The organism is Citrobacter sp. RHB20-C16 (assembly GCF_013890155.1).
Lineage (GTDB): Bacteria > Pseudomonadota > Gammaproteobacteria > Enterobacterales > Enterobacteriaceae > Citrobacter_A > Citrobacter_A amalonaticus.
The window spans coordinates 3393573-3451243 of sequence record NZ_CP057630.1 but is presented as its reverse complement, the minus strand read 5'-3'; the positions used below and the strand labels follow the sequence as shown (position 1 = coordinate 3451243).

Annotated in this window: 55 protein-coding genes and 1 pseudogene (1 of these 56 only partly in view); 37 read left to right on the top strand and 19 right to left on the bottom strand. The window is 54.8% G+C overall.

Annotated features, from left to right (window positions below; all coding sequences use genetic code 11):
• Nucleotides 1-148: 148 nt before the first annotated feature.
• On the bottom strand, nucleotides 149-4291 hold the full coding sequence (locus HVX64_RS16605; RefSeq protein WP_346011000.1) for an RHS element core protein: 4143 nt from the start codon (nucleotides 4289-4291) through the stop codon (nucleotides 149-151).
• Between the two features lie 337 nt (nucleotides 4292-4628).
• On the opposite strand from HVX64_RS16605, the gene eutS reads away from it, so the two are divergent.
• From eutS to eutR, 17 genes are all read left to right on the top strand, one after another.
• The gene (eutS, locus tag HVX64_RS16600) at nucleotides 4629-4964 is read left to right on the top strand and encodes an ethanolamine utilization microcompartment protein EutS (RefSeq protein ID WP_042999878.1); all 336 of its coding nucleotides are present in this window, start codon (nucleotides 4629-4631) and stop codon (nucleotides 4962-4964) included.
• Nucleotides 4965-4977: 13 nt separating this feature from the next.
• Nucleotides 4978-5457 (top strand): ethanolamine utilization acetate kinase EutP, encoded by a 480-nt coding sequence (gene eutP / locus HVX64_RS16595; protein WP_044258352.1) that lies wholly within the window; start codon nucleotides 4978-4980, stop codon nucleotides 5455-5457.
• Nucleotides 5435-6127 carry an ethanolamine utilization acetate kinase EutQ gene (eutQ, locus tag HVX64_RS16590; RefSeq protein ID WP_044258353.1) on the top strand — a complete coding sequence of 231 codons (693 nt, stop codon included), beginning with the start codon at nucleotides 5435-5437 and terminating at the stop codon, nucleotides 6125-6127. The genes eutP and eutQ overlap by 23 nt, the downstream gene beginning before the upstream one ends.
• Nucleotides 6124-6927, top strand: coding sequence for an ethanolamine utilization cob(I)yrinic acid a,c-diamide adenosyltransferase EutT (gene eutT / locus HVX64_RS16585; RefSeq protein WP_044258355.1), 804 nt, complete (start codon nucleotides 6124-6126; stop codon nucleotides 6925-6927). Before eutQ ends, eutT begins: the two co-directional genes overlap by 4 nt.
• Nucleotides 6924-7940, top strand: coding sequence for a phosphate acetyltransferase (pta, locus tag HVX64_RS16580; protein WP_044258358.1), 1017 nt, complete (start codon nucleotides 6924-6926; stop codon nucleotides 7938-7940). The genes eutT and pta overlap by 4 nt, the downstream gene beginning before the upstream one ends.
• Nucleotides 7941-7976: 36 nt before the next feature.
• Nucleotides 7977-8267, top strand: coding sequence for an ethanolamine utilization microcompartment protein EutM (gene eutM, locus HVX64_RS16575; protein WP_000387720.1), 291 nt, complete (start codon nucleotides 7977-7979; stop codon nucleotides 8265-8267).
• 77 nt (nucleotides 8268-8344) lie between these two features.
• The gene (eutN, locus tag HVX64_RS16570; RefSeq protein ID WP_042317652.1) at nucleotides 8345-8632 is read left to right on the top strand and encodes an ethanolamine utilization microcompartment protein EutN; all 288 of its coding nucleotides are present in this window, start codon (nucleotides 8345-8347) and stop codon (nucleotides 8630-8632) included.
• 11 nt (nucleotides 8633-8643) lie between these two features.
• A complete protein-coding gene (locus HVX64_RS16565) occupies nucleotides 8644-10047 on the top strand; it encodes an aldehyde dehydrogenase family protein (RefSeq protein WP_042999883.1) in 1404 nt (467 codons plus the stop codon).
• Between the two features lie 10 nt (nucleotides 10048-10057).
• Nucleotides 10058-10897: an ethanolamine utilization protein EutJ gene (gene eutJ, locus HVX64_RS16560; RefSeq protein WP_044258360.1), complete on the top strand. Its 840-nt coding sequence runs from the start codon at nucleotides 10058-10060 to the stop codon at nucleotides 10895-10897.
• Nucleotides 10887-12074 (top strand): ethanolamine utilization ethanol dehydrogenase EutG, encoded by a 1188-nt coding sequence (eutG, locus tag HVX64_RS16555; protein ID WP_181825061.1) that lies wholly within the window; start codon nucleotides 10887-10889, stop codon nucleotides 12072-12074. The genes eutJ and eutG overlap by 11 nt, the downstream gene beginning before the upstream one ends.
• Before the next feature lie 123 nt (nucleotides 12075-12197).
• Nucleotides 12198-13424: an ethanolamine utilization protein EutH gene (eutH, locus tag HVX64_RS16550; RefSeq protein WP_042999886.1), complete on the top strand. Its 1227-nt coding sequence runs from the start codon at nucleotides 12198-12200 to the stop codon at nucleotides 13422-13424.
• Nucleotides 13421-14824 carry an ethanolamine ammonia-lyase reactivating factor EutA gene (gene eutA / locus HVX64_RS16545; RefSeq protein ID WP_044258361.1) on the top strand — a complete coding sequence of 468 codons (1404 nt, stop codon included), beginning with the start codon at nucleotides 13421-13423 and terminating at the stop codon, nucleotides 14822-14824. The genes eutH and eutA overlap by 4 nt, the downstream gene beginning before the upstream one ends.
• A gap of 11 nt (nucleotides 14825-14835) precedes the next feature.
• Nucleotides 14836-16197: an ethanolamine ammonia-lyase subunit alpha gene (eutB, locus tag HVX64_RS16540; protein ID WP_042999888.1), complete on the top strand. Its 1362-nt coding sequence runs from the start codon at nucleotides 14836-14838 to the stop codon at nucleotides 16195-16197.
• Nucleotides 16198-16217: 20 nt separating this feature from the next.
• Complete coding sequence (eutC, locus tag HVX64_RS16535; RefSeq protein ID WP_042999889.1) at nucleotides 16218-17111, top strand: ethanolamine ammonia-lyase subunit EutC; 894 nt, start codon at nucleotides 16218-16220, stop codon at nucleotides 17109-17111.
• Nucleotides 17112-17120: 9 nt separating this feature from the next.
• Nucleotides 17121-17780, top strand: coding sequence for an ethanolamine utilization microcompartment protein EutL (gene eutL, locus HVX64_RS16530; RefSeq protein ID WP_042999890.1), 660 nt, complete (start codon nucleotides 17121-17123; stop codon nucleotides 17778-17780).
• Nucleotides 17781-17792: 12 nt separating this feature from the next.
• A complete protein-coding gene (eutK, locus tag HVX64_RS16525) occupies nucleotides 17793-18299 on the top strand; it encodes an ethanolamine utilization microcompartment protein EutK (RefSeq protein WP_044258365.1) in 507 nt (168 codons plus the stop codon).
• A 47-nt stretch (nucleotides 18300-18346) separates the two neighbouring features.
• Entirely contained in the window at nucleotides 18347-19399 is a 1053-nt protein-coding gene (gene eutR / locus HVX64_RS16520) for an HTH-type transcriptional regulator EutR (protein ID WP_042999892.1), read from the top strand.
• A 57-nt stretch (nucleotides 19400-19456) separates the two neighbouring features.
• On the opposite strand, the gene hemF is transcribed toward eutR, so the two are convergent.
• Together hemF and amiA are read right to left on the bottom strand one after the other, a co-directional pair.
• Nucleotides 19457-20356 (bottom strand): oxygen-dependent coproporphyrinogen oxidase, encoded by a 900-nt coding sequence (gene hemF / locus HVX64_RS16515; protein WP_044258368.1) that lies wholly within the window; start codon nucleotides 20354-20356, stop codon nucleotides 19457-19459.
• A gap of 2 nt (nucleotides 20357-20358) precedes the next feature.
• Nucleotides 20359-21228, bottom strand: coding sequence for an N-acetylmuramoyl-L-alanine amidase AmiA (gene amiA, locus HVX64_RS16510; protein ID WP_042999894.1), 870 nt, complete (start codon nucleotides 21226-21228; stop codon nucleotides 20359-20361).
• Between the two features lie 211 nt (nucleotides 21229-21439).
• Between amiA and HVX64_RS16505 the strand changes: the two genes are divergently transcribed.
• From HVX64_RS16505 to cysM, 10 genes are all read left to right on the top strand, one after another.
• Complete coding sequence (locus HVX64_RS16505) at nucleotides 21440-21865, top strand: GNAT family acetyltransferase (RefSeq protein WP_042317665.1); 426 nt, start codon at nucleotides 21440-21442, stop codon at nucleotides 21863-21865.
• A complete protein-coding gene (locus HVX64_RS16500; protein WP_044258369.1) occupies nucleotides 21852-22301 on the top strand; it encodes a DUF2919 domain-containing protein in 450 nt (149 codons plus the stop codon). The genes HVX64_RS16505 and HVX64_RS16500 overlap by 14 nt, the downstream gene beginning before the upstream one ends.
• A 60-nt stretch (nucleotides 22302-22361) precedes the next feature.
• Nucleotides 22362-22937, top strand: coding sequence for an RpoE-regulated lipoprotein (locus tag HVX64_RS16495; RefSeq protein ID WP_044258372.1), 576 nt, complete (start codon nucleotides 22362-22364; stop codon nucleotides 22935-22937).
• Nucleotides 22938-23032: 95 nt separating this feature from the next.
• Nucleotides 23033-23932, top strand: coding sequence for a porphyrinogen peroxidase (yfeX, locus tag HVX64_RS16490; RefSeq protein WP_042999897.1), 900 nt, complete (start codon nucleotides 23033-23035; stop codon nucleotides 23930-23932).
• Between the two features lie 179 nt (nucleotides 23933-24111).
• A complete protein-coding gene (gene ucpA, locus HVX64_RS16485) occupies nucleotides 24112-24903 on the top strand; it encodes an SDR family oxidoreductase UcpA (RefSeq protein ID WP_044258374.1) in 792 nt (263 codons plus the stop codon).
• Between the two features lie 154 nt (nucleotides 24904-25057).
• The gene (gene cysP / locus HVX64_RS16480; RefSeq protein ID WP_044258375.1) at nucleotides 25058-26074 is read left to right on the top strand and encodes a thiosulfate/sulfate ABC transporter substrate-binding protein CysP; all 1017 of its coding nucleotides are present in this window, start codon (nucleotides 25058-25060) and stop codon (nucleotides 26072-26074) included.
• Entirely contained in the window at nucleotides 26074-26907 is an 834-nt protein-coding gene (cysT, locus tag HVX64_RS16475) for a sulfate/thiosulfate ABC transporter permease CysT (RefSeq protein WP_042999900.1), read from the top strand. The genes cysP and cysT overlap by 1 nt, the downstream gene beginning before the upstream one ends.
• Nucleotides 26907-27782: a sulfate/thiosulfate ABC transporter permease CysW gene (gene cysW / locus HVX64_RS16470; protein WP_042999901.1), complete on the top strand. Its 876-nt coding sequence runs from the start codon at nucleotides 26907-26909 to the stop codon at nucleotides 27780-27782. The genes cysT and cysW overlap by 1 nt, the downstream gene beginning before the upstream one ends.
• Nucleotides 27772-28866 (top strand): sulfate/thiosulfate ABC transporter ATP-binding protein CysA, encoded by a 1095-nt coding sequence (gene cysA, locus HVX64_RS16465; RefSeq protein ID WP_044258378.1) that lies wholly within the window; start codon nucleotides 27772-27774, stop codon nucleotides 28864-28866. Before cysW ends, cysA begins: the two co-directional genes overlap by 11 nt.
• A 109-nt stretch (nucleotides 28867-28975) precedes the next feature.
• Nucleotides 28976-29887, top strand: coding sequence for a cysteine synthase CysM (gene cysM / locus HVX64_RS16460; protein ID WP_043001860.1), 912 nt, complete (start codon nucleotides 28976-28978; stop codon nucleotides 29885-29887).
• Between the two features lie 32 nt (nucleotides 29888-29919).
• On the opposite strand, the gene HVX64_RS16455 is transcribed toward cysM, so the two are convergent.
• Together HVX64_RS16455 and ptsJ are read right to left on the bottom strand one after the other, a co-directional pair.
• Nucleotides 29920-30636: a type 1 glutamine amidotransferase gene (locus HVX64_RS16455; RefSeq protein ID WP_042999903.1), complete on the bottom strand. Its 717-nt coding sequence runs from the start codon at nucleotides 30634-30636 to the stop codon at nucleotides 29920-29922.
• Nucleotides 30637-30649: 13 nt separating this feature from the next.
• Nucleotides 30650-31945, bottom strand: a complete 1296-nt coding sequence (ptsJ, locus tag HVX64_RS16450) for a transcriptional regulator PtsJ (protein WP_042999904.1) — start codon at nucleotides 31943-31945, stop codon at nucleotides 30650-30652.
• Between the two features lie 82 nt (nucleotides 31946-32027).
• Between ptsJ and pdxK the strand changes: the two genes are divergently transcribed.
• Together pdxK and HVX64_RS16440 are read left to right on the top strand one after the other, a co-directional pair.
• On the top strand, nucleotides 32028-32894 hold the full coding sequence (gene pdxK, locus HVX64_RS16445) for a pyridoxine/pyridoxal/pyridoxamine kinase (protein ID WP_044258381.1): 867 nt from the start codon (nucleotides 32028-32030) through the stop codon (nucleotides 32892-32894).
• Complete coding sequence (locus tag HVX64_RS16440) at nucleotides 32891-33130, top strand: hypothetical protein (protein ID WP_042999906.1); 240 nt, start codon at nucleotides 32891-32893, stop codon at nucleotides 33128-33130. The genes pdxK and HVX64_RS16440 overlap by 4 nt, the downstream gene beginning before the upstream one ends.
• Nucleotides 33131-33236: 106 nt before the next feature.
• Here HVX64_RS16440 and crr read toward each other — a convergent pair whose 3' ends face one another.
• From crr to cysZ, 5 genes are all read right to left on the bottom strand, one after another.
• Nucleotides 33237-33746: a PTS glucose transporter subunit IIA gene (gene crr, locus HVX64_RS16435; protein ID WP_000522253.1), complete on the bottom strand. Its 510-nt coding sequence runs from the start codon at nucleotides 33744-33746 to the stop codon at nucleotides 33237-33239.
• 40 nt (nucleotides 33747-33786) lie between these two features.
• A complete protein-coding gene (gene ptsI / locus HVX64_RS16430; protein ID WP_042999907.1) occupies nucleotides 33787-35514 on the bottom strand; it encodes a phosphoenolpyruvate-protein phosphotransferase PtsI in 1728 nt (575 codons plus the stop codon).
• Nucleotides 35515-35560: 46 nt separating this feature from the next.
• Nucleotides 35561-35818: a phosphocarrier protein Hpr gene (ptsH, locus tag HVX64_RS16425; RefSeq protein ID WP_000487600.1), complete on the bottom strand. Its 258-nt coding sequence runs from the start codon at nucleotides 35816-35818 to the stop codon at nucleotides 35561-35563.
• 382 nt (nucleotides 35819-36200) lie between these two features.
• Nucleotides 36201-37172 carry a cysteine synthase A gene (gene cysK / locus HVX64_RS16420; RefSeq protein WP_042999909.1) on the bottom strand — a complete coding sequence of 324 codons (972 nt, stop codon included), beginning with the start codon at nucleotides 37170-37172 and terminating at the stop codon, nucleotides 36201-36203.
• A 163-nt stretch (nucleotides 37173-37335) separates the two neighbouring features.
• Nucleotides 37336-38097 (bottom strand): sulfate transporter CysZ, encoded by a 762-nt coding sequence (gene cysZ, locus HVX64_RS16415; RefSeq protein ID WP_044258382.1) that lies wholly within the window; start codon nucleotides 38095-38097, stop codon nucleotides 37336-37338.
• 230 nt (nucleotides 38098-38327) lie between these two features.
• Here cysZ and zipA point away from each other — a divergent pair, with 230 nt between their 5' ends.
• The 3 genes from zipA (at nucleotide 38328) to HVX64_RS16400 (ending at nucleotide 41718) form a co-directional block, all read left to right on the top strand.
• Nucleotides 38328-39410 (top strand): cell division protein ZipA, encoded by a 1083-nt coding sequence (gene zipA, locus HVX64_RS16410; RefSeq protein WP_044258384.1) that lies wholly within the window; start codon nucleotides 38328-38330, stop codon nucleotides 39408-39410.
• A gap of 72 nt (nucleotides 39411-39482) precedes the next feature.
• On the top strand, nucleotides 39483-41498 hold the full coding sequence (gene ligA / locus HVX64_RS16405) for an NAD-dependent DNA ligase LigA (RefSeq protein ID WP_044258385.1): 2016 nt from the start codon (nucleotides 39483-39485) through the stop codon (nucleotides 41496-41498).
• 1 nt (nucleotide 41499) lies between these two features.
• On the top strand, nucleotides 41500-41718 hold the full coding sequence (locus HVX64_RS16400) for a DUF3820 family protein (RefSeq protein ID WP_042317684.1): 219 nt from the start codon (nucleotides 41500-41502) through the stop codon (nucleotides 41716-41718).
• Here HVX64_RS16400 and HVX64_RS16395 read toward each other — a convergent pair.
• Entirely contained in the window at nucleotides 41715-42713 is a 999-nt protein-coding gene (locus HVX64_RS16395; protein ID WP_044258387.1) for a bile acid:sodium symporter family protein, read from the bottom strand. The genes HVX64_RS16400 and HVX64_RS16395 overlap by 4 nt on opposite strands.
• Nucleotides 42714-42802: 89 nt before the next feature.
• Between HVX64_RS16395 and HVX64_RS16390 the strand changes: the two genes are divergently transcribed.
• A complete protein-coding gene (locus tag HVX64_RS16390) occupies nucleotides 42803-43729 on the top strand; it encodes a LysR family transcriptional regulator (RefSeq protein ID WP_044258390.1) in 927 nt (308 codons plus the stop codon).
• Here the strand turns inward: HVX64_RS16390 and HVX64_RS16385 are convergent.
• Nucleotides 43720-44061, bottom strand: a complete 342-nt coding sequence (locus HVX64_RS16385) for a FlxA-like family protein (protein WP_042999915.1) — start codon at nucleotides 44059-44061, stop codon at nucleotides 43720-43722. The two genes, HVX64_RS16390 and HVX64_RS16385, sit on opposite strands and share 10 nt — an antisense overlap.
• Nucleotides 44062-44297: 236 nt before the next feature.
• On the opposite strand from HVX64_RS16385, the gene xapA reads away from it, so the two are divergent.
• The 4 genes from xapA (at nucleotide 44298) to HVX64_RS24150 (ending at nucleotide 48362) form a co-directional block, all read left to right on the top strand.
• The gene (xapA, locus tag HVX64_RS16380) at nucleotides 44298-45131 is read left to right on the top strand and encodes a xanthosine phosphorylase (protein ID WP_042999916.1); all 834 of its coding nucleotides are present in this window, start codon (nucleotides 44298-44300) and stop codon (nucleotides 45129-45131) included.
• A 61-nt stretch (nucleotides 45132-45192) separates the two neighbouring features.
• Complete coding sequence (locus tag HVX64_RS16375) at nucleotides 45193-46449, top strand: nucleoside permease (RefSeq protein ID WP_042999917.1); 1257 nt, start codon at nucleotides 45193-45195, stop codon at nucleotides 46447-46449.
• A gap of 98 nt (nucleotides 46450-46547) precedes the next feature.
• Nucleotides 46548-47432, top strand: a complete 885-nt coding sequence (locus tag HVX64_RS16370; protein WP_044258396.1) for a LysR family transcriptional regulator — start codon at nucleotides 46548-46550, stop codon at nucleotides 47430-47432.
• A gap of 276 nt (nucleotides 47433-47708) precedes the next feature.
• Complete coding sequence (locus HVX64_RS24150) at nucleotides 47709-48362, top strand: hypothetical protein (protein WP_228530457.1); 654 nt, start codon at nucleotides 47709-47711, stop codon at nucleotides 48360-48362.
• Nucleotides 48363-48445: 83 nt separating this feature from the next.
• On the opposite strand, the gene HVX64_RS16360 is transcribed toward HVX64_RS24150, so the two are convergent.
• The 7 genes and pseudogenes from HVX64_RS16360 to tssI form a co-directional block, all read right to left on the bottom strand.
• Nucleotides 48446-48676: a hypothetical protein gene (locus HVX64_RS16360; RefSeq protein WP_052443925.1), complete on the bottom strand. Its 231-nt coding sequence runs from the start codon at nucleotides 48674-48676 to the stop codon at nucleotides 48446-48448.
• Nucleotides 48670-48909 (bottom strand): hypothetical protein, encoded by a 240-nt coding sequence (locus HVX64_RS16355; protein WP_052443926.1) that lies wholly within the window; start codon nucleotides 48907-48909, stop codon nucleotides 48670-48672. Before HVX64_RS16355 ends, HVX64_RS16360 begins: the two co-directional genes overlap by 7 nt.
• Nucleotides 48910-48957: 48 nt before the next feature.
• Entirely contained in the window at nucleotides 48958-49368 is a 411-nt protein-coding gene (locus HVX64_RS16350) for a hypothetical protein (RefSeq protein WP_156135252.1), read from the bottom strand.
• Nucleotides 49369-49510: 142 nt separating this feature from the next.
• The gene (locus HVX64_RS16345; protein ID WP_044258397.1) at nucleotides 49511-50479 is read right to left on the bottom strand and encodes a tetratricopeptide repeat protein; all 969 of its coding nucleotides are present in this window, start codon (nucleotides 50477-50479) and stop codon (nucleotides 49511-49513) included.
• Between the two features lie 62 nt (nucleotides 50480-50541).
• Complete coding sequence (locus HVX64_RS16340; protein WP_082010099.1) at nucleotides 50542-51156, bottom strand: RHS repeat-associated core domain-containing protein; 615 nt, start codon at nucleotides 51154-51156, stop codon at nucleotides 50542-50544.
• 1020 nt (nucleotides 51157-52176) lie between these two features.
• Nucleotides 52177-55884: pseudogene (locus HVX64_RS16335) on the bottom strand (RHS element core protein); the annotation flags it as partial.
• Between the two features lie 70 nt (nucleotides 55885-55954).
• Nucleotides 55955-57671 carry the 3' portion of a type VI secretion system tip protein TssI/VgrG gene (tssI, locus tag HVX64_RS16330; RefSeq protein WP_181825058.1) on the bottom strand. The gene runs 419 nt beyond the window's last position, so the window shows 1717 of its 2136 coding nt (coding positions 420-2136); its start codon lies beyond the right edge, outside the window — the gene reads right to left on this strand; the stop codon is at nucleotides 55955-55957.

Here is a 57671-nt window from a genome sequence, read left to right as displayed (position 1 = left end):
AATCAAATAACAATAAAAACGCGACTGTATATATTAACACAAAAGTCACTGGCAATACTTTGAGTGCGTTTTCCAAAATGCAATCCTCAAAAAAAATTAAAATAATGGGCATGTATATATCCCCATAAAAATAAGAAGCCAGGAGCATCTATTCAGGATACATTGCCCACCATTGCATTGGAATTTTAGTTACCCCACTATTTTTTTGTTTAGATAAATTATTCATTTCATCCAAAAAATCATTTGGAGACCATGGGGCCACCCATGGGGTGGATAATTTCACCCCTCCGGCTTTTAAAGTCTTATATGCCTGAACAGTGCAATTTGTTTCATTTGCATTATTTGAATACCAATCCCAAGAATCTTTATCTCGCTCATCTTTTGCTGCTTTATCAAAAGAATCATCATCCGGAACAGAGATAAGATAAATACCATCAGGTGTTCGTCCTTCGGCTACTTGGGTATTAACCCAATTTTTGGTTGTATTTACTCCATGCATCCCATGAGGTGTTGGGAAGCTACTCATATACACATTACTATTTGAATCCCCCAAAAAAACATGGCCAACAGATTTATCCAAAACCCTACGTCCCCAAACAACAGCAACTACGTCTTTTAGACCTAAAGGATCAATAAACTGTACCGGATTGAGTGGATACTGGTAAGGATTTAATCCCCCCATCAACCCTATCGGATCCTGCGTGATATACCTTCCCTGTGCAGGGTCGTAGTACCGGTGTCGGTTATAGTACAGTCCGGTCTCTTTATCCCACTGCTGCCCCGGCAGACGGATGAGCTGTTCCAGGTTATGCGGGTTATCTTCCTGCAGCACATTCCCCCATTCATCAAACTCTGCGCGCCACGCAATGGCCCCGTTAACGTCAATCAGTGCCAGCGGCAGGCCCCGGTGGTCGCAGTGGTACAGGTGGATTTTGCGTTCCGGCGTGTATTCCGGCTCCAGCTGATTTTTCATCTGTTCCGGCGTCAGGCCGCACTGTGCCAGCCACGTCCGGCTGGCTTCGCTGAGTTCCCCGCGCCGTAGTTCCGCTTCCAGATTATCCACCATCGCCACCAGTTCCGGCGGGAAGGTCACGTTTGCTTCCTGCTGAAATTTCTCGGCCAGCGTGCGGCGGGTGGCTCTGGTCAGTTCTCCGGTTGCCGTTTCAATACGGATGAGCGGCGTGAAGCTCCCAGGCAGGTACACAGTCTGAATGCGGGTTTCGTCCGTCTGCGTGGTGGTCAGCCGGTTGCCATCCCAGGCGTACCACACGGTTTCCTGTAGCGCCGGCTGTGAACACGAGCCATCGTGAAAAACCGTACATGCCCACACCCGTTTGCTGATGCGGCGGCCCGGCGGGTCGTAAAGATAACGACTTTCCGTCAGCACGTTGCCCTGTTGCATCCGGCGGTAGTGCGTCAGCCGGTGCTGGTTATCATAGCGGTAATGATGCACGACGCTGCCGTGCGGGCGTATCCGGCGCTCGTCTTTCTCTGTCAGCCTGCCGTGTTCGTCATAATGATAAAAGTTCTCCACATCCTGGGTGATGTGGTTATCCGGGAAGCGTTCCGGCAGCATCGGGTATTTATCCTGCTGCGCTGTCCGGTTGCCCGCCGGGTCGGTGAACGTCCACTGCGCCAGGTCGTGGTGGGGCGATGTGATATGTGTACAGAGCAACCTTCCGGCGTCGCCGTACTGATAATCCCGCTGCTCATGCTGCCCGCGGATGTGAACAAGCTGCCCGCCGCTGTTCCAGGTGTAGTCGCGGTTAAGCTGAAGAATGCTGAGGTGATGGCTCTGTAGCTGACCGCCCGGCGTGTATGCCGTGGTCAGGTCGTATTCGCCGAAGCGGCGCTGCGTTTCCCGGTGCAGGCGGTCGCGGGTGAACTCAACCAGCGGCGTGTCGCCGAGCTTCATGCCGGCCAGATACCCGCTGCCATACGTGAGCCACGCCACCGGGGGAAGGGCGTCCGGTGTCACGCGGTCCGGCAGTCCCTTGGCGCTGTAATCGTGCCGGGTGGCGTGCTGCCACAGCAGCTCTCCCGTTTCGGGATGCTGCACCGTCTGGCGTTCAAGGTTCATCCGTCCCTGTTTATCGTACTCATACTGCACGGCGACGCGGTGGCCGTCGCTGAGATGGCTGACTTCGGCCAGCCAGCCACGCTCGTTGTACTGCCAGCGTTCTGCCTCTTCGTCATTCACCGTTCGGTATGTCAGCCGGTCTGACGCATCGTAATGCCACAGGGTGATGAGGCTTTCGTCCTCACTGCGGATAAGCTGCCCGGTAATACCGTACTGATAACGCTGCGTCCTGCCGTCAAAGCCCGTTTCCTGCACCAGCCTGTCCAGCACATCATAAGCGAAGGTGGTGTGGCTGCCGTTTTCGTTGGTCAGTTGCGTCACACGGCCTGCGGCGTCGTATGCCATCTGCCGGGTCAGGCCGCCAGTGGTGGTGCTCACCGGGTGTCCAGCGGCATCATACTCTGTGGTCTGCCTGCTGCCGTCCGGGTGGAGCACGACCATCAGGTCGCCCGCGATGCTGTACTCATAGCGGGTTTCGTGGCCCTGTGCATTTTTCTGGCTGACCAGTCTGCCCCGGTCATCGTAAGCACGGTACTGGCTGAGGCCTTCTTCCTGATGAAGGGCAGTGACCTGACCGAAGCGGTCATATTCGTAACGGGTCTGGTAGCCTGAGCAGTCGGTGAAGCTCAGCAACTGCCCGTAGCGGCTCCACGTCATCTGTTTCCGGCTGCCGGTGGCATCTTCGCTGGCGGACGGGTATTCGCTGTGCGGGTTGTCATAAAACCAGCGGGTGGTGCTGCCGTCGCGCAGGGTGTCGGCGATGAGTCTGCCCTGAATGTCGTATTCCTGCCGGCTTTGCAGGCCGTCCGGGTATACGGTGTCCGTCAACTGGCGCTGGCTGTTGTAATAAAATTCAGTACGCCTGCCGTCTGGCGCGACGATTTCTTTTAACTGGCCGGAGCCGGGACTCAGGCGGTATTCCGTCTTACGGCCCGCCGCATCGGTCTGTGCAATAAGTCTCCCTGCCGGGTCGTATTCACTGTGAATGGCGCTGCCATCGGAGCGTTCCTGTTTCACTACCCGCTTCAGCCCGCCTTCGCCTTCGGTGTAAAGCACCTCCCGGCGGTTCAGGCTGTCGGTGATAATGACGCGGTTCTGTTCATACGAGTAGGTATAGCTTAAGCCTTCCGGGTTACGCTGTTCCGTTACCCGCCCGGCGATGTCATAGCGATAGCGTATCTCTGGTCTGCCCGCATAACGGTGTGCCACCATGCTTCCCGGATGCGGCGGGTCATACGTAAAATGGCGTACTGCCGTGCCGCTGCGGTCGTATACCGTTGCCAGTTCGCCACGCGGGGAATAGTCGTATCGCGCCAGCGGCGCGGCGGGCAGAGTGTCCGGGTATTCCGGGTCGTGGATCAGCCATACTTCTGCCAGACGAAGGCCGTTGTCCGTGCCGTACGCGGTGGCGGGCAGAGCATCCGGGAAGGGAAGGGGTTTTGTGCCACTGGCGGTTACCTGCTTCCGGTACTGTGCGGCCCGCTGCGCCTGCGTGGTCAGCACCAGCCGGAAGCGGCGGCCTGCACCGTCCGTCACGGCGGGGATATTCCCGGCTGCATCACCGGTAGCGGCACGATGGAAGACCATTCTCCGCCCTAAATTGTCCACCAGAGCCGTCAGCGTCCGGTACGGCGGCAGCGGGGCAGGTAAGGGTTCCTCCGCTCCCGGTACGCGCGCAGACCAGCCCAGGATCCACCACGGTCCCTGAACGCTGCTGGTTGCCAGATACACGTGTGGACTGGTGCGAATGTCTTCCGGCAACGACTGCCACAGTGTGTGCAGCGGATTGCTTTCATGCAGCGCCGGCACGCCGCCCCGCGCCAGCCAGAGCGATTCGCTGCGGCTGAAGGCCGTTTCACCGGGAAACAGCGGCTCAAAGTGGATGCTTCTGCCGCCGTTATCGTTAATTATCAGTTCGTTATCGTGGATTTGTAAGCGGATATCGAAGGGCGCTTTCCAGCCGGGGCCAAAAATACCCACCGGTGCAGGCGTTTTCGTCCGGTAGCTGTTGTAGGTTCTGGAGAGCACAAACGGCAACGGACCCGGCAGGGCGAAATCGGTTTCGCCGGGCAGCACCTTTGCACCCAGCAACGGGTTGACTGGATTACCGGAAGTCATGCCCCCAGGGCAGACCGAACAGGCCACACCGGTGGGGGCGCCAATCATCACACCCGCAGAGCCCTGAACAATGCTACCGCCCGTCTGCGTCATGTCGCCCTGACGCGCCGCCGGTTTTCCGCTCATGCTCAGTCCCTTTTGTTGTCATTCCCGCGATGGATACACAATAAATTTCTGAAGCAGAAAATAAAGTTTCACGTTTAAAGAAAAGATAAAACTAAGAATTTATTTAGATAAGTTAAAGGAATGTTCTTTTTGATTGATTGCGGCGGCCAAAAGAATGTTCTGCCATTTCGGCAGTGAGACTTCCAAAAATACGACCCCATTATTAGTGATCCACTTCACCTTTTAAATCACCTTGCCGAATTTTGTTATTTACCCTGACAAAAAATTGCCACGATAAGCCCAGTCTTAACACAGGCGGTGAGCAATGGATAAAGAACGCATCATTCAGGAATTTGTGCCGGGCAAACAGGTCACGCTGGCGCATCTCATTGCGCATCCTGGTGAAGAACTGGCGAAAAAGATCGGCGTTCCCGAAGCAGGTGCCATTGGCATTATGACCCTGACGCCGGGTGAAACGGCCATGATTGCCGGCGATCTGGCGATGAAGGCGGCTGACGTACACATCGGTTTTCTCGACAGATTCAGCGGCGCGCTGGTGATCTACGGCTCGGTTGGCGCGGTAGAAGAGGCCTTATTGCAAACGGTCAGCGGGCTGGGTCGGTTATTACATTTCACGCTCTGCGACCTGACGAAAAGCTAATTTTGAGGTGCTCATGAAACGTATTGCGTTTGTTGGCACTGTCGGCGCGGGAAAAACAACGCTTTTTAATGCATTACAGGGAAATTATTCCCTCGCCAGAAAAACCCAGGCCGTGGAATTTAATGAAAATGGCGATATCGATACGCCGGGGGAATATTTTAGTCATCCCCGCTGGTATCACGCCTTAATTACCACGCTGCAGGATGTAGATACGTTGATTTATGTCCATGCGGCCAATGACAAAGAAAGTCGCTTACCTGCCGGGCTGTTAGATATCGGTGCCAGTAAACGACACATCGCCGTGATCAGCAAAACGGATATGCCGGATGCCGACGTAACCGCAACGCGGGAATTACTGCGCGGAATTGGGTTTCAGGAGCCGATTTTCGAGCTCAACAGCCATGACCCGCAAAGCGTGCAGCACCTGGTGGACTATCTGACTGAGCTCAGCCAAAAGGAGGAAGGGGCAGGTGAAAACACTTATCACAGCTAACGATATACGTGCGGCGCACGCACGAGGCGAACAAGAGATGTCGGTGGTGCTGCGCGCCAGCATCATCACCCCGGAAGCCCGTGAAGTCGCGGAGTTACTGGGCATCACGATTGTGGAGCGCGAGGGATCCGCGCCAACGGCAGCGTGCAGTGTCGACGAGGCCAAATCTGAAACCCAGCGCATTCGTGAAACTATCATCGCGCAACTACCAGAAGGGCAGTTTACCGAGAGTCTGGTTTCACAGTTGATGGACAAAGTGCTGAAGGAAAAACAGTCGCTGGAACAGGGCGGGATGCAACCGGGATTTACCTCGGTGACCGGCAAAGGCGGCATCAAAGTGATCGACGGCAGCAGCGTTAAGTTTGGCCGCTTCGATGGCGCGCAGCCACACTGCGTAGGCCTGACCGATCTCGTCACCGAGCAGGACGGCAGCAGTATGGCCGCCGGGTTCATGCAGTGGGATAACGCATTCTTCCCGTGGACGCTGAACTACGACGAAATCGACATGGTGCTCGACGGAGAACTGCATGTGCGCCATGAAGGCGAAACGATGATCGCTAAAGCCGGGGACGTCATGTTCATCCCGAAAGGCTCGAGCATTGAATTTGGCACGCCGACGACCGTGCGCTTCCTGTACGTTGCTTGGCCTGCGAACTGGCAATCGGTATGAAAGATTTCATCACCGAAGCATGGCTCAGAGCGAACCATACGCTCAGCGAAGGGGCGGAAATCCATCTCCCCGCTGACGCTCGCCTGACGCCCTCTGCCCGCGAACTGTTGGAAGGCCGTCATCTGCGCATCAAGTTTCTGGATGAGCAGGGCAGTCTGTTTGTCGACGACGAGCAACAGCAGCCGCAGCCGGTGCACGGGTTAACCAGTAGCGATACGCATCCCCAGGCCTGCTGTGAACTGTGTCGCCAGCCGGTGGCGAAAAAGCCTGACACCTTGACCCACCTGACGGCGGACAAAATGGTCGCCAAAAGCGATCCGCGTTTGGGCTTTCGCGCAGCGCTGGACAGCACCATCGCGCTGGCGGTGTGGCTGCAAATCGAACTGGCGGAGCCGTGGCAGCCCTGGCTGGCGGATATTCGTTCGCGGCTGGGCAACATTATGCGCGCCGATGCGATGGATGAACCCCTGGCGGCACAGTCCATCGTTGGGTTGAACGAGGATGACCTGCATCGTCTTTCCCATCAACCGTTGCGTTATCTGGAGCACGATCATCTGGTACCTGAAGCCAGTCATGGTCGTGAGTCCGCGCTGCTGAATCTGCTACGTACCAAAATTCGCGAGACGGAAACGATCGCCGCCCAGGTCTTTATCACCCGCGGATTTGACGTCCTGCGCCCGGATATTTTGCAGGCGCTGAACCGTCTCTCCAGCACGGTCTACGTGATGATGATTCTGTGTGTCACCAAACACCCACTCACCGTCAACCAGATCCAACAGCGACTGGGAGGTGAACAATGATCATTGAACGCGCCCGTGAACGGGCTCAGCAGTCGCCGGCCCGGGTGGTCTTTCCGGATGCGTTAGACGAACGCGTGCTGAAAGCGGCGCACTACCTGCAACAGCACGGTCTGGCGCACCCCATTCTGGTGGCCAGTCCGTTCGCACTGCGCCAGTTTGCCCTTACGCATCGAGTGGCGCTGGACGGTATTCAGGTTATCGACCCGTACAGCAATCTGGCGATGCGTGAAGCGTTCGCCCAGCGCTGGCTCGCCCGGTCTGGAGAGAAAACGCCGCCGGATGCCCTTGAGAAACTCAATGACCCGCTGATGTTTGCTGCGGCGATGGTAAGCGCAGGCAAGGCGGATGTCTGTATCGCTGGCAACCTTTCATCCACAGCTAACGTGCTGCGTGCGGGCTTACGCATTATTGGCCTGCAGCCGGGATGTAAAACGCTGTCGTCCATTTTCCTGATGCTGCCGCAGTACGTCGGACCCGCGTTAGGGTTTGCCGACTGCAGCGTGGTGCCGCAGCCGACGGCGGCGCAACTGGCAGATATCGCGATCGCCAGCGCCGACACCTGGCGCGCCATCACCGGTGAAGAACCGCGTGTGGCGATGCTGTCATTCTCCAGTCAGGGGAGCGCCCGTCATCCCTGTGTGGCGAACGTGCAGCAGGCAACGGAGATTGTTCGCGAACGTGCGCCCACGCTACTGGTGGATGGCGAATTGCAGTTTGACGCCGCCTTTGTGCCGGAGGTCGCTGCGCAAAAAGCGCCCGCCAGCCCTTTGCGCGGTAACGCCAACGTGATGGTTTTTCCGTCACTGGAGGCCGGCAATATTGGTTACAAAATCGCCCAGCGTCTGGGGGGGTATCGTGCCGTCGGGCCGCTGATTCAGGGGCTTGCCGCACCGCTTCATGACCTTTCGCGAGGCTGTAGCGTACAGGAAATTATCGAACTGGCGTTGGTGGCAGCCATGCCGCGCCAGACTGACGTGAGACGCGAACGTGACTCACAAACCCTGGTTGTATAAATGGTCCCGTTCTGGACCCCATGAGAGGAAAACACAATGGAAGCTTTAGGAATGATTGAAACCCGGGGCCTGGTTGCACTGATTGAGGCCTCTGATGCGATGGTAAAAGCCGCACGCGTGAAGCTGGTTGGTGTGAAACAGATTGGCGGCGGTCTGGTGACTGCGATGGTTCGTGGCGATGTCGCGGCCTGCAAAGCAGCAACAGATGCCGGTGCCGCAGCGGCACAGCGTATCGGCGAACTGGTCTCCGTTCACGTGATTCCGCGTCCGCATGGCGATCTGGAAGAAGTCTTCCCGATCAGCTTCAAAGGCGACAGCAACATCTAAGCAGGACTGGGGGCCGGATGGCGCTGCGCTTATCCGGCCTACAGGATCGCAGCACAACGTAACCCACGGAGGCGGGTATGAAACTGGCAGTCGTCACAGGACAAATCGTTTGTACCGTACGCCATCAGGGACTGGCACACGACAAATTGCTGATGGTGGAGATGATCGATGCCCAGGGAAATCCCGACGGGCAGTGTGCCGTCGCCATTGACAGCATCGGGGCGGGAACCGGGGAGTGGGTGCTGCTGGTTAGCGGCAGTTCTGCTCGCCAGGCGCATCGCAGCGAAGCGTCCCCTGTCGATCTGTGCGTGATTGGTATCGTCGATGAAGTGGTGGCTGGCGGTCAGGTGATATTCCACAAATAGGACTGAACATCATGAATCAACAGGATATTGAACAGGTGGTGAAAGCGGTACTGCTGAAAATGAAAGACAGCAGTCAACCCGCGACCGCCGTTCATGAAATGGGCGTCTTTGCCTCCCTGGATGATGCGGTGGCGGCAGCAAAAGTCGCTCAGCAGGGGCTGAAGAGCGTGGCGATGCGCCAGCTTGCCATTCACGCCATCCGTGAAGCGGGCGAAAAGCATGCCAAAGAATTAGCGGAACTTGCCGTCGCAGAGACCGGCATGGGACGCGTCGACGATAAATTTGCCAAAAATGTGGCACAGGCTCGCGGGACGCCGGGCGTGGAGTGCTTATCGCCGCAGGTACTCACCGGCGATAACGGCCTGACGCTGATCGAAAATGCGCCGTGGGGCGTCGTCGCCTCAGTGACGCCATCTACTAACCCGGCGGCGACGGTGATTAATAACGCCATCAGCCTGATTGCCGCGGGTAACAGCGTCGTGTTCGCTCCCCATCCGGCGGCGAAAGGCGTTTCACAACGCGCTATCACACTACTTAACCAGGCGGTGGTGGCGGCAGGTGGCCCGGAAAACCTGCTGGTGACCGTAGCGAACCCGGATATTGAAACTGCGCAGCGGTTGTTTAAGTACCCAGGCATTGGTCTGCTGGTCGTCACCGGCGGCGAAGCGGTGGTCGACGCTGCCCGCAAACACACCAATAAACGTCTGATTGCCGCCGGTGCCGGTAATCCGCCGGTGGTCGTCGATGAGACGGCGGATCTGGCGCGGGCTGCACAATCCATCGTCAAAGGCGCTTCTTTCGATAACAACATCATTTGCGCGGATGAAAAGGTACTGATTGTCGTCGATAGCGTGGCGGATGAGCTGATGCGCCTGATGGAAGGCCAGCAGGCAGTGAAACTGAGCGCCGCACAGGCCGAACAGCTCCAGCCGGTGCTGCTGAAAAATATCGATGAACGCGGCAAAGGCACTGTCAGTCGTGACTGGGTCGGACGCGACGCGGCAAAAATCGCCGCCGCCATTGGCCTGCAAGTTCCGCCGCAAACCCGTCTGCTGTTTGTTGAAACGTCAGCCACGCATCCTTTTGCCGTCACGGAACTGATGATGCCGGTTCTGCCGGTGGTGCGGGTGGCAAATGTCGACGAAGCGATTGCGCTGGCGGTGCAACTGGAAGGCGGCTGCCACCATACCGCTGCGATGCACTCACGCAACATCGACAACATGAACCGGATGGCGAACGCCATTGATACCAGCATCTTTGTCAAGAATGGACCGTGCATTGCCGGGCTGGGGCTGGGCGGTGAAGGCTGGACCACCATGACCATCACCACGCCAACCGGGGAAGGGGTGACCAGCGCGCGTACGTTTGTGCGTCTGCGTCGCTGTGTATTGGTGGATGCGTTTCGAATTGTATAAGGGATGAATGATGGCGCACGACGAAGAAAGTTGGCTCACGCCAAGACTGCAAAAAGCCGCTGACCTGTGTAATCAGGCGCCTGCGACGAGCGATTCCGCGCTGTGGCTGGGTGTTGATCTCGGCACCTGCGACGTGGTGTCGATGGTTGTCGACGGTGACGGACAGCCGGTCGCGGTGTGTCTTGACTGGGCTGACGTCGTGCGCGACGGCATCGTCTGGGATTTCTTCGGTGCGGTCACTATTGTGCGCCGCCATCTCGATACGCTCGAACAACAGCTCGGCAGCCGGTTTACCCACGCGGCGACGTCGTTCCCGCCGGGCACCGACCCGCGCATTTCCATCAACGTGCTGGAATCTGCCGGGCTGGAGGTCAGCCATGTGCTGGATGAACCAACCGCGGTCGCCGATCTGCTGCAACTGGATAACGCCGGTGTCGTGGATATCGGTGGCGGCACGACCGGGATCGCCATCGTCAAACAGGGCAAAGTGACGTACTCGGCGGATGAAGCGACGGGCGGCCACCACATTTCGCTGACGCTGGCCGGAAACCGGCGCATCGAGCTGGAAGAGGCCGAGCAGGTCAAGCGCAGCAACGCGCAGGAGATTTGGCCGGTGGTGAAACCGGTCTACGAGAAAATGGCGGAGATCGTTGCTCGTCATATCGAAGGACAAGAAATAGCCGATTTATGGCTGGCGGGCGGCTCTTGTATGCAACCGGGCGTAGAGGCGTTGTTTCGCCAGCGCTTTCCTGAACTCCAGGTACATCTGCCCCGGCATAGCCTGTTTATGACACCGCTGGCGATCGCCAACAGCGGGAGAGAGAAAGCGGAGGGAATCTATGCAAGCTGAATTGCAGACGGCGCTCTTTCAGGCATTCGATACCCTGAATCTGCAACGCATGAAAACGTTCAGCGTACCGCCGGTCACGCTGTGCGGGCTCGGGGCGCTCAGTTCCTGCGGACAGGAAGCGCAATCGCGAGGCTTAAGCCATCTGTTCGTGATGGTCGACAGTTTCCTGCATCAGGCGGGGATGACCGCGTCGTTAGAGCGCAGTCTGGCGATGAAAGGCGTGGCGATGACGGTCTGGCCGTGTCCGATGGGTGAGCCGTGCATCACCGACGTCTGCGCAGCGGTCGCCCAATTGCGCGAGTCAAAATGCGACGGCGTTGTTGCCTTTGGCGGCGGTTCGGTGCTGGATGCGGCAAAAGCTGTCGCCCTGCTGGTGACGAATCCACATCAGACGCTGGCCCAGATGACGGAATACAGCAGCTTACGCCCGCGACTGCCGTTGATTGCTGTCCCCACCACCGCCGGAACCGGATCGGAAACCACGAACGTAACGGTGATTATCGACGCGGCGACAGGACGCAAGCAGGTGCTGGCACATGCGACGCTGATGCCGGACGTGGCAATCCTTGATGCCGCGCTGACTGAAGGCGTACCGCCTCATGTGACGGCAATGACCGGGATTGATGCGCTGACGCACGCGGTTGAGGCATACAGCGCGCTGAATGCCTCGCCGTTTACCGACAGCCTGGCGATTGGCGCAATTGCAATGATTGGCAAATCGCTGCCGAAAGCGGTGGGCTACGGTCACGACCTCGCCGCACGGGAGAGCATGCTGCTGGCCTCCTGCATGGCAGGAATGACGTTTTCCAGCGCCGGGCTGGGGCTGTGTCATGCGATGGCGCATCAGCCTGGTGCCACATTGCACATTCCGCACGGCCAGGCGAACGCCATGCTGCTGCCAACGGTGATGGGCTTTAACCGTATGGTGTGTCGCGAACGCTTTAGCCATATCGGACGCGCCTTGACCAATAAGAAAGCAGACGATCGCGACGCTATCGCCGCCGTCAGCGAACTGATTGCGGAGGTGGGCCTGAACAAACGGCTCGCTGATGTCGGCGCAAAACCAGAACACTACAGCGTCTGGGCGCAAGCCGCGCTGGAGGATATTTGTATACGCAGCAACCCACGCACCGCCACGCAGAGCAACATTATCGAGTTGTACGCGGCGGCACAATAAAAGCATACCAGGACGTAGGCCAGATAAGGCGTTCGCGCCGCCATCCGGCAAAACGCGACATCATTGCCTGATGACGCTGCGCTTATCCGGTCTACGAAAACCCTGGCAAATGGAGATAAGGGTATGGGAATTAACGAAATCATCATGTACATCATGATGTTCTTTATGCTGATTGCCGCCGTGGACAGGATCCTGTCGCAGTTCGGCGGGTCGGCGCGTTTCCTCGGGAAGTTCGGCAAAAGTATTGAGGGATCCGGCGGTCAGTTCGAAGAAGGGTTTATGGCGATGGGCGCTCTGGGACTGGCGATGGTCGGTATGACCGCGCTGGCGCCGGTGTTAGCCAAACTGCTCGGGCCGGTGATTATTCCGCTGTATGAAATGCTTGGCGCGAACCCATCCATGTTCGCCGGAACGCTGCTGGCGTGCGATATGGGCGGCTTCTTCCTTGCCAAAGAGCTGGCGGGTGGCGACGTCGCGGCGTGGCTCTACTCGGGGTTGATTCTGGGGGCAATGATGGGGCCCACCATCGTGTTCTCTATCCCCGTTGCGCTGGGCATTATTGAGCCGTCTGACCGCCGTTATCTGGCGCTTGGGGTTCTGGCAGGCATTGTCACGATCCCTATCGGCTGTATTGCCGGTGGTCTGGTCGCGATGTATTCGGGCGTTGAGATCAACGGACAACCGGTCGAGTTCACCTTCGCGCTGATCCTGATGAACATGATCCCGGTGATTATCGTCGCCGTGCTGGTGGCGCTGGGGTTGAAATTCATCCCGGAAAAAATGATCAACGGCTTCCAGATCTTCGCCAAATTCCTCGTTGCGCTGATCACCATTGGTCTCGCCGCGGCAGTCATCAAGTTCCTGCTGGGCTGGGAGCTGATCCCCGGTCTCGACCCCATCTTTATGGCACCTGGCGACACCCCCGGTGAAGTGATGCGTGCCATTGAAGTGATCGGTTCTATCTCCTGCGTACTGCTCGGGGCGTATCCGATGGTGCTGTTACTGACCCGTTGGTTTGAGAAACCGCTGATGCGCGTCGGAAGCCTGTTGAAAATCAACAATATGGCAGCTGGCGGCATGGTGGCGACACTGGCGAATAACATCCCGATGTTCGGCATGATGAAGCAGATGGATACCCGCGGCAAAGTGATCAACTGCGCCTTCGCCGTCTCCGCAGCCTTCGCGCTGGGTGACCACTTAGGCTTCGCGGCGGCCAACATGAACGCCATGATCTTCCCGATGATTGTCGGCAAATTGATTGGCGGTGTTACGGCGATTGGCGTGGCCATGATGCTGGTGCCAAAAGATGAAAACGTTCCGGCAGAAACGGAAGTGGAGGCGCAATCGTGAACACGCGCCAGCTACTGAGCGTCGGTATCGATATCGGCACCACGACCACGCAGGTGATCTTCTCGCGCCTGGAACTGGTTAACCGTGCGGCAGTGTCGCAGGTGCCCCGTTACGAATTCATCAAACGCGACATTAGCTGGCAAAGCCCGGTCTTCTTTACCCCCGTCGATAAGCAGGGCGGGTTACGGGAGGACGACCTTAAAGCGCTGATCCTCGCGCAGTATCAGGCGGCGGGGATCGCGCCGGAATCGGTTGATTCAGGAGCCATCATCATCACCGGCGAGAGCGCGAAAACCCGCAACGCGCGCCCGGCGGTGATGACGCTCTCCCAGTCGCTCGGTGACTTTGTGGTTGCCAGTGCCGGACCGCATCTGGAATCGGTGATTGCCGGTCACGGCGCCGGGGCGCAAACCCTGTCTGAACAGCGGATGTGCCGGGTGCTGAACATCGACATCGGCGGCGGCACTTCGAACTATGCGCTGTTTGATGCCGGAAAGGTGAGCGGCACCGCCTGTCTGAACGTCGGCGGGCGTCTGCTGGAGACCGACGGTCAAGGGCGCGTCGTACATGCCCATCAACCCGGTCAGAAGATTGTCGATGAGGTATTCGGGGTGGGTACCGATGCCCGTTCACTGACCGTCGCGCAGTTAGGGCAGGTGGCGCAGCGGATGGCGAGTCTGATCGTAGAAGTGATCGACGGCGCGTTGTCGCCGCTGGCGCAAACGCTGATGCAAACCGGGTTACTGCCAGCGGACGCGAAGCCGGAGGTCATCACCCTGTCCGGCGGCGTGGGAGAGTGCTATCGCAATCTGCCTGCCGATCCGTTCTGCTTTTCTGATATTGGGCCGCTGCTGGCGACGGCGCTGCATGAGCATCCGCGTCTGCGTGCGATGAACGTGCAGTTTCCGGCGCAGACCGTGCGCGCTACGGTGATTGGCGCAGGGGCGCACACGCTGTCGCTCTCGGGCAGCACCATCTGGCTGGAAGGGGTTCAGTTGCCGCTGCGCAATCTGCCGGTGGCGATCCCGATGGATGACGCCGATCTGGTTGGCGCGTGGCAACAAGCGCTGACGCAGCTCGATCTGGATCCACAGACTGACGCATACGTACTGGCGCTTCCCGCCTCGCTACCGGTGCGTTACGCCGCATTACTTACGGTCATCGACGCGCTGCTGGCCTTCATCGCGCGTTACCCGAATCCGCATCCCCTGCTGGTGGTGGCCGAGCAGGACTTTGGTAAAGCGCTGGGCATGCTGTTGCGCCCACAGTTACAGCAACTCCCGCTGGCGGTCATTGACGAAGTGATTGTCCGGGCGGGCGACTATATCGACATTGGTACGCCTTTGTTTGGCGGATCGGTTGTGCCGGTGACGGTGAAATCACTCGCATTTCCTTCCTGAGGGAACGACTTATGAAACTAAAGACCACATTGTTCGGCAATGTTTATCAGTTTAAGGATGTAAAAGAGGTGCTGGCAAAAGCCAACGAACTGCGTTCGGGGGATGTGCTGGCCGGCGTCGCGGCGCAAAGCTCGCAGGAGCGTGTCGCGGCGAAACAGGTGTTGTCGGAAATGACGGTGGCGGATATTCGCAATAACCCGGTGATTTCCTATGAAGAGGATTGCGTCACACGCCTGATTCAGGACGATGTCAACGAAACGGCCTACAACCGCATTAAGAACTGGAGCATCAGCGAGCTGCGTGAGCATGTGCTGAGCGATGACACCTCGGTTGATGATATTGCCTTTACGCGTAAAGGACTGACCTCGGAAGTGGTGGCGGCAGTGGCGAAGATCTGCTCTAACGCCGATCTGATCTACGGCGGCAAGAAAATGCCGGTGATCAAAAAGGCCAACACCACGATCGGTATTCCGGGCACCTTCAGCTGTCGTCTGCAGCCGAACGATACTCGTGATGATGTGCAGAGTATTGCCGCGCAAATCTACGAAGGACTCTCTTTTGGTGCCGGCGATGCGGTGATTGGCGTCAACCCGGTGACCGACGATGTGGAGAACTTAAGCCGCGTACTGGACACGGTTTATGGGGTGATCGACAAGTTCAACATCCCGACCCAGGGCTGTGTGCTGGCGCACGTTACCACGCAGATTGAAGCGATCCGTCGCGGTGCGCCGGGTGGACTGATCTTCCAGAGTATCTGCGGCAGTGAAAAGGGCTTAAAAGAGTTCGGCGTAGAGCTGGCAATGCTGGACGAAGCGCGTGCGGTAGGGGCGGAGTTTAACCGGATCGCCGGAGAAAACTGCCTGTATTTCGAAACCGGACAGGGCTCGGCGCTTTCCGCCGGGGCGAACTTCGGGGCGGACCAGGTAACGATGGAAGCACGTAACTACGGCCTGGCGCGTCATTACGATCCATTCCTGGTGAACACCGTGGTGGGCTTTATCGGGCCGGAGTATCTCTACAATGACCGCCAGATTATTCGTGCCGGTCTGGAAGATCACTTTATGGGCAAGCTGAGCGGCATCTCGATGGGCTGTGACTGCTGCTACACCAACCATGCCGATGCCGATCAGAACCTCAACGAAAACCTGATGATTCTGCTCGCCACCGCGGGCTGTAACTACATCATGGGTATGCCGCTTGGCGACGACATCATGCTCAACTACCAGACCACCGCCTTCCACGATACGGCGACCGTACGCCAGTTGCTGAATCTGCGTCCGTCGCCGGAGTTTGAACGCTGGCTGGAAACGATGGGCATTATGGCAAACGGTCGCCTGACCAAACGGGCGGGCGATCCGTCACTGTTCTTCTGATGACGCGGGGATGACAAACAATGGATCAAAAACAGATTGAAGAAATTGTACGCAGCGTAATGGCGTCAATGGGACAGACACAGCCGCAGACCGCCGCCCCGTCGCAGTCCTGCGACAAACCTCAGTGTGCGGCACCGTCGACTACAGAGAGCTGCGCGCTGGATCTGGGCTCCGCTGAAGCAAAAGCCTGGATTGGCGTGGAGAACCCGCATCGCGCAGAGGTGCTGACCGAACTGCGGCGCAGTACCGCAGCGCGCGTTTGCACCGGGCGTGCCGGTCCGCGTCCACGCACTCAGGCGCTGCTGCGTTTTCTCGCCGACCACTCACGCTCAAAAGACACTGTACTGAAAGAGGTGCCGGAAGAGTGGGTGAAAGCGCAGGGACTGCTGGAAGTGCGTTCGGAAATCAGCGACAAAAATCTCTACCTGACGCGCCCGGATATGGGCCGCCGTTTGAGTCAGGAAGCCATAGAGGCGCTGAAATCGCAGTGCGTCGCAAATCCGGATGTTCAGGTGGTGGTGTCTGACGGCCTGTCTACCGATGCGATCACCGCGAACTATGAAGAGATCCTGCCCCCGCTGCTGTCCGGTCTGAAGCAGGCCGGACTGAAGGTCGGGACACCGTTCTTTGTCCGCTATGGCCGCGTGAAGATTGAAGACCAGATCGGCGAGATCCTCGGAGCGAAAGTGGTGATTCTGCTGGTCGGTGAACGTCCAGGACTGGGGCAGTCGGAGAGTCTCTCCTGCTACGCGGTCTATTCACCGCGTGTGGCGACGACGGTGGAGGCCGACCGTACCTGTATTTCCAACATCCACCAGGGCGGTACGCCGCCGGTAGAAGCCGCTGCTGTCATCGTGGATTTGGCCAAACGCATGCTGGAGCAGAAAGCGTCCGGCATCAACATGACCCGTTAAGGAGGCATCATGCCAGCATTAGATTTGATTCGACCGTCGGTCAGCGCGATGCGCGTGATTGCTTCCGTGAACGACGGGTTTGCACGCGAACTTAAATTACCGTCGCATATACGTAGCCTCGGTCTCATCACGGCAGATTCTGATGACGTGACGTATATTGCCGCAGACGAAGCGACAAAACAGGCGATGGTTGAAGTGGTGTATGGCCGTTCGCTGTACGCCGGGGCGGCCCATGGGCCATCGCCGACAGCCGGTGAAGTGTTGATTATGTTGGGCGGTCCAAACCCGGCGGAAGTGCGCGCCGGGCTGGATGCGATGGTGGCGCATATCGAAGGCGGCGCGGCGTTCCAGTGGGCGAACGATGCGGAAAACACCGCGTTCCTGGCGCATGTGGTGTCGCGTACCGGCTCTTATCTGTCGTCAACGGCAGGGATCGCGCTGGGCGATCCGCTGGCTTATCTGGTGGCACCGCCGCTGGAAGCAACGTATGGCATTGATGCGGCAATGAAATCCGCCGATGTTCAACTGGTGACCTACGTGCCGCCTCCGTCAGAAACTAACTACTCGGCGGCGTTTTTGACCGGTAGCCAGGCTGCCTGTAAAGCTGCCTGTAATGCCTTTGCCGATGCGGTTCTGGACATCGCCCGTAATCCTGTTCAGCGCGCGTAATGGAGGTCATCAATGATCAATGCACTGGGGTTACTGGAAGTGGAGGGCATGGTTGCCGCCGTGGACGCGTCGGATGCCATGCTGAAGGCGGCTAATGTCAACCTGCTGAGTCATGAAGTGCTTGACCCGGGCAAAGTGACGCTGGTGGTGGAAGGCGATCTGGCGGCGTGTCGTGCGGCGCTGGATGCCGGAAGCGCCGCAGCACAGCGGACAGGCCGCGTCATCAGCCGCAAAGAAATTGGTCGGCCAGAAGACGACACCCAGTGGCTGATCGGCGGATTTAAGCGCGCGTCGAAATCCCCTGAGCAGAAGATAGCGCCGAAGCCTGAAGCACCTGTACGGTCTGAATACGCCGACGCGCTGCTGGCGCAGCTCGCTACAGCGCGTCAGGGAATGACGGCAGGAGAGGTCGCCGCGCACTTTGGCTGGCCGCTTGAAGAGGCCAGAAACGCACTGGAACAGCTCTTCACTGACGGGGCGTTGCGTAAACGCAGTAGTCGCTATCGCTTAAAAAATTAACCTGTCGGAGGGCCGGGCGTCTTACCAGGCGTCCGGCATAAAAGATCATGAAAAAGACCCGTTCAGCCAGTTTGCACCATCTTTATCATGAAGCGTTACCCGAAGACGTTAAACTCACGCCAAAGGTGGAAGTGGACAACGTTCACCAGCGGCGGACCACGGATGTTTATGAGCACGCCCTGACCATCACTGCCTGGCAGCAGATTTACGATCAACTGCATCCGGGGAAGTTTCATGGTGAATTCACGGAAATCTTGCTCGATGACATTCAGGTTTTTCGCGAATACACCGGACTGGCGCTGCGTCAGTCATGCCTGGTGTGGCCGAATTCGTTCTGGTTTGGCATTCCGGCCACGCGGGGCGAGCAGGGATTTATTGGCGCACAGTGTCTCGGCAGCGCCGAGATTGCGACCCGCCCGGGCGGTACGGAGTTCGAGCTGAGCACGCCGGATGATTACACGATTCTCGGGGTAGTGATTTCAGAGGATGTGATTTCCCGTCAGGCACAGTTTTTACATAATCCGGAAAGGGTGCTGCATATGCTGCGCAACCAGTCGGCGCTGGAGGTCAAAGAGCAGCACAAGGCGGCGCTGTGGGGCTTTGTCCAGCAGGCGCTGGCGACTTTTAGCGAGAACCCGGAGAATCTTCATCAACCCGCAGTGCGTAAGGTGCTGGGGGATAATCTGTTGTTGGCGATGGGCATGATGCTGGAGGACGCGCATCCTATCAACTCGGCGGAGAGTATCAGCCACCAGGGCTACCGCAAACTGCTCTCCCGGGCGCGTGAGTATGTGCTGGAAAATATGTCGGAGCCGCTGACGGTACTCGACCTCTGCAACCAGCTTCACGTCAGCCGTCGTACGTTGCAGAATGCATTTCACGCCATTTTGGGGATTGGACCGAATGCGTGGCTGAAAAGGATCCGCCTGAATGCGGTGCGACGGGAATTAATCAGCCCGTGGTCGCAGAGTACCACGGTCAAGGATGCGGCAATGCAGTGGGGGTTCTGGCATTTAGGGCAGTTCGCCACCGACTACCAGCAATTGTTTGCCGAGAAGCCGTCGCTGACGTTGCACCAGCGTATGCGCCAGTGGATGTGATGAACGCAGGCTGCAATGGATTGTAGGCCTGGTAAGGCGTAAGCCGCCATCAGGCAATTACACCCACTCACGCACCTGAATAAAATCGCTGAGAGCGGCCTCCGGGCTGCCAGCGTCCGGCTGCCAGTCGTATTCCCAACGCACCAGCGGCGGCATCGACATCAGGATGGATTCTGTGCGCCCGCCGGTCTGAAGCCCAAACAGGGTGCCACGATCCCACACCAGATTAAACTCCACGTAACGACCGCGACGATAGAGCTGGAAGTTACGCTCACGTTCACCCCAGTTCATCGCCTTGCGGCGCTCAACGATCGGCAGATACGCCTCGGTATAGCCTTCGCCGACGGCCTGCATGAAGGCGAAACAGTGGGCAAAATCCGGCGTGTTCAGATCGTCAAAAAACAGCCCGCCGATGCCACGCTGCTCGTTGCGATGTTTGAGGAAGAAATAGTCATCGCACCACTTTTTGTAACGTGGATAGACATCGTCGCCAAACGGCTGACACAGATCGCGCGCGGTGCGATGCCAGTGAATGGCGTCTTCTTCAAAGCCGTAGTAGGGCGTTAAGTCAAAACCGCCGCCAAACCACCAGACCGGGTCGGCACCCGGCTTTTCGGCAATAAAAAAACGCACGTTGGCATGGCTGGTGGGAATATAAGGGTTAAGCGGGTGCACGACCAGCGACACGCCCATCGCTTCAAAACTGCGTCCTGCCAGTTCCGGGCGATGGGCCGTGGCCGATGCTGGCATGGCGTCACCGTGTACGTGAGAAAAATTGACGCCAGCCTGTTCGAAGATGCCGCCGTTACGCAGCACCCGACTCCGTCCGCCGCCGCCCGCGTCACGCTGCCAGCTATCTTCGACAAACTCCGCACCGTCAATGGCGGTGAGCTGCTGGCAAATGGCATTCTGCAAGTTCAGCAGGAACTGTTTTACGCGTAGAGCATCGGGTTTCATGATTACCGTTTCTTCGAATGGGCTTTCTGATTATCAAACCAATGGAAATAGCTGATCACACCATTAGCGATGGCGGTGGCGATCTTCTGACGAAATGCCGTGGTGCCCAGCAGTCGCTCCTCTTCCGGATTGGTGATGAACGAGGTTTCAACCAGTACCGACGGGATTGACGGTGATTTTAGCACCACAAACGCCGCCTGTTCCGTATTCCGGCTGTGCAGTTTATGTACCGGTTTGATCTTCCTGAGAATATGTGACCCCAGCGTCAGGCTGTTTTTGATGGTATCCGTCTGTACCAGGTCAAAGAGCACCTGTTGCAACAGGTGATCCTTGTCGGTCGTTTTCTTACCGGCGACTTCGTCGGCGCGGTTTTCGCGGTCGGAAAGGTATTTCGCCATGGCGCTACTGGCCCCGCGATTGGAGAGGGCAAACACCGACGCGCCCGCCGCACTGGGATTGGTAAAGCCGTCCGCGTGGATTGACATAAACAGATCCGCGCCGTGCTTGTGGGCGATTTCGACGCGGTCGTACAGGGGAATAAAGGTATCGCCCGAACGCGTCAGGCGGCAGTCGATCCCCTGACTGCGTAAAATGGAACGCACATTTTTCGCTATCGCCAGCACAACATGCTTTTCTTTGGAGCCGTTGCGGCCAATGGCTCCGGTGTCGATACCGCCGTGGCCCGGGTCCAGCACGACAATGCGCTTGCCACCTGATTTTTTCGTGGCAGGCTGACTGTGACCATTGCTGGTTTTCAGTGGGGCTTCTTTGGCTGTGGCGTTCGCCATCCCTGTTAATGTCAGTGCCGCCAGTCCGGCTTTCAGCACCTGGCGGCGCGATGTGAGAGTTTTTAGCGGTTTAAAAGTGCTCATACGGCCTGAGTTGTAAAAAAAAGAGTCCTGATGTTATATCGTATCGCGTAATCCGTTACGACGCTTGATGTTGAGAATTGTTTTACTTTTCATTTCAATACGTGACAATCCGCTATTATGCCATTTTTTCCGCCGTTTCGCGTCAGATATTGGCTAAATGGGGCGTTCGCGCCATAATCGGAGTTTTAACCTTGAAAAGGGCCTCAATACCATGGAGATACGCGTTTTTCGCCAGGAAGATTTCGAAGAGGTGATCACCCTCTGGGAGCGCTGCGATTTGTTGCGTCCGTGGAATGACCCGGAAATGGATATCGAGCGGAAGGTGAACCATGACGTTAGCCTGTTTCTCGTTGCGGAAGTAAACGGGGAAGTGGTAGGGACGGTGATGGGCGGCTACGACGGTCATCGCGGATCGGCCTATTATCTTGGCGTGCACCCGGAATTTCGCGGTCGCGGCATCGCCAATGCGCTGCTTAACCGGCTTGAGAAAAAACTCATTGCGCGCGGTTGCCCGAAGATTCAGATCATGGTGCGTGAAGATAACGACGTGGTGTTGGGGATGTATGAGCGACTCGGCTATGAGCATTCCGACGTGCTGTGTCTCGGAAAACGCCTGATCGAAGATGAAGAATATTGAGTTTCATCCTGCAGATTACGACGGCCACGGCCATTTGCGTCTGCCCTTTTTGTTCTGGCTTGTGCTGCTGCTTCAGGCGCGGACCTGGGTGCTGTTTGTGATCGCCGGTTCTTCTCGCGAGCAGGGTACTGCGCTGCTGAATCTGTTTTATCCCGATCACGACAACTTTTGGCTGGGGCTGCTACCCGGCATTCCTGCCGTGCTCGCATTTTTACTGAGCGGGCGACGTTACACTTTTCCGCGTTTATGGCAGGCATTGCGACTGCTATTGATTGTTGCGCAGGTGGTCCTGCTCTGTTGGCAGCCCGTTCTCTGGTTCAATGGCGATCCTGTCAATGGCGCGGGTCTGGCGCTGGTGGTGGCGGATATCGTGGCACTTTTGTGGCTATTGACCAACCGACGGATGCGCGCCTGTTTTACTCTGGAGAAAGAATAACGGAACTTTTTGGTGAAGCCGGACTCCAGGTAACGTTGATCATTAATGAAAGGAAGTGAGATGAAATCGCTGCGTGTAGTGTTATGTGCTATGCCGCTGGTGCTGACCGGCTGTTCGACGCTGTCGTCGGTAAACTGGTCTGCCGCCAATCCGTGGAACTGGTTTGGTTCATCGACAGAAGTAACCGAACAGGGCGTTGGCGCACTCACGGCATCGACGCCGCTAAATGAACAGGCCATTGCCGATGCGCTGGACGGCGACTATCGCCTGCGCAGTGGCATGAAGACCGAGAATGGCAATGTGGTGCGCTTTTTCGAAGCCATGAACGGCGACAAGGTGGCGATGGTCATTCACGGCGAGCAGGGAAACATCAGCCGCATTGATGTCCTGGATAGCGGGATTCCTTCCAGCGCGGGCGTTGAAATTGGCACACCGTTTAGCGACCTCTACAGCAAAGCGTTCGGCAATTGTCAGCCTGCCAGCCACGCTGAGCAGAGCGCAGTAGAATGTAAAGCCGAAGGCAGTCAACACATCAGCTATCTCTTTACCGGTGAATGGAAGGGGCCTGAAGGGTTAATGCCGCCGGACGATACGCTGAAAGCGTGGAAAGTGAGCAAAATTATCTGGCGTCGTTAATTTGCGTCTGAACAAACCCTCGAACGTAAAAACAGGGTAAAATAACGCCCATCAATGCCACGATTGCGTGGCATTCTCATTTTTCAGGAGGAATGATGTCTCAGGTTCAGAGTGGCATTTTGCCAGAGCATTGCCGTGCGGCGATTTGGATTGAAGCGAATGTAAAAGGCGACGTTGATGCCCTGCGTGGTGCCAGCAAAGCGTTCGCCGATAAACTGGCGACCTTCCAGGCGACATTCCCGGACGCCCATCTGGGTGCGGTCGTGGCCTTCGGCAACAACACCTGGCGCGCCCTGAGCGGCGGAGTGGGGGCTGAAGAGCTGAAAGACTTTATCCCTTACGGTAAAGGGCTGGCCCCGGCGACCCAGTACGATGTGCTGATCCACATTCTTTCTCTGCGTCACGATGTGAACTTCTCTGTCGCTCAGGCGGCGATGGAAGCCTTCGGCGATTGCATTGAGGTCCAGGAAGAGATCCACGGTTTCCGTTGGGTGGAAGAGCGTGATCTCAGCGGCTTTGTCGACGGTACGGAAAACCCGGCAGGGGAAGAGACGCGCCGCGAAGTGGCGGTCATCAAAGACGGCGTGGATGCGGGTGGCAGCTACGTCTTTGTTCAGCGCTGGGAACACAATCTGAAGCAGCTCAACCGCATGAGTATTCACGATCAGGAGATGATGATCGGGCGTACCAAAGAAGCCAACGAAGAGATCGATGGCGACGATCGCCCAGTAACGTCGCACCTGAGCCGTGTAGATCTGAAAGAAGACGGCAAAGGGCTGAAAATTGTTCGCCAGAGCCTGCCATACGGCACCGCCAGCGGTACTCATGGTCTCTATTTCTGCGCCTACTGTGCGCGTCTGCATAACATTGAACAGCAACTGCTGAGCATGTTTGGCGACACCGACGGAAAACGTGACGCCATGCTGCGCTTCACCAAACCGGTGACCGGCGGGTATTACTTTGCGCCGTCGCTGGACCGTTTGCTGGCACTGTAATTTTCCGCTTACGCACGTCGCTACGACCAGCATAAAAATAGTGTCCCCGCCCCGGCGGGGATGATTTTTATCTAAGATTTACCTTAATTAGTGAGCTGTTCCTCAGCACGTATCCTTTTTTCCTGTATTTTCAATGTTAATGGAGTGTGAGACTTCATATTCACAAGGAGAGCATTGAAATGGGTAAACTCACGGGCAAAACAGCATTGATTACGGGCGCATCACAGGGCATTGGCGAAGGCATCGCCAAAGTGTTTGCCCGGCATGGGGCGAACTTAATCTTGCTGGATATCTCCGATGAGATTGAAAAGCTGGCGGATGAACTCGGTGGCCGCGGGCATCGCTGTACGGCGGTGATTGCGGATGTGACCAATCCCGCCTCCGTGGCGGCGGCGTTGAAGAAAGCGAAAGAGGTGGAAGGCCGCATCGACATTCTGGTCAACAATGCGGGCGTTTGCCGTCTGGGAAGCTTCCTCGACATGAGCGACGAAGATCGCGACTTCCACATTGATGTGAATATCAAAGGCGTCTGGAACGTGACCAAAGCGGTCCTGCCGGAGATGATTAAGCGTAAAGACGGACGCATCGTGATGATGTCCTCGGTCACTGGCGATATGGTCGCCGATCCGGGCGAAACGGCCTATGCGTTGTCGAAGGCCGCGATTGTCGGGCTGACCAAATCGCTGGCGGTGGAGTACGCCCAGTCGGGGATTCGCGTGAATGCGATTTGCCCGGGCTACGTGCGTACCCCGATGGCGGAAAGCATTGCGCAGCAGTCTAACCCGGACGATCCGGAATCAGTGCTGACCGAAATGGCGAAGGCGATCCCGCTGCGTCGACTGGCCTGCCCGCTGGAAGTGGGTGAACTGGCCGCCTTCCTGGCGTCGGATGAGTCCAGCTATCTCACGGGCACGCAAAACGTGATTGACGGCGGCAGCACGTTGCCGGAGACCGTCAGCGTCGGAATCTGACGACCGCACAACCCCTTCTGACCATCAGGAGGGGTTTCTCTTATTCCCTTTTCAACTTTCAAATCAGTAAACGGTATATAAAACCGTTACTCCTTTCACACTCGTTATAAATATTATGGCTATTAGAAAGTCATCAAATTTATAAGGGTGCGCAATGGCCGTTAACTTACTGAAAAAAAGATATCTGACGCTGGTGGCGTCGTTGTTACTGGTCGGTCAGGCGCAGGCGACGGAGCTATTGAACAGCTCGTACGACGTCTCCCGCGAACTGTTTGCTGCCCTTAACCCGCCGTTTGAACAGCAGTGGGCGAAAGATAACGGCGGCGATAAGCTGACGATTAAACAGTCGCACGCGGGCTCCTCAAAGCAGGCGCTGGCAATTTTACAGGGACTGAAAGCCGACGTCGTGACCTACAATCAGGTGACCGATGTGCAGATCCTGCATGACAAAGGCAAGCTGATTCCGGCTGACTGGCAAAGCCGTCTGCCGAACAACAGCTCACCGTTTTACTCCACGATGGGATTCCTGGTACGTAAAGGCAACCCGAAGAACATTCGCGACTGGAACGACCTTGTCCGTTCTGATGTGAAGCTGATCTTCCCGAACCCGAAAACCTCCGGTAACGCCCGTTACACCTATCTGGCTGCCTGGGGCGCCGCCGATAACGCGGACGGCGGCGATAAAGCCAAAACCGAACAGTTCATGACCCAGTTCCTGAAAAACGTCGAAGTGTTTGATACCGGCGGTCGCGGTGCGACCACGACGTTTGCTGAGCGCGGACTGGGCGATGTGCTGATTAGCTTTGAGTCCGAAGTGAACAACATTCGCAAACAGTATGAAGCGCAGGGTTTTGAAGTGGTTATCCCGAAAACCAATATTCTGGCTGAGTTCCCGGTTGCCTGGGTGGATAAAAATGTGCAGGCCAACGGCACCGAGAAAGCGGCGAAAGCCTATCTGAACTGGCTGTACAGCCCGCAGGCGCAAACCATCATCACGGACTACTACTACCGCGTGAACAACCCGGAGGTGATGGACAAGCTGAAAGATAAATTCCCACAGACCGAACTGTTCCGCGTGGAAGAGAAATTTGGCTCCTGGCCTGAGGTGATGAAAACCCATTTCACCAGCGGTGGTGAACTGGACAAACTGCTGGCGGCGGGGCGTAAGTAATGTTTGCAGTCTCCTCCCGACGCGTATTGCCTGGCTTTACTTTAAGCCTGGGCACCAGCCTGCTGTTCGTTTGCCTGATTTTGCTGCTGCCGCTCAGTGCGTTAGTGATGCAACTGGCACAGATGAGCTGGGCGCAATACTGGGATGTGATTACCAATCCGCAGGTGGTTGCTGCCTATAAAGTGACGCTATTGTCGGCGTTTGTAGCGTCGATTTTTAACGGTGTGTTTGGCCTGCTGATGGCGTGGATTTTAACCCGCTATCGTTTCCCGGGGCGCACGTTGCTGGATGCGTTGATGGACCTGCCGTTTGCGCTGCCGACGGCAGTTGCCGGTCTGACGCTGGCTTCGCTGTTTTCCGTTAACGGTTTCTACGGCGAATGGCTGGCAAAATTTGATATCAAGGTGACATACACCTGGCTTGGCATTGCGGTGGCGATGGCGTTCACCAGTATTCCGTTCGTGGTGCGTACCGTGCAACCGGTACTCGAAGAGTTAGGCCCGGAATATGAAGAAGCGGCGGAAACCCTGGGCGCCACGCGGCTGCAAAGCTTTCGCAAGGTGGTCCTGCCGGAACTGTCACCTGCGCTGGTGGCCGGTGTCGCGCTGTCGTTTACCCGCAGCCTTGGCGAGTTCGGCGCAGTGATTTTCATCGCCGGTAACATTGCCTGGAAAACGGAAGTCACCTCGCTGATGATTTTTATTCGTTTGCAGGAGTTTGATTACCCTGCCGCCAGCGCGGTTGCCTCGGTGATCCTCGCGGCATCGTTATTGCTGCTGTTTTCAATTAACACCCTGCAAAGTCGCTTTGGCCGACGTGTGGTAGGTCACTAATGGCGGAAGTTACTCAATTGAAGCGTTATGACGCCCCCCGCATCAACTGGGGAAAATGGTTTCTGATTGGCACCGGCATGCTGGTGTCGGTGTTCATCCTGTTGGTGCCGATGATCACCATTTTCGTCCAGGCGTTCAGCAAAGGGGTGATGCCCGTGCTACAGAATCTGGCCGATCCGGATATGCTGCATGCCATCTGGCTGACGGTGTTGATCGCCCTGATTGCGGTGCCGGTGAACCTGGTGTTTGGCGTTCTGCTGGCCTGGCTGGTGACCCGTTTTAACTTTCCGGGCCGCCAGTTGCTGCTGACGCTGCTGGATATTCCTTTTGCCGTCTCGCCGGTGGTGGCGGGGCTGGTGTATCTGCTGTTTTACGGTTCCAACGGCCCGTTGGGCGGCTGGCTGGACGAGCATAATCTGCAAATTATGTTCTCCTGGCCGGGGATGGTGCTGGTGACCATCTTCGTCACCTGTCCGTTTGTGGTACGTGAACTGGTGCCGGTGATGCTCAGTCAGGGCAGTCAGGAAGATGAGGCGGCGATTTTGCTGGGCGCATCCGGCTGGCAGATGTTCCGTCGCGTGACGCTGCCGAACATTCGCTGGGCGCTGCTGTATGGCGTGGTGCTGACTAACGCCCGTGCGATTGGCGAGTTTGGCGCGGTGTCGGTGGTTTCCGGCTCAATTCGCGGCGAAACCCTGTCGCTGCCGTTACAGATTGAATTACTGGAGCAGGACTACAACAGCGTCGGCTCTTTTACCGCTGCGGCGCTATTGACGCTGATGGCGATTATTACCCTGTTTTTGAAGAGCATGTTGCAATGGCGCCTGGAGAATCAGGAAAAACGCGCGCAACAGGAGGAAAATCATGAGCATTGAGATTGCCAATATTAAGAAGTCTTTTGGTCGCACCCAGGTGCTGAACGATATCTCACTGGATATTCCTTCAGGTCAGATGGTTGCCTTGCTGGGGCCGTCCGGTTCCGGTAAAACCACACTGCTGCGCATTATTGCCGGGCTGGAACACCAGTCCAGCGGACATATTCGCTTCCATGGTACCGACGTCAGCCGCCTGCATGCGCGCGATCGTAAGGTGGGATTTGTCTTTCAGCACTACGCGCTGTTCCGCCATATGACGGTGTTCGACAACATCGCCTTTGGCCTGAGCGTCCTGCCGCGTCGTGAGCGTCCCAATGCGGCGGCGATTAAAGCCAAAGTGACGACACTGCTGGAGATGGTGCAACTGGCACACCTGGCGGATCGCTTCCCGGCGCAGCTTTCAGGTGGGCAAAAACAACGTGTCGCGCTGGCCCGCGCGTTAGCGGTTGAACCACAAATTCTGCTGCTGGATGAGCCGTTTGGTGCCCTTGATGCGCAGGTGCGTAAAGAGCTGCGCCGATGGCTGCGTCAACTGCATGAAGAGCTGAAATTCACCAGCGTCTTTGTCACGCACGATCAGGAAGAGGCCACTGAAGTGGCGGACCGCGTGGTGGTAATGAGCCAGGGGAATATTGAACAGGCCGATGCGCCGGATCAGGTCTGGCGTGAACCGGCGACCCGCTTTGTACTGGAATTTATGGGTGAAGTGAACCGCCTGCAAGGCACCATTCGTGGTGGGCAGTTCCACGTTGGCGCACACCGCTGGCCGCTGGGCTATACGCCTGCGTATCAGGGGCCGGTCGATCTGTTCCTGCGTCCATGGGAAGTCGATATCAGCCGCCGTACCAGTCTGGATTCGCCGTTGCCTGTTCAGGTTATTGAAGCCAGCCCGAAAGGTCATTACACCCAATTGGTCGTGCAGCCGCTCGGGTGGTATCACGACCCGTTGACCGTGGTCATGCAAGGGGACGATGCTCCGGTACGCGGCGAGCGTCTGTTTGTAGGCCTGCAAAATGCACGCTTGTATAACGGCAATCAGCGTATTGAACGTCATGATGATGTTGTTTTCGCAGAAATAGCGTAATCTCAGAGCGTTTATTATGTAGGCCGGATAAGGCAGTTATGCTGCCTCCGGCAATACACATTTGCCTGATGGCGCTGGGTTTATCAGGTCTGGGTTGTGGACTGAAATTGTGAACACATTAGAACAAACTATTGGCAACACGCCGCTGGTGAAGCTGCAGCGGTTGACGCCGGATAATGGCACTGAAATTTGGGTCAAACTGGAAGGCAATAACCCGGCGGGGTCGGTGAAAGATCGTGCTGCGTTATCGATGATTGTTGAAGCGGAAAAACGCGGGGAGATTACGCCTGGTGATGTATTAATTGAGGCTACCAGCGGGAACACTGGCATTGCGCTGGCGATGATTGCGGCCCTGAAAGGCTATCGTATGAAGCTACTGATGCCGGACAACATGAGCCAGGAACGCCGCGCCGCGATGCGCGCCTACGGTGCCGAGCTGATTCTGGTGACCAAAGAGCAGGGGATGGAAGGGGCGCGCGATTTAGCGCTGGAGATGGCTCAGCGCGGCGAAGGCAAGCTGCTGGACCAGTTCAATAACCCTGATAACCCATACGCGCATTACACCACTACGGGGCCGGAAATCTGGCGGCAAACGTCCGGACGTCTCACCCATTTTGTTTCCAGCATGGGGACGACCGGTACTATCACCGGGGTTTCTCGCTTTCTGCGCGAGCAGGCCCGCGCGGTCACTATTGTGGGTCTGCAACCGGAAGAGGGCAGCAGCATTCCGGGGATTCGCCGCTGGCCAGCGGAATACATGCCGGGCATTTTTAATGCTCAGCTTGTCGATCAGGTCGTGGATATTCACCAGCGAGACGCGGAGAACACTATGCGTGAACTGGCGGTACGTGAAGGGATCTTCTGTGGCGTCAGCTCTGGCGGCGCGGTCGCCGGTGCAATACGGATTGCGAAAGCCAATCCGGGCGCGGTGGTCGTGGCGATTATTTGCGATCGCGGCGATCGTTATCTCTCTACCGGCGTGTTTGGCGAAGAGCACTTCAGCCAGGGCGCGGGGATTTAACCCCATTGCCCGGCGATGACCGGGCATGCGGATTAACCCTGACGTTTTTTCACCAGCAGATCCAGGAACTGCCAGAGTTTTTCATTCATTTCCTTATAATCCCATTCGCGCATTTCCGCCTTCGAGCGAATAAAGCGCTTCCCTTTGGCTTCCGCCAGCTCTTGCTCAGAATGTTGAATCAGTCCTTCCACCGCCTCGGCAGTAAATTCCATATGGCACTGGAAGCCGTAGACAAAGTTGCCGTATTGCACGATCTGTCGTGGACAGCCGATGCTTGTGGCAAGCACCGTGGCCTGATCGGTAAGCCCTGGCATGTCGTTATGCCAGTGGCCGACCGTCAGCGGAGAGCCGAAGTGGGCAAGCAACGGATGCTGTTTTCCTGCTTCGGTCAGCGTAATGGGATAGTGACCAATCTCTTTTTCTGGACTCTGGCAGACCCTGGCTCCCAGCGCTTCGCCAATCAACTGTGAACCCAGACAGATCCCGACCACGATCCGACCCGCCGAGATAGCCTGGTTGATCAGGTGTTGTTCAGCCTTAGAGTCAAAATAAGGGCACTCTGCAAGCGTGGTGCGCGGTGACTGCGGGCCGCCAAACACGACCAGCATATCAAAGCCATCGGCGTTGGCCGGAACCGGTTCGCTGTCATAGACGCGGGTCCAGGTGATGTGATGACCGCGCGTTTCAGCCCACGGCAAATAAGCGCCTGCCGATTCAAATGATTCGTGAATAATAAAATGGACGTGCACGGATACTCTCCTGTTATTGGCTCAGCGCCTGATGAAGATGGCCGGCCAGGCGGTTGATGTCGTTGTCATTGAGTGTGGAAAGGGTGATACGCAGACCCTGTGCGGGCGTGTTAACGCCGAAAGCGTCGCCTTCACGCACCAGCCAACCGGATTTCGCCAGCGCGAATGCAACGTTTTGGCTGGCTTCGGCAAGGGGTAGCCACAGGTTCAGACCATCGCCGGGGAAAATATTGTTGATGCCTTGTGCGTGCAGCGCCTGCGCCAGTTTGCGCTGCTGATCGGCGTAAAACTGGCGGGATTCGGCGAGCGTTTGCTGCCAGACGGGGTCTGCCAGACAGGTGTAAACCAGATCCTGCAAAATGTGGCTGACCCACTGACTGCCGGCGTTTAGACGCAGGCGTAATTTTGCTGACGTCGCGGGATCGCTGGCGACAATGGCAAGACGCAGGTCTGGCCCCAGCGTTTTCGACATTGAGCGAACGATCGACCAGTGGAGTGTTTCTGCCGCAATCACCGGATGCCACGCGCAGGCGGAAAGCAGGGCAAAGTGGTCGTCAACAATCACCAGTACCTGTGGGTATCGTGCAAGGATGGCCTGTAATGCGCCAGCGCGTGCGGCGCTTAAACTGCATCCCGTCGGGTTGTGCGCCCGAGGTGTAACGATCACTGCCCGGGCGCCTTTACTCAGCGCCTGTTCGAGCCCCTCTGGTCGCATCCCTTCACTGTCGACGCGCACCGGGCTGGCGCTGAATCCGGCGTATCGCAGCATATTGATACTGCTTAAAAAGCAAGGGTCTTCAACCACCACGCTATCGCCGGGCAGCAGATGGGCGCTCAGCAGGCGTTCAATGGCGTCAATTGCGCCGCTGGTGATATCAATTTCACCCGCAGCGGGAACGGCATCCTGCATCCACTGCGTGGCCCAGCGCTTTAGCTCCGGGGAAACCGGCGTGTCACCGTACAGGCGGTGGTCGTGATGACATTTTGCAAAGTAACGGCTCAGGTCCGGCAGGCGAGTCGGGTCAGGATTTCCGCTGGAGAGATCGTGAAGCGGCGTGTGGGGGTCGCCGCCTTCGCGTGCGATGGGCGTCGAGGCGCTTTTAATAACGGTGCCATTGCGGCCACGACTTTGCGCCAGTCCGGATGTCACCAGGCGTTTGTAAGCCGCTGCAACAGTATTGCGATTTACATTGAGTTGCGCAGCCAGTTCCCGTACCGGCGGCAATGTTTCACCTGCAGACAACACGCCGCTGGTGACGTGTTGCCGTATACTGTCAAAGATTTCGCTGGCGGTTTTTCCGTCGATCATTATTGACCTATGACAAAATGAATTTTAGCATATGACGATAATAGTGAGGCACCCGCCCGCTGTCCAGTGAGAGGAGAAGTTAATGGAGCAGGAGAGTGATATTCAGTCAGTGCTCTTCGACGATAAGCATCGGGCGTTGCAGACCGATATTGTCGCCGTTCAGTCACAGGTGGTGTATGGCAGCGTCGGCAATAGCATCGCTGTGCCAGCCATCAAAGCAAAGGGTTTGCGGGTGACGGCGGTGCCTACCGTCCTGTTCAGTAATACTCCGCACTATGACACGTTCTACGGGGGCGTTATTCCGGCCGACTGGTTCCGCGGTTATTTGCTGGCGTTAAGCGAGCGTGATGCGCTGCGCGAGTTAAAGGCTGTGACCACCGGTTATATGGGCAGCGCAGAACAAATCGTGCTGCTGGCGCAATGGTTGCAAAACGTTCGTCAAACGCATCCTGACATTCCTGTTCTGGTCGATCCGGTGATTGGCGATACCGACAGCGGAATGTATGTGAAAGCCGAGATACCGGATGCCTATCGACATCACCTGCTGCCGCTGGCGCAGGGGCTGACGCCGAATGTCTTCGAACTGGAGATGCTCAGCGATATGCCGTGCCGCACCCTGGAGGAGGCTGTTATCGCGGCGAGATCGCTGCTGACCGACACGCTGAAGTGGATTGTCATCACCAGCGCGCCAGGACAGGACAGTGAAACCATCAATGTGGCGGTGGTCACGGCCCAAACGCTGGATGTGATTGAGCACCCGCGGGTAGAAACCGATCTGAAAGGGACCGGCGATCTGTTCTGTGCCGAGTTGATTAGCGGCATTGTGTTGGGGAAATCGTTGACGCAGGCAACGCAACAGGCCGCGGAACGCGTACTGGCGGTGATGACCTGGACGCAGCAATGCGGATGTGACGAACTTATACTGCCTCCGGCAGGGGAGGCGCGATGAAGAGTTATCGGTTAGTGGTTCGTCAGCAGGGACGTATCGTGGGACATTTTGAAACCAGCGGGCTGAATGCGCTGGAAGATATCTGCGTGGCGCGCGCGATGTTTGGCATCACGGGCGGCTATCAATGCGAACTGTTGGTTTCTGATTCAGAAAAGCGGATGCTGGAGAGCGGGCCGGAAGGGATGAAAATCCTGATGCGTGAAAAGTGTTATCGCCCGGTGACCTCACCATTGTAACCGCGAACTGATGCCGGATGGCGGCGTATGCGCCATCAGGCGGGTTTTGCCATCCGGTAGATAAAAAAATGGCGCCAGAAGGCGCCATTTTTCTCTGCGGCAAGAATTATTTCTTGATGCGGATAACCGGGGTTTCACCCACAGTCACGCTACCGGACAGTTTGATCAGTTCTTTGATTTCGTCCATGTTGGAGATAACAACCGGAGTCAGGGTTGACTTGGCTTTTTCTTCCAGCAGCGGCAGATCGAATTCAATTACCGGGTCACCCACTTTCACACGCTGTCCTTCTTCAGCGATACGCTTGAAGCCTTCGCCTTTCAGCTCAACGGTGTCGATACCGAAGTGAACAAACAGTTCGATACCGCTATCGGATTCGATAGAGAACGCATGGTTGGTCTCAAAGATTTTGCCGATGGTACCGTCAACCGGTGCAACCATCTTATTACCGGTTGGTTTGATAGCGATGCCATCACCCACGATTTTTTCAGCAAAAACGACATCCGGTACGTCTTCGATGTTGACGATCTCGCCAGAGAGCGGTGCAACAATCTCAATAGTTCCGGTGTCTTTCTTATCATCAGAAACCAGAGACTTCAGTTTATCGAACAAACCCATGATCTTCTCCTAAGCAGTAAATTGGGCCGCATCTCGTGGATTAGCAGATTGTTTTTTCTTCAATGAACTTGTTAACCAGCGTCATTAACTCGTCCGTTGTCGGTTGAGCAAGAGCCTGCTCTGCTAACACCTTCGCATCTTCGAAGTTCGTGTTACGGATAATCTTCTTAATGCGCGGGATAGAAATGGCGCTCATAGAGAATTCGTCCAGACCCATCCCCAGCAACAGAAGTGTAGCACGTTCGTCGCCTGCAAGCTCACCACACATGCCAGTCCATTTACCTTCAGCATGAGAAGCATCAATAACTTGCTTGATCAATGTGAGGACAGATGGCGACATTGGCTGGTAGAGATGTGAAATCATATCATTACCACGGTCAACTGCCAGAGTGTACTGCGTTAAATCATTGGTGCCGATACTAAAGAAATCAACTTCTTTGGCTAAATGACGAGCAATCGTTGCCGCAGCCGGTGTTTCCACCATCACGCCAATCTCAATGGTCTCGTCAAAAGCTTTACCTTCGTCACGCAGTTCCTGTTTGTAGATTTCGATCTCTTTACGCAGTGCGCGAACTTCTTCAACAGAGATGATCATCGGGAACATAATGCGCAGTTTGCCGAAAGCAGACGCGCGCAGGATAGCGCGAACCTGATCGCGCAGGATCTCTTTACGATCCATCGCGATACGCACAGCACGCCAGCCCAGGAACGGGTTTTCTTCTTTCGGGAAGTTCATGTACGGCAGCTCTTTGTCGCCGCCGATGTCCATGGTACGCACGATCACCGCCTGAGAGCCACACGCTTCAGCCACGGCTTTGTAAGCTGCAAACTGTTCTTCTTCAGTCGGCAGCGCGTCGCGATCCATAAACAGGAATTCAGTACGGTACAGACCCACACCTTCCGCACCGTTGCGCTCTGCGCCTTCGACGTCACGCACGGTACCGATGTTGGCGCACACTTCAACCTGATGGCCATCCAGGGTGATGGCAGGCAGATCTTTCAGTTTAGCCAGTTCCGCTTTTTCAGTGGCAACTTGCTCCTGAACGGCGCGCAGTTTTTCAATTTCTTCGTTGGTCGGGTTGACGTAAACCTGGTTGTTTACGGCATCCAGAATCAGATAATCGTCGTTTTTCACCTGAGAGGTGACGCTACCGGTACCCACGATGGCTGGCAGTTCCAGAGAACGCGCCATGATAGAGGTGTGGGAAGTGCGGCCGCCCACGTCGGTAATGAAACCCAGCACCTTTTTCAGGTTCAGCTGTGCGGTTTCTGACGGGGTCAGGTCAGCAGCAACCAGGATGACTTCATCCTGAATTGCGCTCAGGTCAATAATTGCCAGCCCGAGGATGTTGCGCAGCAGGCGCTTACCGATGTCACGTACGTCAGCCGCACGTTCTTTCAGGTATTCATCATCCAGTTCTTCCAGGGCAGTGGCCTGACCTTCGATAACTTCATGCGCAGCTGCGTCAGCCGTCATGTGTTTATCTTTAATCAGGGCTATGATTTCCTGCTCCAGCTCCTCATCTTCGAGCAGCATAATATGCCCTTCGAAAATGGCTTCTTTTTCTTCACCGAACGTTTCACCAGCTTTCGTTTTGATCGCTTCTAACTGTGCAGATGCCTTGGCACGACCGCTCAGAAAACGTTCAACTTCCTGATCAACCTTGTCGGCAGAAATTTTTTTCCGGTCAATGACGATTTCGTCTTCTTTCAGCAAAAGTGCTTTGCCGAAAGCGATACCCGGGGATGCTAAAATGCCTGAAATCATAACCCTACCTTACTTGTGACTGATTTTTAAAAGAACCCGGAAAAACTTATTCCAGTTCCGCCATCAGCTTGACCAGATGTTCTACGGCTTTCTGCTCGTCTTCACCTTCTGCAGAGATGGTCACGACGGTACCCTGAGTCAGACCCAGAGTTTGCAGTTTAAACAGGCTTTTCGCGCTGGCGCTTTTGCCGTTGGAAGTCACAGTAATCTCAGAAGTGAAGCCTTTCGCTTCTTTAACAAACTGAGCAGCAGGGCGGGTGTGCAGACCGTTCGGAGCGGTAATGGTAACTTCTTGCTGGAACATTGTATTTCCCCAACTTATAGGTTTAGTGTTGTGGAACTAAAGTCTAGCCTGGCGGTTTGACTTTAGCCTGTATTGTTAGCGCCGGCGTAAACGGGCGCGACACACCAGGTGTTTTACGCCATCCGTTGCTGTCAACCTCTGGCCGCTGACGTTTCGCTCGTCATTAAACATTATGCCGCTAAATCAATACTTGAACCAAATCATAAAATCGATTCAGCTAGCAGTTTTCCTGTAACGATTAATTTCGCGCTTCAAAATAATTAATCAGGTTAAATACCAGACCTGGCGGGGTGAAGCAATGGCAGGTGGGGTGAAAGTTTGAAGCAGGCCACAAAAAAGCACCTGAAAAGGTGCTTTTTTACGCGTTTTTAACATGCTGGCATTACTGTTGCAATTCTTTCTCTGTGAAGAGATCGGCAAACAGTGCAGTGCTCAAATAACGCTCACCCGATGACGGTAGGATAACCACAATATTCTTATTGGTAAAGGTTTCATCTTCCTGAAGCTTAAGCGCGGCAGCCACTGCGGCTCCGGAGGAGATACCGGCAAGAATGCCTTCCTCTTCCATTAGGCGGCGGGCGGTGGAGATCGCCTCTTCGTTGGTGATGGCGACCACTTTGTCGATCAGTTTCAGATCCAGGTTACCCGGAATGAAACCGGCGCCGATACCCTGAATTTTGTGCGGACCTGGCTTCAGCTCTTCGCCTGCCAGCGCCTGAGCAATGACCGGGGAATCCGTTGGCTCAACGGCAACGGTAATCAGGTCGGTTTTGCCTTTGGTGCCTTTAATATAGCGGGTGACGCCGGTTAGCGTCCCGCCAGTCCCCACGCCGGAGATGAAAACGTCAACCTGGCCGTCGGTATCTTCCCAGATTTCCGGACCGGTGGTTTTTTCGTGAATTTCTGGGTTTGCCGGGTTGCTGAACTGCTGAAGCAACAGATATTTCGCCGGATCGCTGGCGACAATCTCTTCAGCTTTCTGAATGGCGCCTTTCATGCCTTTTGCGCCTTCGGTCAGCACCAGGTTGGCACCCAGCGCTTTCAGCAGTTTACGACGTTCGATACTCATGGTTTCCGGCATGGTCAGCGTCAGTTTGTAACCACGTGCCGCCGCGACATAGGCCAGCGCGATACCCGTGTTGCCGCTGGTGGGTTCAACCAGCTCGACGCCCGGTTTCAGCACGCCGCGTTTTTCAGCATCCCAAATCATATTGGCACCGATACGGCATTTCACGCTGAAGCTCGGGTTACGTGATTCCACCTTCGCCAGAATGCGTCCGTTACCGATACGGTTCAGTCGAACCAGCGGCGTATGACCGATAGTCAGCGAGTTGTCTTCAAAAATCTTACTCATGGCCTGTCCTTAACTGTATGAAATTGGGATACCTTCCCAGCATACCCTTCAGACGAATATGGGGAAGTAAGGATTTCGCATATCTATATGCTATGAAGAAATAATGGGTATCAGTATGGAATAAGAGGCGTTATAAACAACCTCTTATTTACACAAACTTTCGTTATTTCCATAACGCGTGCTTAGCACGATAGCAATCCACCCACATCGCCGTGGCGCCACAGACTGCCACTGGCATGATGAAGAGATTAAGAACCGGGATCAGGGTAAACAGGCTGGTGAGCGAACCAAACTGCATATTGGTGACCTTACGGCTGCGCAGAGCAGTGCGCATCTCTTTAAACGGCACTTTATGGTTGTCAAAAGGGTAATCGCAATACTGAATGGCCAGCATCCAGGCGCTGAACAGGAACCACAGTACGGGGGCGACGGTTTGCCCGATGCCGGGAATAAAGTAAAGGATCAGCAGTACGATGGCGCGTGGCAGATACCAGGCCAGCTTTTGCCATTCGCGTTTCATAATCCGCGGCACATCTTTCATGATCCCCAGAATGCCCGTGTCCGGCGGCGTTGCGCCGGTGAGTCGCGCTTCCAGTTGCTCCGCCAGCAGCCCGTTAAACGGCGCGGCAATCCAGTTGGCCAGGGTCGAGAAAAAATAGCCAAACACCAGCAGCACAGAGATGACCGCGACAGGCCACAGCAGATAGCTCAGCCATTGCAGCCAGTCCGGGACGTGACTCATAAGCGACGGGATCCAGACATCCAGCTGTGTGAACAGCCACCAGAACGCACTGCCCATTAGCAGGATGTTGACCAATAGCGGTAAAATGACATAGCGACGGATCCCTGGTTGCGAAACCAGTTTCCATCCCTGAGCAAAGTAGTAAAAACCGCTGCGTGGCGCAGTGACAGATGATGACACCATAGTCAGGACATGCTCCTTTTCGTATAAGTCCTAAGCGAACACGGGTATCTTACCGGGTTATCGCACACAGAACAGTTCGGAAATGTTCGAAAAAACAGCAAAAAGCACGATTTCGTTCATCTTTATGCTGTGAAAGCTAAGAGTACACTTGCACTTGACGTAATCGGCAAATACTCTTAGTGAGTAAATGTTTGCCGTGGTGGCAAGGTGTTAGAACAACAGAGAATATAATGATGCAGGATTTGCGTCTGATATTAATCATTGTTGGCGCGATCGCCATAATCGCTTTACTGGTACATGGTTTCTGGACCAGCCGTAAAGAACGATCTTCTATGTTCCGCGATCGTCCACTGAAACGCATGAAATCAAAACGCGACGACGACTCGTATGACGATGATGTCGAAGCAGACGAAGGCGTGGGTGAAGTTCGTGTTCACCGCGTGAATCATGCCCCTGGCAACCCGCAGGAGCATGAAGCTCCTCGCCAGTCGCCGCAACACCAGTACCAGCCGCCTTATGCGTCGGCACAACCGCGTCAGCCGGTTCAGCCATCGCCTGAAGTGCCGGTACAGCCGCAGCATGCCCAGCGTCCGCCGCAGCAGCCGGTACACCAGCCACAGCCTGCGCCGCAGCAATCCGCTCAGCCGCAGCCAGTGCATCAGCCTGCGCCACAGCAACCTGTGCATCAGCCGCAGCCAGTGCATCAGCCTGCGCCACAGCAACCTGTGCATCAGCCGCAGCCGGTTCAACAACAGCCCGCCGCGCCGCAGATTCAGCCCGTTCAGCCGACTGCACCGCAGCCGTCGCCACAGGCTTTCCAGCCTGCAGAACCCGTGGTCGAGCCACAGCCTGAGCCCGTCGTTGAAGAAGCACCAGCCCCGGAAAAGCCTCAGCGTAAAGAAGCGGTGATCATCATGAACGTCGCCGCCCATCATGGCAGCGAGCTTAACGGTGAAGTGCTGCTCAATAGCATTCAGCAGGCCGGATTCAAGTTTGGCGACATGAATATTTTCCATCGTCATCTGAGTCCGGATGGCAGCGGCCCGGCGTTATTCAGCCTGGCGAATATGGTTAACCCGGGTACGTTTGATCCAGAAATGGTCGACTTCACCACGCCGGGCGTGACCATCTTTATGCAGGTGCCGTCTTACGGCGATGAACTGCAGAACTTCAAACTGATGCTGCAATCCGCACAGCATATTGCCGATGAAGTCGGTGGTGTGGTGCTCGACGATCAGCGTCGGATGATGACGCCGCAAAAATTGCGCGAGTATCAGGACCGTATCCGCGAAGTGAAAGACGCGAACGCCTGATACACTCAAGGCACGACAACTTCCTTTCTGAACCCCCGCCTGTCGGGGGTTTTTTATCATTGATGGTGCGATATGGAATCAATCGAACAACAACTGACCGAACTGCGAACCACGCTTCGCCATCATGAGTATCTTTACCATGTGATGGATGCGCCGGAAATCCCCGATGCAGAATATGACCGCCTGATGCGCGAGCTGCGTGAACTGGAAGCGCAACACCCGGAGCTGATTACTCCGGACTCTCCGACCCAGCGCGTGGGCGCTGCGCCGCTGGCGTCTTTCAGCCAGATTCGTCATGAAGTGCCGATGTTGTCGCTGGACAACGTCTTTGATGAGGAGAGTTTCCTGGCGTTTAACAAGCGCGTGCAGGACCGTCTTAAGAGCAGTGACAAGCTGACCTGGTGCTGTGAGCTGAAACTGGACGGTCTGGCGGTCAGCATTCTCTATGAAAACGGGGTGCTGGTGAGTGCCGCAACTCGCGGTGATGGTACGACCGGTGAGGACATTACCTCAAACGTGCGGACTATTCGCGCCATTCCGCTGAAACTCCACGGCGATAACATTCCGACGCGTCTGGAAGTGCGAGGCGAAGTTTTCCTGCCGCAGGCGGGTTTTGAAAAGATCAATGAAGATGCTCGCCGCACGGGCGGAAAGCTGTTTGCTAACCCGCGAAATGCGGCAGCGGGCTCGCTGCGCCAGCTCGATCCGCGTATCACCGCGAAGCGACCACTCACTTTCTTCTGCTATGGCGTTGGCGTGCTGGAAGGCGGCGAACTGCCTGATACTCATCTGGGGCGTCTGCTGCAATTCAAAGCATGGGGGTTGCCGGTCAGCGATCGCGTGACGCTGTGTGACTCGCCGGAAGCGGTGCTGGCGTTTTACCACAAGGTGGAAGAGGACCGTCCGACGCTGGGTTTCGACATCGATGGGGTGGTGATTAAGGTCAACTCGATGGCGCTACAGGAGCAACTGGGTTTCGTCGCACGTGCGCCGCGCTGGGCGGTGGCCTTTAAATTCCCGGCGCAGGAACAGATGACCTTTGTTCGTGACGTGGAGTTCCAGGTCGGACGCACCGGAGCAATTACTCCCGTTGCGCGTCTTGAACCGGTACAGGTCGCGGGTGTGCTGGTGAGTAACGCCACGCTGCATAATGCCGATGAAATCGAACGTCTTGGCCTGCGCATTGGCGATAAGGTGGTAATTCGCCGTGCTGGCGATGTTATTCCGCAGGTGGTCAACGTGGTGCTTTCCGAACGTCCGGACGACACGCGTCCGGTAGCATTTCCGACGCATTGCCCGGTATGCGGTTCAGACGTTGAGCGCGTGGAAGGTGAAGCGGTTGCTCGCTGTACCGGCGGTCTGATTTGCGGCGCGCAGCGTAAAGAGTCTCTTAAGCATTTTGTGTCTCGTCGTGCGATGGACGTGGACGGGATAGGCGACAAAATTATCGACCAACTGGTCGAGAAAGAGTATGTCCACACGCCGGCGGACCTGTTTCGGCTGACAGCCGGGAAACTGACCGGTCTCGACCGAATGGGGCCGAAGTCGGCGCAAAACGTGGTGGATGCGCTGGAAAAATCGAAATCGACCACCTTTGCCCGTTTCCTGTATGCACTCGGTATCCGGGAAGTTGGAGAGGCCACGGCCGCTGGTCTGGCCGCTTACTTCGGTACTCTGGAAGCGCTGGAAGTGGCGTCTATTGACGAGCTGCAAAAAGTCCCCGATGTGGGCATTGTGGTCGCCACCCATGTGTTCAATTTCTTTGCTGAAGAGAGCAATCGCGAAGTCATCGGGCAACTGCTGGCGGAAGGCATTCACTGGCCTGCACCGGTGGTGATCAATGCGGAAGAGATTGACAGTCCATTTGCCGGGAAAACGGTAGTGCTGACGGGAAGCCTGAGCCAGATGTCGCGCGATGATGCTAAAGCGCGGCTGGTGGAGCTCGGTGCGAAAGTGGCGGGCAGCGTCTCGAAGAAGACCGATCTGGTTATTGCTGGCGAAGCGGCCGGGTCCAAACTGGCAAAAGCGCAGGAGCTGGGGATTGCAGTGATTGACGAAGCGGAAATGCTCCGCCTGCTGGGTGTCTGAGATGGAGAAAGAGCAGCTCGTTGAGATTGCCAACACGGTGATGCCGTTTGGTAAATATAAAGGGCGTCGGCTGATCGATGTGCCGGAAGAGTATCTGCTGTGGTTTGCCCGCAAGGATGAGTTTCCGGCGGGTAAACTGGGCGAGCTGATGCAAATTACGCTGCTAATCAAAACCGAAGGGCTGAGCCAGCTGGTTCAGCCCCTGAAGCGCCCGCTTTAAGCTTTGGCGGCGCGGCTGTCCTGCCGCGCCTGTAACTGTTCGGTCTGGCGCTTATAGCGGCGAGCCAGTACTGCACAGACCATCAACTGAATCTGGTGGAAGATCATCAGCGGCAGCACCATCATCCCAATGACGGACGTCGGGAAAAGGATGTTGGCCATGGGGACGCCGTTTGCCAGACTCTTTTTCGACCCGCAGAAAACAATCGTGATTTCGTCGGCTTTGTTGAAGCCGCATTTGCGCGCCACAACGATGTTTACAGCAATCACGATGGCGAGCAACACGATGCTGACCACGACGATAAACAGCAGCGATCCCCAGCCCACTTTGTGCCAGATCCCGTTCACGACGGCTTCACTGAAGGCGGAATAAACCACCAGCAAAATTGACGTTTGATCGGTCTTCGCAATCCATTTTTTATTTCGTGCGACCCACTTGCCGATCCATGGGCGGGAAAGGTGCCCGAGCACAAATGGCAACAGCAGTTGCAGCATGATTTTCCCGACCTGCTCCAGACTGCCTTCTGCGCCGTGAATATTCATCACCAGACCAACCAACAGCGGGGAGAGGAAAATCCCCAGCAGGCTGGAGGCTGAGGCTGAGCAGACCGCCGCCGCAACGTTTCCTCCCGCCAGCGACGTAAAGGCAATCGCCGACTGTACCGTAGCGGGCAAAATGCACAGATACAGAAAGCCGGTGTACAGCATCGGATCAACGTTGACCGGCGCCCACCAGGCAAACAATACGCCGAGCACCGGGAACAGAATGAAGGTGCTGCACATCACCCACAGGTGTAACCGCCAGTGGCTGCCGCCCGCGATAATGGCTTCGCGTGAGAGCTTTGCCCCGTGCATAAAGAACAGGAGCGCGATGGCCGCGGTGGTGATGCCTTCAACAACAGGCACAAAATCTCCCTCAGCGGGGAAAAATGAGGCCAGCAGGACGACCGTAATCAGGGTCAGCGTAAACGGATCGAGGATACGAAAAATATTCATAAATACTCCAGGAATTCGGTGTCCTTATTTTGCGTTTTTCATTTTGAGAAATAAAATTGATTTATTGCATCTATATATGAATCGAATCGATGAATTATTCACTGCGTCAACTTCGGGTGTTTGTCACTGTAGCCCAGGAAAAAAGTTTTAGCCGTGCAGGCGAGTGCATTGGCCTGAGTCAGTCGGCAGTGAGCCACAGTATTAAAGAGCTAGAGCGCCAGACGGGCGTTAAACTGCTGGATCGCACGACGCGAGAAGTGGTGCTGACGGACGCCGGCCAACAACTGGCGGGTCGTCTGGAGCGACTGCTGGATGAGCTACACATCACGCTGCGTGAAGCGGGTAGGGTGGGCACGCAACTCACCGGTACGGTCCGCGTGGCGGCAAGCCAGACGATCTCCGCCCATCTCATTCCGCAGTGCATTGCGCAAAGCAACTTGCGCTATCCGGCGATCGACTTTGTCCTGCACGATCGACCGCAGCAGTGGGTACTGGAGAGTATCCGCCAGGGAGAAGTGGATTTTGGTATTGTGATTGATCCGGGGGCGGTGAGCGATCTGCAATGTGAAGCTGTGCTCTCCGAACCTTTTCTCCTGCTTTGCCATGAGTCACACTCGCTGGCGACACGGGAATGGGTGAACTGGCAGGATCTCCGGGAGGAACGGTTGGTCTTACAGGATTATGCATCGGGGAGTCGACCGCTCATTGACGCGGCGCTCGCGCACTTTGCGATAGAGGCCAATATTGTGCAGGAGATTGGTCATCCGGCGACGCTGTTTCCGATGGTAGAAGCAGGAATAGGTATTAGCATTTTGCCTGCGCTGGCGTTACCGCTGCCGCAGGGGAGCCACTTGCAGGTGAAGCGACTGACGCCGGTGGTGGAGCGGCAACTGATGCTGGCGCGTCGCAAGAATCGCTCGCTGTCGACAGCCGCCCAGGCGCTGTGGGAAGTGGTCCGCACCCAGGCGAATGCATTAACAAATTTACGTGCGCAGGATCCGCTTTATCAGATATAAACATCAATCTGATGGTCGTCGGAAGGATGATTAACGCCTTGCGCGTTTACCTGGGCTTGTTCCTGCTTTTGCTGAGCTTCTTCGGCCTGCTGGTGCTGTAACTGCGCCAGTTGTGCCTGCAACACTTTGATCTGTGTCTGGAGCATTTCTTGTTGTTTTTTCTTCTCTTCCGCGCTGCCAGTGCTATCCGGCACCTCTTTGAGCTTCTGCGTCAGTTGGGTGATTTTCTCCACAATCTGGGCGATCTGCGCGGCGGTACTGTTACCTGAAGCGGTTTTTGCGCTACTCCCGCCGCTTTGAACGGAAGGGGTTGAGACGTTGATGGTGGTCATCGTGGTTTCCTTTTGCCATTAAACCTACGATATCGGCATAGAAAGACAGACCTTCAGTGCATCCTCCTATTTCTGGCAGGGACAATTAGCCTTCATACGCGCCTGCCGGGCCCAGGATTGATATACATTTGCTATCGATCATCCGGGAAAACTGTATTGGTAATCGATTGCGTACTCTCGCTATAACCATTACCTCCCTCACTCAATGAGTGACTAGCTGATTATAAGGACATCTCATGACCGACTCCCACTTTTCCCAGAATCCCTGGAACAGCGCTGATATTATCCGCGGCTATAAACCTGACTTCACGCCGCGCGTCGCTTTTATCCTTGGATCGGGTTTAGGCGCGCTGGCTGAGCAGATAGAAGATGCGGTGGCGATCTCTTACGAGAAGCTGCCTGGGTTCCCGGTGAGTACCGTTCACGGGCATGCCGGTGAGTTAGTGCTCGGTCATCTGGCCGGGGTTCCGGTCGCCTGTATGAAAGGACGGGGGCACTTCTACGAGGGGCGCGGCATGACCGTGATGACCGACGCTATTCGCACAATGAAGCTACTGGGTTGCGAACTGCTGTTCTGCACCAATGCGGCGGGGTCTCTGCGTCCGGAAGTGGGGCCAGGGAGTCTGGTGGCGCTGAGTGACCATATCAACACCATGCCAGGAACGCCGATGGTTGGGCCGAACGATGAACGCTTTGGTGAGCGTTTCTTCTCGCTGGCGAATGCCTATGATGCCGATTATCGTGCGATTTTACAGACCGTAGCTGCCGACGAGGGTTTTACGCTGAGTGAAGGCGTATTTGTTTCTTATCCGGGACCTAACTTTGAGACGGCCGCAGAGATTCGCATGATGCAAATTATCGGCGGCGATGTGGTGGGGATGTCGGTGGTACCTGAAGTTATCACCGCCCGCCACTGCGGACTGAAAGTGGTTGCCGTGTCGGCGATCACCAATCTGGCGGAAGGGCTGGGGGATGTGAAACTCTCGCACGCGCAAACCCTGGCGGCGGCTGAACTTTCACGTCAGAACTTTATCGACCTGATTTGCGGGTTCCTGCGTAAACTGGCCTGAAACCGATAATAATGACCCCGCCAGCAGGCGGGGTTCGTACTCTACGGCAAGGAAGAAAAAAATGGGTATTGCGTCCCGATTAAAGATCATGTCGTTTATGCAATATTTTATCTGGGGAAGCTGGCTGGTGACCCTGGGTTCATACATGATTAACACCCTTCATTTTACCGGTGCCAACGTGGGTATGGTGTACAGCTCAAAAGGGCTGGCGGCGATTATTATGCCCGGCATTATGGGGATTATTGCGGACAAATGGCTGCGGGCAGAGCGTGCTTATATGCTTTGTCATCTGCTCTGTGCGGGCGCGCTGCTCTACGCGACGACGGTGACCGATCCGGACACCATGTTCTGGGTGATGTTGATCAACGCAATGGCCTTCATGCCGACGATTTCGCTTTCCAACAGTGTCTCATATTCCTGTCTGGCGCAATCAGGGCAGGATCCGGTGACGGCATTTCCGCCTATTCGCGTTTTTGGCACGATTGGTTTTATCGTTGCGATGTGGACCGTCAGCCTGATGGGCCTGGAGCTGAGCAATGCGCAACTGTACATTGCGTCTGGCGCATCGCTGCTACTGGCTGCCTACGCACTCACGCTGCCGAAAATTCCGGTCGCCGAGAAGAAAGCGAGCGCGTCGTTTGCCAGTAAGCTGGGGCTGGATGCGTTTGTGCTGTTTAAAAATCCGCGGATGGCGATTTTCTTTCTGTTTGCCATGATGCTGGGTGCAGTGCTGCAAATTACCAACGTTTTTGGTAACCCCTTCCTGCACGACTTTGCCCGCGATCCGCAGTTTGCCGACAGTTTTGTGGTGAAATACCCGTCCATCTTACTCTCTGTCTCGCAGATGGCGGAAGTCGGCTTTATTCTGACTATCCCGTTCTTCCTCAAACGCTTTGGCATCAAAACGGTCATGCTGATGAGCATGCTGGCGTGGACATTGCGCTTTGGCTTCTTTGCCTTTGGCGACCCGTCTCCACTCGGATTTGTTCTGCTGCTGATGTCGATGATCGTCTACGGTTGCGCATTCGATTTCTTCAACATTTCAGGCTCGGTCTTCGTTGAACAGGAAGTGGATTCGAAAATTCGTGCCAGTGCGCAGGGGCTGTTTATGACGATGGTCAATGGCGTCGGCGCGTGGGTTGGCTCCATCCTGAGCGGTATGGCGGTGGATTACTTCTCAGTGGATGGCGTGAAGGACTGGCAAACTATCTGGCTGGTCTTTGCGGCGTATGCCCTGGTGCTGGCGGTGATTTTTGCGCTGTGCTTTAAGTACAAGCATGAACCTGAAAAGCAGGCACAGCCCTCGCTGGCCCGTTAATCCCCCTTTGCGGCGGGCATATGTTGCCCGTCGTTCCTGTTCTGCGACGCAATGTGGTAATTTGGCGCATCAGTCCTCTCCTCAGGAGCGCATTACCCATGGAACGCACGCCTCGTATCGATCTCAAGTTACTGCGTTATTTTCTTGCTGTCGCCGAAGAGTTACATTTTGGACGCGCCGCCGCTCGTCTGAATATGTCGCAGCCTCCATTGAGTATTCATATTAAAGAGCTGGAACAGGAGCTCGGCACGCTGCTGTTTATCCGCCATTCGCGCAGCGTAGCGTTGACCCATGCAGGGAAAATCCTGATGGAAGAGTCACGACGTCTGCTTTCCAGCGCCAGCCAGGTGTTAGCACGCGTCGAACAGATCGGGCGCGGTGAGGCAGGGCGGATCGAACTGGGCGTGATCGGCACGGCGATGTGGGGAAAAATGCGCCCGGTAATGCGGAGATTCCTGAAGGACAATCCTAACGTTGAGGTGCTGTTTCGTGAAAATATGCCCGCGATGCAGATGGCCATGCTGGAGCGGCGTGAGCTTGATGCCGGTATCTGGCGAATGGCAACGGAACCGGCGCCTGGGTTTACCAGCCTGCGACTGCATGAATCCTCTTTTCTGGTGGCGATGCCGGAAGGTCATCCACTGACTGTGCGGGAGGCTGTACCATTAGAAGCCCTGCGTAACGAATATTTCGTCACCATGCCTTCCATTCACACTGACTGGGCATTCCTGCAACGCGTTTGCCAGAGTGCGGGGTTCTCTCCGATGATCATACGTGAAGTGATGGAACCGCAAACGGTACTGGCGATGATCAGTATGGGAATTGGCATTACGCTGATTGCCGACAGCTACGCGCAGATGAACTGGCCGGGTGTGGTGTTCCGTCCATTAGAAGAGCGTATTCCGGCTGATTTGTACATTGTGTATGACCAGCAACAGGCGACACCCGCACTGGAACACATGATTAATGCCTTAACGGCGTAACGGGTACATCGCGTACTTTTTTGCTTCAACGTACCCGAACCGACCCCCGTTGTGGTACCTGGACGTCTGCCAGTGGATCAATCATTGTATAGCATCACCAATTGATCCTATGCGGTTGATGGTGACGCTGGGAATATATGTTTGAACCAATTGCCGCAAGGATTATTCACAATTTCGGTAAATGAAAATGTAGCAATGTATATGCGGTAGGTGAAATTTAAATTTGTTCTTTTTTATTGAATTTTTCCGTTCGGGGCGTATGCTGAAGTAAAATAAATGGAGGTTGTAATGTGCGAAAGGATATTAAGGAACGCTTCTTTTGATCATGAAGGCACTATTCTGAGAGACTGTCAGGAACGATGCACAGAGCCAGGGTTATCTTCTGGGTCTGATTCTGTATTATTCAGGCCATTAACCTCCGGAGAGTTAAAGCTGGCGCAAACTCTATTTAAGAATATCATCAACTACTACAGAGTAAAAATATATTGTGACCACAATCATTCAAGGTATCAATCTAAAGTAATAACCAATACCAGAAATGGTGAGATTCTTTTGAGTGTAAACGAGTATAAATCTGATTTTTCAGCCGATTATACAAACTACCATGATTCTGTAAAATATCCTCATTTGTTTATATTTGCCATGTCTTTTGTCTGGCAATATTATCGGCATGACTCTTCTTTTCATGATAATACCTATGCATCAACACGCTGGGATTCATATCATCTTGATGAGCCTCATTTTATTTTTTACTCTATGGAGCAACAGGCGGCAATGATTGCTGACTACTGGTTATTAAAAAAGTATGGATTTACGGAATATGAAAAGTTAAGCAGATATAAAAAATATGAGCAATTTAATTTTAATATAAGAAAGAAGTTATTGGATAAATACGAATCTATTTTATGGATGCATATTCAAACTGCGTAATCTTCCTGGCAATTTAATAGGCATTTTGTTGGGGTTATTACCTTTCTTGTATGCATCCTTACCAAAACGTTCGAAAAACACCCTTATAGTTTTATTACTTTTCCACGCTTGCCACCGTCATCAATAAAATACGTTCCTAAACGCAATTTATCACTATCATCCTTTCTCATTAGAGCAAACTCCTCTACTAATGAATAATGTGTATAGGTTGAGCGATAAGTAAGCATCACCACATTAGAATTAATAACATTACTGGATATTAAATCAGACTTTATGAAATCGCCTAAGATTTCTTTTTTTCTCCTCATTAACATAAAAAAACTTCTTTGCTTGTAATTTTCGGGAAATCATTAGTTCCATTTGCATACATATTAGAGAAATCATTTTTATTATATAAGCTTTGAATGTAAACAACCTCTTGCTGAGCCTCGTTTCTTACTTCCGCATCACTCCGTATAAAAGAATGCGTTACAAGTCTTTCTATAAATACGACAAGTACAGCAAAAAAGAACGCTACCGCAATCAATATGCATTTCTTGCTCTTCATTTAATTACCCCAACAATTCTGTCACGCATCGAGAAATTTGAGAACACGTTAACTCCCACCAAAAACACCTAACCCAGGACCAGTGCTGAGTGCTCCTGAATAATTGCCAGCCGAATCCTTTGTTCCTGAACCAGAAAATTTACCCAATAATCTTCCTGAATGTATAATCCCTTTCGACTTGGTTTCTCCAGGAAATATACCACCACCAGAAATAGTCCCTGATATTGATAGCCCACCAGCAATTCCTACTCCGCTGTGCTCACAAAGAATATAGTACGCACAAATGTCACTATTTCCTGATGCCCTATTATTTGTCCCAATTGATATTTCAGTAGCAAAACTTCCTCCGCTAAATGTATCCAAAGAACCGCCAATATCAACTGAAAGAGAACAAGTTGGTGGTAAATATGTTGGCCCATTAGCTACGTCTATTGAAGCAGCAGAATTATCGTAAGACATTTGACCTTCCGATGCGGCATTGGCAGCGGAATCTGCCCATCAAGGTAGAAACAGACTTTAATATCATCATTATTATCATAATATTAAACGCCACTCGACATTCTTGAAAAATTAATTGCCTGACCCCATTCCCCCCCTCTTGTTAAGGATATCTACATTCTGTTTGAGATTTATAGGTATCATCCTCGATCGGAGAGGAACGATATTTTTGGCTATACCCTGCGGCCATTTTTTTTGCTTCGATGAGTTCTTCATTACTCATTTTTTTGGTAAGAAAATCAAGTTCATGTTGAGTACTTAAAGAACCATTAATATACGCAACATAATACCATGCGTAGGCTTTTTTATAATCTATCGGCGCTTCTCCATTATTTTCAGTATAAAATGACCCAAGATTAATCTGTGCCTGGACATACCCCTGGCATGCTGAAGCTTCGACCAGAGGTAAAACTTTATCCCGATCTTTCGAATGGAGTCCTAATCCTTTGCCATAAAAAGCCCCCAGTGAATTTCTTGCACTCATAGAACCAAGAGCAACAGCTTTAAGATACCATTTCTCAGCATCAATATTATTTTTTTCAACCCCTAAACCGTTAGCATAAATTTGCCCCAGGTTGTTCATTGCATTGGTATCATTTTTTTCTGCAGCCTTTAATAGCCATTTTTTTGCTTCTGGATAATTTTTTTGTACGTTGGGGTTTGCGAGATACAGTGTGCCAAGATTCACTTGGGCCTTTGTCATGCCTTGCTCCGCTGCTTTTTTATACCACTTTATCGCTTGTTGGGGATCACTTAAAGTGCCCCAACCATTCTCATAGTAAAGGCCAAGGTTAAATTGTGCCTGTGCATAACCTTGCATCGCCGCCTTATTATACCAGTAGAGCGCTTTTGCGTAATTTTGACTTATACCATCACCATTTCCATAAGCAACTCCCAAATCTGTTTGAGCCTCCATATTTCCACTTTTTGCTAACTTGGTTAGATATGATATATCAACCGCCCTTTTTCTTTCTTTTAGATTCAAGTTTTTATTTAAGTAATGGAAACAAGAAATAATTAGTAAGAATGTTAGGGTTAATGTGATTTTTATTATCAATTTGTTTTTTTTCATGTTACTGTGACACCTTTATAAGTAAGATGAATGAATTTTCACTATATTATAATAAATAATGACTATTGTTTTTGTTCATAGGATAAAAGTGTATCAATAAGATAATCTGATACCTTATTTTGAAACTTGCTACTTCCTTTATTTATAATGCTTTTCCCGCAGATCAACGCTAAATTCTTTGGATTTCTTTCACCATCTTTTATCATAGAATTAGCCACGTTTTCGATACATGCTGAACCTTTTTCTGCTACGGTCGCCACTCCGAAACTCATACCAGCCATAGCAATGACGGCTGAACCTTCTGATATCCCGAGTACATATTCAGATAGCGGATTGTAGGCATTATGCATTGTTTCCATGTTATGTATCACTCCCGCTGCATCACCCGGTGACAGATGGGTTACAGCTGAACTTGCCTGCTGGCAATAATTGCTAAACCCATTACCAAAATCTCCTATTCCGTTTAAACCTAAAGGATCTCTATATGCGACAGGATTTAACGGATATTGATACAGATTCCACCCGCCTTCCAACCCAATCGGATCCTGCGTGATATACCTTCCCTGTAACGGGTCGTAGTACCGGTGCCGGTTATAGTACAGTCCGGTCTCTTTATCCCATTGCTGTCCCGGCAGGCGGATGAGCTGTTGCAGATTCTCCGGGTTATCTTTTAGCAATAGGTTCCCACGCTCATCAAATTCTGCGAACGAATGATTAGCTGCACTTCCCTATAGGCGCAGTGGAGTTTTTTACTAACTTAACTCTGCCAGGCCAATTTGAACAATCAGCCTGGACTTTCTTTATCCTCATTTCTTACTTTTCGAATGTCGAAGTTTTCTTACTATTAGTGTGCATCCTCCTCCAATCCCACCTAAAGCAGCGCCAGTTGATATGCCTTCAAGAAGCAAAATATAGTCATTTGGTCCTACGCCTGAAAGTAAAAAAGTATACATAACACCTAAAGCTACGACTAATGAAGAATGAAATATACTTTTTTTTGTATTAAATGGCCAGCAATGCAACCACACCAAAATAACATGGAGTAAGCTATTGCATTTGAAATTTTTATTAGCCAGATGTTTTGGAAAGAATCATTAAAAATATACCACATAATAATTCTAAAAGAGTTCCTCATAAATGCAATTAGATTTATACATATGATATAAGAAAGTGTCAATCCTATTCGTGATGGCAATTCAGAAATCTTGTTTATATATTTATTCATTATGGTTTTACTCAGTCTCTCCGCATAATTTATTCCCTAACTCTGGGGTCGCAACTGTATCCATGAAGCATTCATAACCATTTTTTGAACCGCACGTTAATGCCCTTGAATGAGCTTTTACGAGATTCTCAATGCAATCTGCAGCGGTGTTTACAGGAGCTGATTTACTTCCAATATTTTCGCTAGGGTCAGGTATCCCTTTCCCTGCTTCAATTTCATTCAACGGAAACAAACCGGTTTGAAAAACTTTTGCAGCAACAGACTTTGTGTTATCAAATTGATCCTTACACATTGCATACACATTTATATAATTAGTCCCGAGATGATTACTTCCTTTAACCACATTCCATTCGGAAAATTCCCATTCGGATATAGGTTTTGCAATTGGACCTTCGGCTTCACCTGCTGCATGATTATAAGCCTCTTTCATACCTGGCTGGCTGAGCCAATTGCCTAATCCATCCCAGCCAGATAACCCTAAAGGATCTATTATTTGTATCGGATCCAGCGGATATTGATACAGATTCCACCCTCCCGCTAACCCAATCGGGTCCTGCGTGATATATCTTCCCTGTGCTGGGTCGTAATACCGGTGCCGGTTATAGTACAACCCCGTCTCTTTATCCCACTGCTGCCCCGGCAGACGGATGAGCTGTTCCAGGTTATACGGGTTATCTTCCCGCAGGATATTCCCCCATTCATCAAACTCTGCGCGCCACGCAATGGCCCCGTTAACGTCAATCAGTGCCAGCGGCAGGCCCCGGTGGTCGCAGTGGTACAGGTGGATTTTTCTTACCGGTATATATATCGGCTCCAGCTGATTTTTCATCTGCTCCGGCGTCAGGCCGCACTGTGCCAGCCACGTCCGGCTGGCTTCGCTGAGTTCCCCGCGCCGTAGTTCCGCTTCCAGATTATCCACCATCGCCACCAGTTCCGGCGGGAAGGTCACGTTTGCTTCCTGCTGAAATTTCTCCGCCAGCGTGCGGCGGGTGGCTCTGGTCAGTTCTCCGGTTGCCGTTTCAATACGGATGAGCGGCGTGAAGCTTCCCGGCAGGTACACCGTCTGGATGCGGGTTTTGTCCGTCTGCGTGGTGGTCAGCCGGTCGCCATCCCAGGCGTACCACACGGTTTCCTGCAGTGCCGGCTGTGAACACGAGCCATCGTGAAATACCGTACATGCCCACACCCGTTTGCTGACGCGGCGGCCCGGCGGGTCGTAAAGATAGCGGCTTTCCGTCAGCACGTTGCCCTGTTGCATCCGGCGGTAGTGCGTCAGCCGGTGCTGGTTATCATAGCGGTAATGATGCACGACGCTGCCGTGCGGGCGTATCCGGCGCTCGTCTTTCTCTGTCAGCCTGCCGTGTTCGTCATAATGATAAAAGTTCTCCACATCCTGGGTGATGTGGTTATCCGGGAAGCGTTCCGGCAGCATCGGGTATTTATCCTGCTGCGCTGTCCGGTTGCCCGCCGGGTCGGTGAACGTCCACTGCGCCAGGTCGTGGTGGGGCGATGTGATATGTGTACAGAGCAACCTTCCGGCGTCGCCGTACTGATAATCCCGCTGCTCATGCTGCCCGCGGATGTGAACAAGCTGCCCGCCGCTGTTCCAGGTGTAGTCGCGGTTAAGCTGAAGAATGCTGAGGTGATGGCTCTGTAGCTGACCGCCCGGCGTGTATGCCGTGGTCAGGTCGTATTCGCCGAAGCGGCGCTGCGTTTCCCGGTGCAGGCGGTCGCGGGTGAACTCAACCAGCGGCGTGTCGCCGAGCTTCATGCCGGCCAGATACCCGCTGCCATACGTGAGCCACGCCACCGGGGGAAGGGCGTCCGGTGTCACGCGGTCCGGCAGTCCCTTGGCGCTGTAATCGTGCCGGGTGGCGTGCTGCCACAGCAGCTCTCCCGTTTCGGGATGCTGCACCGTCTGGCGTTCAAGGTTCATCCGTCCCTGTTTATCGTACTCATACTGCACGGCGACGCGGTGGCCGTCGCTGAGATGGCTGACTTCGGCCAGCCAGCCACGCTCGTTGTACTGCCAGCGTTCTGCCTCTTCGTCATTCACCGTTCGGTATGTCAGCCGGTCTGACGCATCGTAATGCCACAGGGTGATGAGGCTTTCGTCCTCACTGCGGATAAGCTGCCCGGTAATACCGTACTGATAACGCTGCGTCCTGCCGTCAAAGCCCGTTTCCTGCACCAGCCTGTCCAGCACATCATAAGCGAAGGTGGTGTGGCTGCCGTTTTCGTTGGTCAGTTGCGTCACACGGCCTGCGGCGTCGTATGCCATCTGCCGGGTCAGGCCGCCAGTGGTGGTGCTCACCGGGTGTCCAGCGGCATCATACTCTGTGGTCTGCCTGCTGCCGTCCGGGTGGAGCACGACCATCAGGTCGCCCGCGATGCTGTACTCATAGCGGGTTTCGTGGCCCTGTGCATTTTTCTGGCTGACCAGTCTGCCCCGGTCATCGTAAGCACGGTACTGGCTGAGGCCTTCTTCCTGATGAAGGGCAGTGACCTGACCGAAGCGGTCATATTCGTAACGGGTCTGGTAGCCTGAGCAGTCGGTGAAGCTCAGCAACTGCCCGTAGCGGCTCCACGTCATCTGTTTCCGGCTGCCGGTGGCATCTTCGCTGGCGGACGGGTATTCGCTGTGCGGGTTGTCATAAAACCAGCGGGTGGTGCTGCCGTCGCGCAGGGTGTCGGCGATGAGTCTGCCCTGAATGTCGTATTCCTGCCGGCTTTGCAGGCCGTCCGGGTATACGGTGTCCGTCAACTGGCGCTGGCTGTTGTAATAAAATTCAGTACGCCTGCCGTCTGGCGCGACGATTTCTTTTAACTGGCCGGAGCCGGGACTCAGGCGGTATTCCGTCTTACGGCCCGCCGCATCGGTCTGTGCAATAAGTCTCCCTGCCGGGTCGTATTCACTGTGAATGGCGCTGCCATCGGAGCGTTCCTGTTTCACTACCCGCTTCAGCCCGCCTTCGCCTTCGGTGTAAAGCACCTCCCGGCGGTTCAGGCTGTCGGTGATAATGACGCGGTTCTGTTCATACGAGTAGGTATAGCTTAAGCCTTCCGGGTTACGCTGTTCCGTTACCCGCCCGGCGATGTCATAGCGATAGCGTATCTCTGGTCTGCCCGCATAACGGTGTGCCACCATGCTTCCCGGATGCGGCGGGTCATACGTAAAATGGCGTACTGCCGTGCCGCTGCGGTCGTATACCGTTGCCAGTTCGCCACGCGGGGAATAGTCGTATCGCGCCAGCGGCGCGGCGGGCAGAGTGTCCGGGTATTCCGGGTCGTGGGTCAGCCATACTTCTGCCAGACGAAGGCCGTTGTCCGTGTCGTACGCGGTGGCGGGCAGAGCATCCGGGAAGGGAAGGGGTTTTGTGCCACTGGCGGTTACCTGCTTCCGGTACTGTGCGGCCCGCTGCGCCTGCGTGGTCAGCACCAGCCGGAAGCGGCGGCCTGCGCCGTCGGTCACGGCGGTGATATTCCCGGCAAATTCCCCGTCTGCGTCCCGGTGAAAGGTTTGTGTGCGCCCGAAACGGTCAGCCAGCCCGGTCAGCGTCCGGTACGGCGGCAGCGGGGCGGGCAGAACTTCATCCGCTCCCGGTACGCGCGCAGACCAGCCCAGTATCCACCACGGTCCCTGAACGCTGCTGGTCGCCAGATACAGGTGTGGACTGGTGCGAATGTCTTCCGGCAACGACTGCCACAGTGTGTGCAGCGGATTGCTTTCATGCAGCACCGGCACGCCGCCCCGCGCCAGCCAGAGCGATTCGCTGCGGCTGAAGGCCGTTTCACCGGGAAACAGCGGCTCGAAATGAATACTGCGCCCGCCGTGGTCGTTGAGTATCAGTTCTTCATCACGAAGCTGTAAGCGGATATCGAAGGGGGCTTTCCAGCCGGGGCCGAAGATGCTCACCGGTGCAGGCGTTTTCGTCCGGTAGCTGTTGTAAGTCCTCGAGAGCACAAACGGTAACGGACCCGGCAGGGCGAAATCGGTTTCACCGGGCTGCACCTTTGCACCCAGCAACGGATTGACCGGGTTACCGGAAGTCATCCCTCCCGGGCAGACCGAGCAGGCCACGCCTGTTGGCGCGCCAATCATCACGCCCGCCGAGCCCTGGACAATGCTACCGCCCGTCTGCGTCATGTCGCCCTGACGCGCCGCCGGTTTTCCGCTCATAGACAAATCCTTCTGAAATGCTGAATGTACTGTTATCGTTTTACATAAACGCAAATGCGCAGCCGTTGACTCAGTACTTACGCATATCCGGCGGCTGACTGCTGCTTTCTTCCGGCACCTTCGGCGGGTCTTCCGGCACCTTCGGCGGGTCTTCCGCTGCGCCGCAGTTCCAGTTAATCATCAGCGCGTCGCCACTGAGTGTTTGCACGCCCTGAAGATTAATAGCCGTGCCGTTAAGGAAGATTTTGCCGTCCTGCGTCAGCACCAGGCGCGCCTGTCCACAACGCAACTCCAGATGTTCTCCGGCAGAGTACACCGCCACCTTTCCGGCGCTTTCTGTCCGGGTTTTGCCTACCGTGAAGCTGACGTTTTCCCCCACGCTGACGTCATACCCTTTGCCAACCAGCAGGGATTTCTGAATACCGATCTGTGAGGACTGCATCAGCGCCACCGAGGTGTTCATCACTCCACCCACCGTAGTCTGGTATGCCACCCCCACGCTCAGGGCGCGGACAATCCCCACCGTTTCCGCCTGATTCATGCCCACGGTGACACTCTGATTCTGGCCCACGGTCTCTTTCTGGTTCTGCACCACTGTCTGTATCTGGTTTTGCTTCACGGTGATAAGCTGATTACCGCCGATCGTTTCCCGGTGGTTTGCCGTCACGTCAGTGGTGCGGTTATTCAGAACATCGGTGTCCATGTCTTTCTGCGCATGGATATACACCTGCTCCTGCCCGGTCGCATCCTCAAAACGCAGTTCATTAAACCCGCCGCCCTTATAGGTTTTTGAGCGAATGGTCATCTGTGTTTTCGTGCCGGGCAGGCTGCCCGGGGAGCGGTTATCGTCGTGATAGGTACGGCCCATAATGATGGGCTGGTCGGGGTCGCCATTGAGAAAGTCCACGATGACCTCCTGGCCCACGCGCGGAATGGCCAGATTGCCGAACCCGGCACCCGCCCACGCCTGCGACACCCTTATCCAGCAGGAACTGTCCTCATTGCTCTGATGATAACGGTCCCAATGAAAGCGCACCCGCACACGACCATGCTCATCGCAGAAGATTTCTTCGCCCGGCGGCCCGGTGACGATAGCGCTTTGTGGACCATCCACTTTTGGCTTTATCAACGGCTGCGGTCGCCAGGTTCTGTCGGCTGGGATCACTTCAAACTGATTATTCAGCGTGGTGCCCATACCCTGTCCGCCTTTCATCGCCTGTGGCTGTTTTCCCGTCAGAACGCTGCTGACAACCTGCCACTTTTGGTTAAGCGTGTTTACCGGATGCCCGGTAAGTGTGAAGGTTGTGCCCGGCCACAGTAGGGGAGAGTTGCTGATACAGGCGGCGGTTTCCGCATTGTTACGCCAGCCCTCTATCTGGTAGCGGGCGAAATCCTGCCCGTGTTGTTCATCCTTAAAACGCCCCGGCCAGTCAAAGACTTCATACTGCTTCCTCTGTCCGTTCAGATTTTCACCAGAATGTCCGTAATACCCGGGCCACTGCGGCATTTTAAAGGTGTAGTCCTGAGTTTCTACGGAAGAGGGGCGGATTTGCGCCTGGTAACTGAAGGTACTGACACTCGGAATGGTAATTTCTAATGAACAGTTTGGATTGAATGGCAGTTCACCGGCATCGGATAATCCGGCAACGTTATCGCATAGCGTCAGTGTCTGCGCCGGGCTGTCAGCAGCAAAACGATCAAAAAAGAAAATACCTTCCTCTGACCACAGCCTGGTAAGAAACGTAAGGTCCGTCTCACCATACTGAACGCAGAATTCTCGCGCCGGG

Coding starts and splice junctions, on each gene's coding strand:
- HVX64_RS16605 (WP_346011000.1), bottom strand. CDS start 4,291: ATGACGCAGACGGGCGGTAGCATTGTTCAGGGCTCTGCGGGTGTGATG.
- eutS (WP_042999878.1), top strand. CDS start 4,629: ATGGATAAAGAACGCATCATTCAGGAATTTGTGCCGGGCAAACAGGTC.
- eutP (WP_044258352.1), top strand. CDS start 4,978: ATGAAACGTATTGCGTTTGTTGGCACTGTCGGCGCGGGAAAAACAACG.
- eutT (WP_044258355.1), top strand. CDS start 6,124: ATGAAAGATTTCATCACCGAAGCATGGCTCAGAGCGAACCATACGCTC.
- pta (WP_044258358.1), top strand. CDS start 6,924: ATGATCATTGAACGCGCCCGTGAACGGGCTCAGCAGTCGCCGGCCCGG.
- eutM (WP_000387720.1), top strand. CDS start 7,977: ATGGAAGCTTTAGGAATGATTGAAACCCGGGGCCTGGTTGCACTGATT.
- eutN (WP_042317652.1), top strand. CDS start 8,345: ATGAAACTGGCAGTCGTCACAGGACAAATCGTTTGTACCGTACGCCAT.
- HVX64_RS16565 (WP_042999883.1), top strand. CDS start 8,644: ATGAATCAACAGGATATTGAACAGGTGGTGAAAGCGGTACTGCTGAAA.
- eutJ (WP_044258360.1), top strand. CDS start 10,058: ATGGCGCACGACGAAGAAAGTTGGCTCACGCCAAGACTGCAAAAAGCC.
- eutG (WP_181825061.1), top strand. CDS start 10,887: ATGCAAGCTGAATTGCAGACGGCGCTCTTTCAGGCATTCGATACCCTG.
- eutH (WP_042999886.1), top strand. CDS start 12,198: ATGGGAATTAACGAAATCATCATGTACATCATGATGTTCTTTATGCTG.
- eutB (WP_042999888.1), top strand. CDS start 14,836: ATGAAACTAAAGACCACATTGTTCGGCAATGTTTATCAGTTTAAGGAT.
- eutC (WP_042999889.1), top strand. CDS start 16,218: ATGGATCAAAAACAGATTGAAGAAATTGTACGCAGCGTAATGGCGTCA.
- eutL (WP_042999890.1), top strand. CDS start 17,121: ATGCCAGCATTAGATTTGATTCGACCGTCGGTCAGCGCGATGCGCGTG.
- eutK (WP_044258365.1), top strand. CDS start 17,793: ATGATCAATGCACTGGGGTTACTGGAAGTGGAGGGCATGGTTGCCGCC.
- eutR (WP_042999892.1), top strand. CDS start 18,347: ATGAAAAAGACCCGTTCAGCCAGTTTGCACCATCTTTATCATGAAGCG.
- hemF (WP_044258368.1), bottom strand. CDS start 20,356: ATGAAACCCGATGCTCTACGCGTAAAACAGTTCCTGCTGAACTTGCAG.
- amiA (WP_042999894.1), bottom strand. CDS start 21,228: ATGAGCACTTTTAAACCGCTAAAAACTCTCACATCGCGCCGCCAGGTG.
- HVX64_RS16505 (WP_042317665.1), top strand. CDS start 21,440: ATGGAGATACGCGTTTTTCGCCAGGAAGATTTCGAAGAGGTGATCACC.
- HVX64_RS16500 (WP_044258369.1), top strand. CDS start 21,852: ATGAAGAATATTGAGTTTCATCCTGCAGATTACGACGGCCACGGCCAT.
- HVX64_RS16495 (WP_044258372.1), top strand. CDS start 22,362: ATGAAATCGCTGCGTGTAGTGTTATGTGCTATGCCGCTGGTGCTGACC.
- yfeX (WP_042999897.1), top strand. CDS start 23,033: ATGTCTCAGGTTCAGAGTGGCATTTTGCCAGAGCATTGCCGTGCGGCG.
- ucpA (WP_044258374.1), top strand. CDS start 24,112: ATGGGTAAACTCACGGGCAAAACAGCATTGATTACGGGCGCATCACAG.
- cysP (WP_044258375.1), top strand. CDS start 25,058: ATGGCCGTTAACTTACTGAAAAAAAGATATCTGACGCTGGTGGCGTCG.
- cysT (WP_042999900.1), top strand. CDS start 26,074: ATGTTTGCAGTCTCCTCCCGACGCGTATTGCCTGGCTTTACTTTAAGC.
- cysW (WP_042999901.1), top strand. CDS start 26,907: ATGGCGGAAGTTACTCAATTGAAGCGTTATGACGCCCCCCGCATCAAC.
- cysA (WP_044258378.1), top strand. CDS start 27,772: ATGAGCATTGAGATTGCCAATATTAAGAAGTCTTTTGGTCGCACCCAG.
- ptsJ (WP_042999904.1), bottom strand. CDS start 31,945: ATGATCGACGGAAAAACCGCCAGCGAAATCTTTGACAGTATACGGCAA.
- pdxK (WP_044258381.1), top strand. CDS start 32,028: ATGGAGCAGGAGAGTGATATTCAGTCAGTGCTCTTCGACGATAAGCAT.
- HVX64_RS16440 (WP_042999906.1), top strand. CDS start 32,891: ATGAAGAGTTATCGGTTAGTGGTTCGTCAGCAGGGACGTATCGTGGGA.
- crr (WP_000522253.1), bottom strand. CDS start 33,746: ATGGGTTTGTTCGATAAACTGAAGTCTCTGGTTTCTGATGATAAGAAA.
- ptsI (WP_042999907.1), bottom strand. CDS start 35,514: ATGATTTCAGGCATTTTAGCATCCCCGGGTATCGCTTTCGGCAAAGCA.
- ptsH (WP_000487600.1), bottom strand. CDS start 35,818: ATGTTCCAGCAAGAAGTTACCATTACCGCTCCGAACGGTCTGCACACC.
- cysK (WP_042999909.1), bottom strand. CDS start 37,172: ATGAGTAAGATTTTTGAAGACAACTCGCTGACTATCGGTCATACGCCG.
- cysZ (WP_044258382.1), bottom strand. CDS start 38,097: ATGGTGTCATCATCTGTCACTGCGCCACGCAGCGGTTTTTACTACTTT.
- zipA (WP_044258384.1), top strand. CDS start 38,328: ATGATGCAGGATTTGCGTCTGATATTAATCATTGTTGGCGCGATCGCC.
- ligA (WP_044258385.1), top strand. CDS start 39,483: ATGGAATCAATCGAACAACAACTGACCGAACTGCGAACCACGCTTCGC.
- HVX64_RS16400 (WP_042317684.1), top strand. CDS start 41,500: ATGGAGAAAGAGCAGCTCGTTGAGATTGCCAACACGGTGATGCCGTTT.
- HVX64_RS16395 (WP_044258387.1), bottom strand. CDS start 42,713: ATGAATATTTTTCGTATCCTCGATCCGTTTACGCTGACCCTGATTACG.
- HVX64_RS16390 (WP_044258390.1), top strand. CDS start 42,803: ATGAATTATTCACTGCGTCAACTTCGGGTGTTTGTCACTGTAGCCCAG.
- HVX64_RS16385 (WP_042999915.1), bottom strand. CDS start 44,061: ATGACCACCATCAACGTCTCAACCCCTTCCGTTCAAAGCGGCGGGAGT.
- xapA (WP_042999916.1), top strand. CDS start 44,298: ATGACCGACTCCCACTTTTCCCAGAATCCCTGGAACAGCGCTGATATT.
- HVX64_RS16375 (WP_042999917.1), top strand. CDS start 45,193: ATGGGTATTGCGTCCCGATTAAAGATCATGTCGTTTATGCAATATTTT.
- HVX64_RS16370 (WP_044258396.1), top strand. CDS start 46,548: ATGGAACGCACGCCTCGTATCGATCTCAAGTTACTGCGTTATTTTCTT.
- HVX64_RS24150 (WP_228530457.1), top strand. CDS start 47,709: ATGGAGGTTGTAATGTGCGAAAGGATATTAAGGAACGCTTCTTTTGAT.
- HVX64_RS16360 (WP_052443925.1), bottom strand. CDS start 48,676: ATGTTAATGAGGAGAAAAAAAGAAATCTTAGGCGATTTCATAAAGTCT.
- HVX64_RS16355 (WP_052443926.1), bottom strand. CDS start 48,909: ATGAAGAGCAAGAAATGCATATTGATTGCGGTAGCGTTCTTTTTTGCT.
- HVX64_RS16350 (WP_156135252.1), bottom strand. CDS start 49,368: ATGTCTTACGATAATTCTGCTGCTTCAATAGACGTAGCTAATGGGCCA.
- HVX64_RS16345 (WP_044258397.1), bottom strand. CDS start 50,479: ATGAAAAAAAACAAATTGATAATAAAAATCACATTAACCCTAACATTC.